Genomic DNA, 54,512 nt, shown 5'->3' with positions numbered 1-54,512 from the left:
TCGAGCACGCGGAAGGGCGTGTCCTTCATCGCCAGCCGGCGGACGAGGGCGACGATGAGGGCATGTTTCATGCAGTCGGCGAAATTGCCGGCATGGAAGGCGTGGCGGTAGTTCATGCGGTGGCCTCCGCGCGCAGCTCGTCGAGGGGCCAGCGCGGGCGCGGGGCGTGGTCCAGCGGGTCGGTGAGGCCGGCGCGCAGGCGCTCGATCCCCGCCCAGGCGATCATCACCGCATTGTCGGTGCAGAGGCGGATGGGCGGGGCGATCAGCGGCAGGGCGGCGCGGGCGGCCTCGGCGGCGAGGGCGGCGCGCACCCCCTGGTTGGCGGCGACGCCGCCGGCCACCACCAGGGCGGTGGCGCCGGGCAGCAGGGCCAGGGCGTTGCGGGCGCGGTCCGCCAGCACGGCGGCGACGGCATGCTGGAAGGCGGCGGCGAGGTCGGCGCGGTCCTGCTCCGTCGCCAGCTTCGGCACGGCCTGGGCCACGGCGGTCTTGAGGCCGCTGAAGGAAAAATCGCAGCCTGGGCGGCCGAAGAGCGGGCGAGGCAGGGGGTAGCGGCGCGGATTCCCGGCCTGGGCCAGTTTTTCCAGGGCCGGGCCGCCGGGCCAGGGCAGGCCCATCAGCTTGGCGGATTTGTCGAAGGCCTCGCCCACCGCGTCATCCAGGGTGGAGCCGAGGCGGCGGTAGCGGCCCAGCCCCTCCACCGCCACGCACTGGCAGTGCCCGCCGGAGAGCAGCAGCAGCAGATAGGGAAAGCGGACCTCCCCCTCCACCAGGCCGGACTCGTTCAGCGTGGCGCGCAGGGCGGGCAGGCGGGCGGTGAGGGCGTGGCCCTCCAGGTGGTTGACGGCGACGAAGGGCAGGCCGTGGGCGATGGCCATGCCCTTGCCGAAGCTGGCGCCGACGATCAGCCCGCCGATCAGCCCCGGCCCCGCCGTGGCGGCGATGCCGCCGAGCTGCTCCGGCCGAACCCCGGCCTCCGCCATCACCTGCGCGGCGAGGCGGGGCAGGTGGGCGAGATGGGCACGCGCCGCGATCTCGGGCACCACGCCGCCGAAGGGGGTGTGCTCGGCCAATTGGCTGCGCACGGCCTCGGCCAGGATGGTGCCATCGGGCGCCAGCAGGGCGGCCGCGGTTTCATCGCAGCTGGCCTCCAAACCCAGAACTGGACCCTCGATAGGCGCCGATCGCATTCGTTCCTGCCTTCCCCATGCCGGGCCGTGGTTCTATGACGGCGGCATGTCGTTTGCCCACCCCGTCCTGCCGCTTGCCCCGGCGGGCGCCTTCGCAAAAAACCGCGTCATGGCCCCGGCGGATCAGCGGGGCGGTGTGGGCGGACACCCCGTGACGCCTCCAGGGCCTCCCCCAGGGACGCCCCCCGGGATGCCGGCCGGCGCCGCGCCGGGTGGCGCGGTGAAGCCGCATGCGCGGCGGCCGCTGCCGCTGCGCGTCGGCACCCGCGGCTCGCCGCTGGCGCTGTGGCAGACCCGCACCTTTCTGGAGCTGGTGCTGCATTTCTGCCCCGTGCTCCGCAACGCCAAGGCGTTCGAGGAGCATGTGATCGCCACCTCCGGCGACCGCATCCAGGACAGGCGGCTGGCGGATATCGGGGGAAAGGGCCTCTTTGCCAAGGAGATCCATGAGGCGCTGCTGGATGGGCGGATCGATTTCGCCGTCCACAGCCTGAAGGATCTGGAAACGGAGCTGCCGCCCGGCATCGTGCTGGCCTGCACGCTGAAGCGCGAGGATGCGCGGGATTCCCTGGTGCTCGGCCCCGGCGCGGTGGTGGCGGATGTGGCGGACCCTTTCTCGGCGATTCCGGCCGGGGCGCGCATCGGCACGGCCAGCCTGCGGCGGCAGGCGCAGCTTCTGCACGCGCGGCCTGATCTCCAGGTGGAGATGATCCGCGGCAATGTCGGCTCCCGCCTGTCCAAGCTGGCGGCGGGGGAATGCGATGGCACGCTGCTCGCCCTGGCCGGGCTGAAGCGGCTCGGGCTGGAGAGCCATGCCTCGGTGGTGCTGGACCCGGAGGCGATGGTGCCGGCGGCGGGGCAGGGCATTGTGGGCGTCACCGTCCGCGCCGCCGATACCGAGCTGCATGAGCTGCTCTCCGGCATCGAGGACCGCGCGGCGCGCGCCGTCTCGCGCGCGGAGCGGGCGCTGCTGGCGGCGCTGGATGGCTCCTGCCGCACGCCGATCGGCGGCCATGCGCGGCTGCTGCCCAATGGCGAGCTGCATTTGACCGGGCTGGTGGCGCGGCCGGATGGCAGCTTCCTCCTCAAGCGCAGCCTGCATGGCGCGGCGGGCGAGGCGGAGCGCATCGGCCGCGAACTGGGCGAGAGCCTGCGCGCCGACAGCCCCGCCGATATTTTTATCAGCTAGGCGGGCGGGTGCCGGAGGGCCGCGCCATCCTGGTCACGCGCCCGGAGCCTGGCTGCGCCGAGACCGTGGCGGCTGTCGCCGCGCTGGGCTGGCGGGCGGTGGCGGCGCCGGCGCTGGTGCTGTCCTCCTGTGCCCCGGCCACGGGCTGGGGGCGCCCGGCGCGGGCGCTGCTGCTGCCCAGCCGCGCGGCGGCGCGGGCGCTGGCCCCGCTGATCCCGGCGGCGCTCCCGGCGGAGATCCCGGTCTTCGCCGTGGGGCCGGGCACGGCGGCCGAGGCGCGGCGCGCCGGCTTCACCGATGTCGCCCTGGCGGAGGGCGATGCCGCCTCGCTCGCGGCGCTGGTGGCGGCGCGGCTGGCGCCAGGAAAGGAACCGGGGGGAGGGCCGGGCGGTGTGCCGCTCTGGCTGGCCACCGGGCGCGGCTACAGCCTGGAGCTGGCGGCGGCGCTGCGGGCGCGCGGCTTCGCGGTGCGGCGGCGCGTGGTCTATGAGGCCCGCCCCGCCACCGCCCTGCCGGAGGAGGCCGCCGCCGCGCTGCGGGCGGGGGAAATCTGCGCCGCCCTGTTCCTTTCGCCGCGCTCGGCCCATGTGACGCAGCGGCTGCTGCGCCGCGCCGGGCTGGCGGAACAGCTGCGCGCCGTGGCGGCCCTGGCGCTCTCGCCCCGTATTGCCGGGGTATTGGCGGGAATGCCATGGCAAGAGATCCGTGCTACCCCGGTGCCCGATTCCTCGGCGCTGCTGGCCCTGCTGGGCCCGGCGCCGGAATAGTCCCGGCAGAAGGCCGGCATGCGTCAGAAGAAGGGGCAGGAGTAGAGAATGACCGACACGCCGAAAGACAGCCCCAAGGGTGAGCCGGTGCCGGGCGCCCGCCCATCCGGCCAGGGCCGCAAGGCGGGCCGGGAGAATCCCAGCGTGATGCCGCGGGCCCTGAGCGCGGCGCTTCCTGGTGCGGCGCTTCCTGGTGCCGCTCTGCCCGGGGGGCCGAAGGCCGGCGTGCCGCAATCCGCCCGCCCCACGGCCTCGCCCGCCGCCGCCCTGCCGCCCGCCACCGGGGCCGAGACGCCCCAGGCCACGCCGCCCGCGGCGCCCCAGGGTGAAGCAGCCCCCAAGCCTGAAGCCACCACGCCCGAAGCACCGCAGCCCGTGGTGACGGCCGAGGCGCCTGCCGCCGCGCCGCCCGCGCCGGCGCCCACCTCCGCGCCCGCCGCCCCACCGCCTGCCTCCGTGGCGCCCGCCGCCGCGCCGCCCGTCTCCGCGCCGCCCGTCTCCGCGCCTCCGGCGCCGCCCGCCCCCGTTTCCTCCACCCCCGCTTCCGCCCCGGCGGCTGCCACCGCCATTCCAGCGGCCCGCCCCGCCGCGCCCACCGACGCGACCAGGACGATGCCTCCGCCGATGCCCAAGCCCGCCGCGCCCGAAACCCCGAAGCCCGCCGCCGCCAGCCCGGCCGCCGCTTCCTACCCCTGGCAGCGCCACGCCCATCTCGCCCTGCCGCTGGCCGCCGGTGGCGGCGTCCTGGCGCTGGTCGCGCTCGGCGTCGCCCTCTCGCGCGGGCAGGCGCCGGCCGCGACGCCGGCCCAGCTCGCCGCGCTGGAGCAGCGCGTCACCACCCTCCAGGCGCTGGATGGCCGCCTCGGTACGCTGGAAGGCAGCCTGCGCGAACAGGCCAGCGCCCAGGCCCAGGCTGTCTCCCAGGCCGTCGCCCAGCTGGGCGGGCAGGCGCAGACCACCACCACCGCCACCGCCGCCGCTCTGGCCGAGGCCCAGCAGGCCGTGCAGGGCCTGCGCGCCCAGGTCGAATCCCAGCGCAGCGACCGCGAGGCCGTCCAGCGCGCCGCCGATGAGCGCGTGGCGCGCGGCGAGCGCAGCCTCGCCGAGCGCATCAGCCAGGCCGAGGCCCAGTTCGCCCAGCGCATGGCCGCCGCCGAGGCCGCGCTGAACCCGCGCTTCTCCGCCGTCGAGACGGCCATGCAGCAGCGCATCGCCGCCACCGAGGAAGCCGCCCGCCAGCGCATGGCCGAGCGGGACCGCGCCCTCGATACCCGCTTCGCCGCGCTGGAGCAGCGCGAGAGCCGCCTCGCCACCGCCGAGCGCCGCCTCTCCACCCTGATCGCCACCACCGCCACCGCCACGGCGCTGGAGGCCGGGCGGCCGCTGGGCCAGGCGCTCTCCGGCCTGCCGGGCGAGGCCCCGGCGGCGCTGCGCCGCTACGCCACCGCGGCGCCGCCCACCGAGGCCGCGCTGCGCCTCTCCTTCGAGGAGGCGACGCGCGCCGCCCGCGCCAAGTCGGAGCCCGCCACCCAGGGGCAGACGGTGTGGGAATCGGCGGCGACGCGGCTCGGCAATCTCGTCACCGTCCGCCGCGGCGAACAGGTGGTCTGGGGTGACGCCATCAGCAGCGAGCTGGAAATCGCCCGCCGCGCGCTGGAGGCCGGCGACCTCGCCGCCGCCGTCAAGCGCATCGAGGCCCTGCCCGAGGCGCCGCGCGCCGCCATGGCCGGCTGGCTGGAGCAGGGGCGCGGCCTGCTCGACGCCCGCGCCGCGCTGGAGGCCCTGCGCGCCGGAGGCCTCGGCTGATGCGCCGCGCTCTCTGGCTGCTGATCCTCTGCGCCCTCGCCGTCGGCCTCGCCTGGGGGCTGATGCGCCTCGGCGGCGCCGTCGAGGTGCGCGTGGCCGACATGGAGATCGTCCTCTCCCTGCCGGTGCTGCTGATCCTCCTCGTCACGCTGTTCCTGGTGCTGCACCTGCTGATCGTGGGCTTCCGCAGCCTGGTGAACTGGCCCGCCCGGCTGCGCGCCCGCCGCGCCGCCCGCCGCCGCAACCATGGCGAGATGATGCTGACCCGCGCCCTCGTCTCGCTCGCCGCCGGCTCGGCCGATGCGGCGCGCAGCGAGGTGAAGCGCGCCCGCCAGCTGCTGGGCGACACGCCGCAGCTGCTGCTGCTGACCGCCGAGGCCGAGCGCATGGCCGGGCGGGAAGAGGCGGCGGCCGAGGCCTTCCAGGCCCTGGCCAAGCGTGAGGATGCCCGCTTCATCGGCCTGCGCGGCCTGCTGCGGCAGGCGATGCAGCGGCAGGACTGGCCCGCCGCCCAGGCCCTGGCGAAGGAGGCCGAGGCCGCGCATCCCGGCGCCACCTGGCTGCGCGAGGAGCGCGCCCTGCTGGCCCAGCGCACCCAGGACTGGCGCGAGGCCCTGGCCCTGGCCAGCCCGGCGACGCCGCGCGCGCCGCTCGCCCTGGCCGCCGCCGGCAAGGAGGCCGACGCGGCCCGCGCCGCCGAGCTGGAGAAGCAGGCCTTCCAGGCCGATCCGGCCTTCGCCCCCGCCGCCCTGGCCCATGCCGCGCGGCTGGCCGCCGCCGGCAATGCCCGGCGCGCCAAGGGCGTGCTGGAACAGGGCTGGGCCGCCGCGCCGCACCCGCAGCTCGCCGCCGCCTATCTGGAGGGCGAGGCCGAGCCGCTGGCGCGGGTGAAGGCGGCGGAAGCCCTGGTCCACCGCAACCGCACCCATGCCGAGAGCCGCCTGCTGCTGGCCCGCGCCGCGCTCGGCGCCGGGCTGACCGGCCGCGCCCGCACGGAGCTGGATGCGCTGGTGGCCAGCGGCGAGGCCGATGCCCGCGCCTATCTGCTGCTGGTGGAGCTGGAGCAGGCGGAGCAGGGGGACACCACCCTGGCCCGCGCCGCCGAGGCCAGGTGGCTGCGCGCCGCCACCACCGCCAAGCCGGAACCGCGCTGGCGCTGTGGCCAGTGCGGCAAGGTGCATGCCGCCTGGGCGCCCGTGTGCGATGGCTGCGGCACTGCCGGGCGGGTGGCCTGGGGGTGAAGCCCTGGGAGTGAAGAATCGGGAGGGCGCCGCCCTCCCGGACCCTCCCGCTGGGGGGACAGGGTCCCCCCAGGCCCCGCCATCAGGGGCGTTAGCGCAGCGGGTTGGCCAGCAGCAGGCCGGCCTTGCGGAAAGACAGACCGAGCGCCACCGCCGGCCCCATGGCGGCATAGGCCGCGCCGGGCGGCATCAGCCGCAGGAAAGCCGCCAGCGCCTCGCGCTTCGGCCCGCGCTGCGCCAGGGCGAAGGCCAGCAGCAGGGCCGGCTCCTCCCCCGTCAGCCGCGGCGCGGTGGGGCAGGCGATGCGGAAAGCCCCGAGCCGCAGCACGGCCTCCAGCGCCGGCGCGGCCTCCGCCACATCCTCGGCGATGAAGGGCAGCCGCGCGGCAGCCAGCGCCGGCCGCCCGCCCCGCATGGCGCAGGCCCAGCGGCGCATCCCCTCCAGCAGCAGCGCCTCGGGCGGGGCCAGGGACTCGGCGCAGGCGTCGGTCCAGGGCCAGGTCGGCAGGCCATGCGTTGCCATGGTGATTCTCCCTGTAGGCTCTCCAGGCTGCCGCATATGAGAATCACTCGCAAGTAATACCGTGTTGCAGCGTGCCTCGTCCTGTTCGCCGCCCCCCGGCCGATCCCCCGGCCCGCGCCGCGCCCTCAGCGTCCTGGCAGGGCGTCGTCACCATGATGGGCGAGGCCGAGCACCAGCACCGCATCCGCCTTGTCCACCGCCTGGCTGGAGAGCAGCTCCACCCACTGGCTGAGCAGGGTGGGGTCGATCTCCTCCGCATGGGCGCTGCGGTAGAGGGCGGAGAGGAAGGCCTCGTCGCTCTCCCCGGCATGGACGGACTGGTATTCCGCGCTGCCGAGCAGGGCCTGCACCAGGGAGCGGGCATCGAGCGTGCCAGTGGCGAGGGCGCTGTTCCAGCGCGCGAGGTCGCCCGAATCCGGGGCGCGGTCGAGCAGGGTGTTGAAGGCCAGGGTGATGAACTGGGTCACGGCGCTGCCGCCGGGCGCGGTCATGCCGGGGTCGGGCGCGGTGAGGGGGCCTTCCACATGGAACTCCACCGGCAGGCTGTCATCCCCCGGCCCCACCAGATGCTGCAGGCTGGCCAGCAGCAACCCGTTGTCGCGCTGGCCCAGGGCGGCCTGCACCTTGAGGTCGCCGAGCAGGCCGCGCAGGGCGCCGGTGAGGTCCAGCGCCTCCTCCTGCCCGCTGGCCCAGGCGAGCAGCAGCATGGTGCCGCCCGAGCCGTCGGGCGAGGGCACTTCGAGCCGCAGCATTTCCTCCGCGCCGGAGAGGCCGGGCAGGGTGAGCTTGCCGCTGGCCAGCCCCTGCTGGTCCGCCACGGAGAGCCAGAGCAGCGTGCCGCTGCTGAGGGCCGTGCCGGGGGCCGCATCGCCCCAGGCGCTGCTGTGCTCGGCCTGCCAGTGCAGGGCGAGGCTGCCGGTCAGCGCCGTGCCCGCCTCGGCCACCAGATGGGTGGCCTCGTGGTGCTCGGGTGTGGGGGGCGTCTCGGGGGGCGAGGGCGGAGGCGGCGATTCCAGATGGGACTCGGGTGGGGACTCAGGTGGCGAGACGGGCGGCGAGACGGGGGGCGATTCCGGTGGAGACACCGGTGGTGAGACGGGCGGCGAGACGGGCGGCGATTCCGGCGGGGATTCCGGTGGCGAGACCACGATGGCGGGCGGGGCGGGGGTGGTGTCGGTGTCGCCGGTGTTCAGCACCACCACGTCGAGGGCGAAATTCGCCTCGTTCTTGCCGTCGGAGACTTCGATCATCACCTGGCGGGTGGTGCCGCCCTCGCGCATCAGGTCCACGCCGTCGCGCAGCTTCAGGACGTTGCCGTTGATGATTTCGAAGAAGGCTTCGTCCGGCCAGAGCACGCGGAAGGTCAGGGAGGATTTGGGGCTGTCATTGTCGCCGCCCTGGAGGGTGCCGATGACGCCGCCGAGATCATCCTCCAGCACTGAGCCGCCCGCGGTGAAGCGCAGCGTGCTGGGCGGCGCGTCGTTCACGTCGAGCATGGTGACGGTGTAGGTGTCGCTGCCGCTGATCCAGCTGCCATTGGCCTGCACGGAGAGGCCAAAGGTGAAGTTCACGACGGTGGCGGCGTTGCCATAGGCCTCGTGGTCGAAGCGCATGGCGGGCACGATGACCACCTGGCCGGTGGTGGGGTCGAGCGTGGCGTTGAACAGGTTGGCGTTGGTGCCGGTGAGCCTGACGGCGGTGACGCCGCTTACCCCTGTGAGGGTCAGCCGGGCTTCCCAGTCCCCGTCTCGGTTGTTTTCGTAGATGGTCGAGGGCACATCCCCCGACACCAGCAGGGCCACGCCCGTGCCTCCCGGTGCTTGCGGGCGGCAGCATGGCGGCCTGGGCTGAAGAAAGATGAAGCGCCCCGCGCCTCACCCCGCCCCTGAGAAAAGTTTTTTGGTTCTTTTTTTCAAAAAAGAACCCTTTTCCTGATTTTCCCTCAAGCGAGCGGCGCCTGGGTGATGAGCCTCCAGGCGAGGGCCGCGAGCATGATGGCATTGAGGGCGAAGAGCGCCGCGCTGGCCAGCCGCAACTGCGGCCCGGCCCGCCGCCCGAAGAAGCGCCCGACCATCGCCACCGCCACCAGCGCCGGCACGGTGCCGAGGCAGAAGGCCGCCATGGCGAGCATCCCGGCCAGCACGCTGCCCGAGGCCGCGGCCCCTGCCAGCGCGCCATAGAGCAGCCCGCAGGGCAGGGCGCTGAGCATCAGCCCGAGCCCGACCCCGCGCCACCCTCCCGGCGCCGCCAGCAGGGCGGAGACGCGCCGCGCCGCCACCGCCGGCAGGCGCGGATGCGGCAGCCAGCCCGGCCAGCGCAGCGAGACGGCCAGCCGCGCCGAGGCCTGCCCCAGCATCAGCAGCGCGGCCAGGGCCAGCAGCCCGGCCAGCAGCAGGCGCGGCCAGCCCAGCTGCCCCTCCACCAGCCCGGCGATGCCGCCGGCCAGCCCGCCCAGCATGGCGTAACCCAGCATCCGCCCGGCGTGGTAGGGCAGCAGCGCCGCCCCGGCGAGGCGCGCGAGGAAGGGGCCGCCCATGCCGCGCTCCGCCCCGGCCGCCGCCTGGGCCAGCACGAAGGGCGCGCACATGCCGGCGCAATGCGTCACCCCGCCGGCCAGCCCGGCCAGGAAGAGGGCGCCCATCAGCGCGGCCAGGCCGCCCGGCCCGAGGGCCGCCAGATCATGCAGACAATTCGCGAGCATGAGGGGGAAGGGTAGGGCAAACGCCAGGACGCTGCCTTGCGGCAGATCAAGGGCTCCCCGCCCCCGGAAAGAAATCACTCGCCGAAGCGGCTCTCGATCCAGTCGCGCCGCGTCAGGCGATACAGCACCTGCCGCCGCATCCGGTGGCCCTCCGGCAGGCGCGGATGCTCGAAGCCGCCCGCGCGCCGCATGCCCAGCTTCTCCATCAGGCTCCAGGAGGGGAGGTTTTCCGCCAGGGTGAAGGCCACGATCTCGCTCTGGCCCAGCGGGCCGAAGCCATGCGCCAGCGCGATGCGCGCCGCCTCCTCCGCATAGCCCTGGCGCTGGAAGGGCTGTGCGATCCGCCAGCCGATTTCCACCGGCGGGTCGGCGGGGTCCTGCCAGGGAATCACCTCCCAGGGCAGGCGCGCCAGGCCGCACATTCCGACCAGCCCCGGCGTGCCATGCCGCTCCAGCGCCCAGAAGCCATAGCCATGCGCGGCGAAATGCGCGGCGATGCGGTCCAGGAAGGCATCCGACTCCGCCCGGCCCAGCGGCGCGGGGAAGTATCGCATCACGGCCGCATCGGCGTTCATGGCGGCGAAGGCATCGCGGTCCGCCCCGGTGAAGGGGCGCAGCCGCAGGCGGGGGCCGTTCAGGAGGGCGGGGTCTGGCATGGCCTGTCCAGCCTATCCCGCTTCCCCGCCGCGCCGAAGGGGGTATGGTAACCGCCGGAGGAACACGAGCATGACCGCACACGGCGTGGAAGCGCACAGCGTCGAAGCCTTGGCCGCCAGCATCCCGGATGGTGCCCTGGTGGCCCTGCCGCCGGACAATTCGCTGCCCTCCCTGGCCCTCGCCAAGGCGCTGATCCGCCGCGGGGCGCGGGGGCTGCGGCTGCTGGGCGTGCCTGTCTCCGGCTTCGCCACGGATCTCCTGGTGGGTGCCGGCTGCGTCGCCGAGATCCAGACCAGCGCCGTCAGCCTGGGCGAGGCCGGCTTCGCCCCCCGCTTCAGCGCCGCGCTGAAGGAAGGCCGCATCGTGATGCGCGATGCCACCTGCCCGGCCATCCACACCATGCTCCAGGCCGCCGAGAAGGGCGTGCCCTTCATGCCGCTGCGCGGGCTGATTGGCAGCGACATCCTGGCCCACCGGCCGGACTGGCGCGTGATCGACAACCCCTTCGCCGGCGGCGGGGACCCCATCGTCCTGCTGCCCGCCCTCTCGCCCGATGTCGCCCTTTTCCACGCCGTGATGGCGGACCGGGCGGGCAATGTCTGGGTCGGGCGGCGGCGGGAATGCGCCACCCTGGCCCATGCCGCGCGCCGCAGCCTCGTCACCGTCGAGCGCATCGTGGAGGGCAACCTGCTGGAGGATGAGCGCCTCGCCCCCGGCACCATCAGCGCCACCTATATCGAGGCGGTGGCGGTGGCGGCGCGGGGGGCCCACCCCATCGGCCTGCTCGACGAATATGGCGCCGATGCCGCCTATGTCGCCGCCTATGCCCGCGCCGCCCGCACGCGGGAGGGCTTCGACGCCTGGCTGGCCGAGCATGTCACGGGCGCCGCGGCTCCATCCCTTGCTCCGCTGGCGGAGGTTGCGCTGTGAGCATCCAGCCCGAGGAACGCCTGGCCGCCGCCCTGGCGCGGCTGATCCTGGACCCCGCCGCCCCGCCGGCCCGGCATATCGCCGTTGGCGCCGCATCGCCCATCCCCGCCGCCGCCTGCTGGCTGCTGCGCAAGCAGGGGCATCCCCTCCGCCTCTCCCTGCTGCACCGGCCGAGCGGCAACCCCTTCACCGAGGGCTCGCGCGAATTGTTCGACCTGACGGGGCAGGGGCGGATCGACCTCTTCTTCCTCGGTGGCGGGCAGATCGACGGGCAGGCCAATATCAACCTGATCGGCACCGGGGACTGGCCGGGGCAGGGGGTGCGCTTCCCCGGCAGCTTCGGCAGCGCCTTCATGTACATGATGACGCCGCGCACCATCCTCTTCCGCGAGGAGCACTCGCCCCGCGTGCTGGTGGAGCGCGTGGACCATATCTCGGCCCCCGGCCTCTCCGCCCCCGGCGTTTTCCGCCGCGGCACGGCCCAGGCGCTGCTGACGGGCCGGGGCCTCTTCCTGTTCGACCCGGCGCGGGCGCGCTTCACCCTGGCCAGCGCCCATCCGGGGGAGGATGCCGCCTCCCTCCGCGCCGCCACCGGCTTCGACTATGACGAACCCGCCAGCCTGCCCACCACCCCGGACCCGACGCCGGAGGAACTGGCCCTGCTGCGCGGCCCCGTCTGTGACGAGATGCTGGAAACCTATCCCGAATTCTGCGCCCGCGTCTTCGCGCGGCGCCACCAGGAGGAAAATGCCGCATGACTGATGCCCTGCCCCTCGCGGAGACGCCCCTCGCGGAAGGAACCGTCGCGGAAGGAACCGGGCTGGCCCGCTCGGCCGGGGCGCTGGCCGGGCTGAAGGTGATCGACCTCACCCGTGTCCTCGGCGGCCCCTACTGCACCATGATCCTCTCCGACCACGGCGCGGAGGTCATCAAGATCGAGCCGCCCCAGGGCGATGAGGTGCGCGAATGGGGCCCGCCCTTCCAGGGCGATGCCGCCAGCTACTTCATCGGCGTCAACCGCAACAAGAAGGCCATCGCCCTCGACCTCAGCAAGCCCGCCGGCCGCGCCGTGCTGCTGCGCCTGCTGGAGGGCGCCGATGTGCTGGTGGAGAACTTCAAGCCCGGCTCGATGGAGAAATGGGGCCTGGGCTACCAGGAGGTGCTGCGCCAGCAATTCCCGCGCCTGGTGCATTGCCGCGTCTCCGGCTTCGGCGCCACCGGGCCGCGCGGCGGGCTGCCGGGCTATGACGCCATCATCCAGGCCATGGTCGGGCTGATGTCCATCAACGGCACGCCGGAGACGGCGCCCGTCCGCATGGGCACGCCCATCGTCGACCTCGCCACCGGCCTCTATTCCGCCATCGGCATCCTGATGGCGTTGCAGGAGCGCGCGCGCTCCGGCCAGGGCCAGTATCTCGACATGACGCTGCATGACTGCGGCATGGCCCTGCTGCACCCCCAGGCCGCCAACTACCTGCTGAACGACCGCCGCCCCAAGGCCACGGGCAACCCGCACCCGAATATCTCGCCCTATTCCTCCTTCCGCACCCGCACCTGCGAGATCTTCGTGGCCTGCGGCAATGATCCGGCCTTCCGCAAGTTCTGCGCCTTCCTTGGCCTGGACGGGCTGCCGGAGGACCCCCGCTTCCGCACCAATGGCGACCGCGTGGTGAACCGCGATGCGCTGGCCGCCATCCTGGAGGAACGCCTCTCCAGCGAGGATGGCCACGACCTCTCGGACCGCCTGCTGGCCGCCGGCCTGCCCGCCGGGCCGGTGCTGAATGTGGACGAGGCCCTGGCCGCGCCCCACACCGCGCATCGCGAGATGGTCACCCAGCTTGGCGCGTTCCGCGCGCTGGGCACGCCGATCAAGCTCTCCCGCACCCCGGGCGGCACCCGCGCCGCGCCGCCCAGCTTCAACCAGCATGGCGATGAGGTGCTGGCGGCGCATGGTTTCTCGGAAGAGGAGATCGCGGCGCTGAAGGCGGAGAAGATTTTGATTGAAAAGAAGATTTAAAAGAATCTTCTTTTTCTGAAGAAAAAGAAGCAAAAAGACTTTTTTCAGTTTGGCGTCCCGCCTATGGCCTGAGGCGGGACGCTGGCTGGAAAAAGTTTTTTGGTTCTTTTTTCCTAAAAAAGAACGCTTCTTTTTACGCTGCCTGGATTCCCTTCAGGAAGCGGTCCACCTGGTTGCGGAGCGTCTCGCTGGTCGAGGCCACCTCGCCGGAGGCTTCGCGCACCTGGGCGGCGGAGCGGCCATTCACCTCGGCCGCGTTGCGCACCACCCCGACCTCGCGTGAGAGGCTGCCCGCCGCCTGGGCCGTGCCGGTGACATTGCGGGCGATTTCCTGCGTGGCCGCGCCCTGTTCCTCGACGGCGGCGGCGATGGCGGCAGAGGTCTGGTCGATTTCCGTCACCACCGCGGCGATGCTGCGGATGGCCTCCACCGCATGGCCGGTGGCGCCCTGGATGGCGGCGACCTGCTGGCTGATTTCCTCCGTGGCCTTGGCGGTCTGGCTGGCGAGGTTCTTCACCTCGGAGGCCACCACGGCGAAGCCCTTGCCGGCCTCGCCGGCGCGGGCCGCCTCGATGGTGGCGTTGAGGGCGAGAAGGTTGGTCTGCCCGGCGATATCGGCGATCAGGCGGACGACATCGCCGATCTTGTTGGCGGTATCGGCCAGTTCGCGCACGGTGCGGTCGGTGCGCTCCGTCTCGGTCACGGCGCGGCGGGCCACCTCGGCGGAGCGGCTGACCTGCCGGGTGATCTCGCCGATGGAGGAATTCAGTTCCTCCGTCGCGGCGGCGGCGGTCTGCGCGTTGCTGGAGGCGTTTTCCGTGGCGGCGGAGAGCGTGCCGGTCAGCCGCTGGGCCTTCTCCGCCTCGCCCGACATCACGCCGGAGGTCTCGCCCAGGCGCTGCGAGGCGCCACGCAGCGCGTCCAGGGCCTTCTGCGCCTCCTGGCCGAACTGGCCCACCAGCTGGTCCACCTTGCGGGCGCGGGCCTTGGTGGCCTCGTCGGCGCGGGCCTGCTCGGCGGCCATGCGCTCGCCCTCGCGCACCTTGTCGCGGAAGATCTCCAGCGCGCGGGCCATGGCGCCGATCTCGTCGGGGCGCTCCTTGTCCTCCACCCGGGCGTCGAGGTCGCCATGGGTCATCCGCTCCATCGCCCCCGTCAGGCGCCGCACCGGCAGGCTGATGGCGCGGACGAGGCTGACGCTCAGCCCGGCGACCAGCACGATGCCCAGGCCGATGGTGGCCAGGATCATCCAGAAGGCGGTGTTTGAGGTTTCATCGGAGAGGGACGCGGCCCGCTTCGACCCATCGACATTGAACTGGATCAGCTGCTCCAGCGCATCGGTATAGGCCCGGAAAGCCTGGCGATTGGGGCCATTGACGCGCTGGATGGCCTCGCTCACCTGCCTGGCGCGGCTGAGCGCGACCGTCTCCGGCAGGAGGCGCAGATAGGCGTCCAGGCTGCGCTGCGCCGCGCTGTAGAGGACGCGCTCCTGCTCGTTATACAGCATCGAGCCGTAACCGTTCATCACCTTGATGGCTTCGGCCCTGGTCTCCTCGATCTGCCGTTCGACCGCCGCGTGGTCCGCTTCCGTGGTCTGCAGCATGTGGCGCAGCACATGGCCGCGCAGGGTCAGGCCGGCCTCGCTGAGATCGCTGAGCTCCTTGATGCTGGGGAGCCAGTTCTCATTGATCTCCTGCGCCACCGAGCGCATGACCATGATGCGGTTGAGGGCGAAGGCGCCCAGCCCGACGAAGGCCAGCAGGATGGCCAGCAGGGAGGCGACAAGGCGGAGTTTGAGCGACATGCTGGCTCCTGCGGAGGCAAACAACGCCCGCAGTCTCCAGGCATCCGGTAAATGGAAGATGTGCTAGGTGGGGCTCGCGCGCAGCCGCTCCAGCAGCGCCTCCACCTCCGCCGCCGTGTGGCAGAGGCCGAAGCCGAAGCGCAGCCGGTTGCCGCGGTAATCGGTGACGATGCCCGCCGCCGCCAGCCGCGCCTGCCACGCGCCCGCCTGCTCCGTCTCGAAGGCCAGGAAGTTGCCGCGCGCCGGGCCGGGGTCGAAGCCGCCGCCGGCCAGCGGCACGCCCGCGAGCCCCTTGGCCAGCCCTGTTTCCGCCAGCCCTGTTTCCACCAGCCCGGCCAGGAACTGCGCCTGGAGCGCGCGGGCATGGGCGTGGATGGCCGCCGGGCTGGCGCCCTGCGCCGCCGCCCAGCCGAGCGACGCATCCAGCCGGAACAGGCCGGAGGGGTCGAAGGTGGCGCCCATGAAGCGCTGCCCGTCCGTGGCATAGGGCGTGCCGCCATCCGGCCGCGCCAGGGCGGAGAAGGCGGCATACCACCCCGTCAGCCGCGGCCGCGGCAGCCAGCCGGGCGGGCAGTGCAGGAAACAGCAGCCCTCGCCGCCCATCGCGTATTTGTAGCCGCCCGCCAGATAGAAGGCCCGCCCGGCGATGCGCGAGAGATCCACCGGGCGCGCCATGAAGGCGTGGTAGCCATCGATCACCAGCGGCGCCTCGCCGGCGGCCTCGGCCAGGGCCTCCAGCCCCTCCAGCACCGTGCCGGTCTGATAAAACACCTCGCTGGTCCAGATCAGGTCCCAGCCGCCGCCGCGCGCGGCCTCGATGAGGCGCGGCAGGCACTCCGCCGCCGGCAGGGTGGGGATGCGCGTGACCCGCACCAGCCCTTCCTCCTCCAGCCGGCCGATCTGGCGGGCGAAGGAATGGAATTCCCCATCCGTCGTCAGGATGCGCGGCGCGCGCCCCGCCGGCAGGGCGGAGAGGATGCGGGCGACGAATTCATGCGTGTTGGGGGCGAAGACCAGCGTGGCCGGGTCCGGCAGGCCGAGCAGGCCCGCGATGCGCTGGCGCAGCCGGGTGGAGAGCGCGCCCAGCACCTCCTCCCACTTCCCGTCGATTCGCCGCGCGGCGAGGTCCCAGGCCGCCAGATGCGCGGCGCGCGTCACATCCGGCCAGGGGTGGTGGCTGTGCGCGGCGAAATGCAGCCGGGCGGGATCGCTGCCGAGGAAGGCGGAGAAATGCGGGCGCAGGTCGAGCATGGCGGTATCCTGCGGCAGCGGCGCCAGCCGGTCCAGGGGGAACCGGTTCTCCCCTCCTGGTTCTCCCCTCCAGGTTCTCCCCTCCAGGTTCTCCCCCTGGCGCGCCCCCGCCCGGGCCGCGCTAGACTGCCGCCACCGCAACACCGGGGAGAGCAGGATGGTCGAGGGCGTCGAGACGGATTTCAGGCAGCGCATGTCCTATGGCGATTATCTCGGCCTGGACGCGCTGCTGAAGGCGCAGTCCCCGCTCTCGGGCGAGCATGACGAGATGCTGTTCATCGTCATCCACCAGGTGCAGGAACTGTGGATGAAGCTGATGAACCACGAGCTGGAACTGGCCGTGGCCCGGCTGCGCGCCGATGACCCCGGCCCGGCCTTCAAGGCGATGGCGCGCGTCGCCCGCATCCAGCGCCAGATGGTCGAGGCGTGGGACGTGCTGACCACCATGACCCCGGCGGATTACCTCGCCTTCCGCGGCAGCCTCGGCGCCGCCTCGGGCTTCCAGTCCTGGCAGTACCGGCTGCTGGAATTCCGCCTGGGCGCGAAGGACGCCTTCATGATGCGCCCCCACGCGCACCGGCCGGAGGTGATGGCCATCCTCCAGGCCGCCTACGAGGCGCCGAGCCTCTATGACGAGGCGCTGCGCCTGCTGGCCCGCCATGGCCTGCCGGTGCCGGAGGCCGTGCTCACGCGCGATGTGACGCAGCCGCATGCGGAACATGAAGCGGTGATCGCCGCCTGGGAGGCCGTCTACCGCGACAGCAGCCGCCACTTCGTCCTCTATGAGCTGGCCGAGGAACTGGTGGACCTGGAAGATGCCTTCCGCACCTGGCGCTTCAAGCACATGTCCACGGTGGAGCGCATCATCGGCCACCGCCAGGGCACCGGCGGCTCCGCCGGGGTGGGATACCTGAAGGCGGCGCTGGAGCGGAAATTTTTTCCTGAACTTTGGTCGGTGCGGACAAGGCTTTGAAAATCTTCTTTTTCTGAAGAAAAAGAAGCAAAAAGACTTTCTTTTAGTTTGGCGTCCCGCCTATGGCCTGAGGCGGGACGCCAACGGAAAGAAGTTTTTTGGTTCTTTTTTTTCTAAAAAAGAACCCTTTCTTGAAAAATTACCCCAGCGTTTCGGCCAGAAGCTGCGCCGTGCGGCCATTGGCGATGGTGGCGGCGCGGCCGTCCCAGGAATGGCCGCCCATGCGGGCGAAGGCGTGGTCCACCGCCGGATAGACATGCACCGCCGCGTGGGCATTGCCCTCCAGCCCGGCCTGGATCGCCTTGCGCGCCGCCTCGGGCACGAAGCGGTCCAGCTCGGCGATGTGCATCAGCAGCGGCCTGGCGATGCGCTCCCGGCCCTCCAGCAGGCCATCGATGCCGACGCCGTAGTAGGAGATGTTGCAATCCGCGTCCGAGTCGGTGGCCATCATGAAGGCGAGCCGCCCGCCGAGGCAGAAGCCCATGGTGCCGGCCTTGCCATTGCTGCCCGGCAGGGTGCGGGCCACGGCCAGGGTGGCCTTCAGGTCCTCGACGCCCTTCTGCTGGTCGAAGCCGTTCATCAGGGCGAAGGCGCGGTCCCATTCCGCCTTGCTGCCATCGGTCAGCTGCACGCCCGGTTCCTGCCGCCAGAAGAGATCCGGGCTGATGGCGATGAAGCCCATATCCGCCACCCAGTCGGACAGCGCGCGCATGGCGTGGTTCACGCCGAAGATTTCCTGGATCATCACCACCGCGCCGGCCGGGAGCGTCTTCGGCATGGCAAGGTAGGCGCTGAAGCTGCCGCTGCCGTCGCTCGCCTGGATCGTGATTTCGGGCATGTCGTTTCCTCATGCGGGGAGGGAAGGGGCGCAGGATAGACGGAACCACCACGGGCGGAAGCCCGGCGCCGCCCCGCCCGGCCGGGATGTGAAAAACCGGCTGTTTTTTTGCGCCGCGCCTGTTCACATCAGGGGCATGGACGTCTCCCGCATCATCCCCCTCGGCTCGCGCTGCCGGCTGACGCATAATCTCCGGGCGCATTTCGGCTTCACCACCGGATACCCGTTCGACTGGTACATCCTGCCGCTGCACGGGCTGCTGGCGATCCTGGAGGAAGGGCTGGAGGCCGGCGCCGTCTACCACCCCGACCTGCTGGTGGAGGAGCGTGACGAGGCGGGCCGCGTGCAGCATATCCGCAACGCGCGCTACGGCATCATCCACGAGCACGACTTCCCGAAGGACGCCACCCAGGGCGTGCTGCCCGGCTGGCGCGAGCATATCCCGCGCGCCGCCGCCCGCTTCGCCGCCCTGGCGCGGCGCCTGGCGGAGCGCCCGCCCGGCCCGCCGCCCCTCTTCGTGCGGGAGCGCCACGGGGCGGACCGCGCGCCGGAGCTGCTGCGCCTGCCGGCGCTGCTGGAGAAGCTCCAGCCCGGCGGCTTCGAACTGCTGCTGGTCAATTATCGCCCGGGGCAGCTGCCGGAGGGCATGGCCTCCCTCACCATCGAGGAGCGCCCGGGCTTCGGCTGGCGGGGCGATGGCGAGGCCTGGTCCGCCGCGCTGGCGGGGCGGGGCTATCGGCTGGCGGCATCTTGCGGGGGCGGAATGTGAGATTATCCTTCCCCCAGCCCTGACTGTAGAGAATGCCCATGCCCGTCTCCCGCCCCGATTTCCGCGAAGCCATGGCGCGCCTGGGCGCGGCGGTCAGCGTCATCACCAGCGATGGCCCGGCCGGCCGGGCGGGGCTGACGGCCAGCGCCGTCTGTTCCGTCACGGACGAGCCGGCGATGCTGCTGGTCTGCATCAACCGCACCAGCAGCCAGCATGCGGCGGTGAAGGCGAATGGGGTGCTCTGCGTCAATGTGCTCTCGGCGGCGCAGAGCGACATTTCCAACACCTTCGCCGGCATGACCGGTGCCGCCACGGCGGAGGAGCGTTTCCGCCACGGTTCCTGGTCGGTGCTGGAGACGGGCAGCCCGGCGCTGGAGGGCGCCGCCGTGTCGCTCGACTGCGAGATCGAGGATGTGCTGGAAAAGGGCACGCACAGCGTGTTCTTTGCCGCCATCCGCGCCATTCGCCTGGGGGAGAAGGGGCCGGGGCTGATCTGGTGGCAGCGCGACTACCACAAGCTGCCGCTGCCCGTGGCGTCGTAATTTTTTCCAGTCTGGCGCCCCACTCCAGGCCGGAGGCGGGACGCCAGACTGAAAAAGTCTTTTTGCTTCTTTTTCTTCAGAAAAAGAAGATGCTTTACTTTCTCTCTCTCCTAATCCGCCCGGATTCCTTTCTCCCGCACCACCTGCCCCCAGACTTCCATCTGCCGGTCCAGGAAGGCCTCGAATTCCTCGGGCGAGGAGAGCACGGCATCGATGCCGAGCGGCTGGGCCAGCCGCGCCAGGGCCTCGGGGGCGCGGAAGGCCTGCATCAGCGCGGCGTGGAAGCGGGTGAGGATGGGGCGCGGCGTCTGGGCGGGGGCCAGGGCGCCCCACCAGGCCAGGGCATCCACGCCGGGCAGGCCGGCCTCCGCCACCGTTGGCAGATCAGGGAACAGCACGGAGCGGCTGGCGCCAGTCTGCGCCAGGGGCCGCAGCGTCTGCCCCACCTGCCCGCCCAGCCCGGCATTGGTGGCCATGGGCAGGTCCACCTCTCCGGCGGCGGCGGCGGCGCTCAGCGGGCCACCGCCGCGATAGGGCACATGGGTGACGCGGAAGCCGCCCTGTTCCTGCATCAGCGTCATGGTCAGGTGGGCGAGGCTGCCATTGCCGATGCTGCCATAGGTGATGCTCTCCGGCTTCGCCCGTGCCGCCGCCAGCACCGCCGGCAGGTCCCGCCAGGGGCGGGAGCGGTGGGTGGTGATCAGCATGGGGGCGGTGCCGATCAGCATGACGCCGGCGAGGTCGCGCCGCGTGTCGAAGCCCAGATTGGGGATCAGGGCCGGGTTCACCGCATGGGTGTCGAACACGAAGAGGAAGGTCTGCCCATCCGGCGCGGCGCGGGCGGCGGCGGCGGTGCCGATGGAGCCGCTGGCGCCGCCGCGGTTGTCGATCACCACCGGCACGCCGAGCGCCGCCTGCAGGCCTGGCTGGGCGAGGCGGGCCAGCGTGTCCACGCTGCCGCCTGGCGGGAAGGGCACGATCAGCCGCACCGGCCCGTTGGGCCAGGCAGGCTGGGCGCGCAGCGCGGGGGCAGCCAAGGGCATGGCCAAGGGCGCGGCCAGCAGCAGGCGGCGAGACAAAAGCCTCATGGGCACTCCTCCCTGGAAGGGGCCCGCTCTTGCCGGCGGGCCTTGCCCCCCAGCCAAGCCTTTCCCCCGCCCCCCTGGCAAGGGCAAACCCGCCCGGAGGCGCAACAAGGTGCCGGGGATTTCGTCGATTCCCCTTTCAAAAATAAACACTTAAGAAACCTCTCTTCCTCCCTGTCCCCACGGCTTCCCCTTCCTTATCCCCAGCTTCATCCACGGAAACTGGGGATAGATCGGGGTTATCCCCGGCGGCGGGGGAGGAGGGCGGAGATTCCGGGCGGTGGCGCTTCCGGCAGGGGTGGCTTTCGGGCTATGCGCGGCCGATGCAGAGTTATGATGCGCTGATCCTGGGCGCCGGCGCCGCCGGGCTGATGTGTGCGATCCGGGCCGGGCAGCGGGGCCGGCGGGTGCTGGTGCTGGACCATGCGCCCCAGGCGGGGTCGAAGATCCTCATTTCCGGTGGCGGGCGGTGCAACTTCACCAACCGCGAGACGGTGCCGGAGCGGTATTTCTCGGCCAACCCGCATTTCTGCAAATCCGCCCTCTCGCGCTACCGCCCGGCGGATTTCCTGGCGCTGGTGGAGAAGCACGGCATCGCCTGGCACGAGAAGACGCTGGGGCAACTGTTCTGCGACGGCTCGGCGCGGCAGATCGTGGCCATGCTGCTGGCCGAATGCGCCGCGGTGGGGGCGGAGATCCGGCTGGCGCACCGCATCACCGGCGTCTCGCGCGCCGATGCCTTCCGGGTGGAGACGGACAGGGGCGTCTTCACCGCGCCCGCGCTGGTGCTGGCCACGGGCGGCCTGTCCATCCCGAAGATGGGGGCGACGGGGCTTTCCCTCGACCTCGCGCGGCGCTTCGGCCTGCCCCTGACGGAGACGCGCCCGGCGCTGGTGCCGCTGACTTTCGCCGGGGAGGAGCTGGCGATGATGCGGGAGCTGTCGGGCGTGGCGCTGCCGGCGGTGGCGCGGCTCGGGCGGCACCGCTTCCCGGAGGCGGTGCTGTTCACGCATCGCGGCCTGTCTGGCCCGGCGATCCTGCAGATTTCCTCGGCGTGGCGGGAGGGCGCGGCGATCACGCTGGACCTGCTGCCGGGGCAGGATGCGGTGGCGGCGCTGCTGGCGGCGAAGCAGGCGCGGCCGAAGGCGGGCCCGCGCAGCGTGCTGGCCGAGTGGCTGCCGCAGCGGCTGGCGCAGGCCCTGGCCGCCGCCTGGCTGCCGGAGCGCATCATGGCCGAGCAGACGGACAAGGCCCTGCGCCAGGCTGGCGCGCGTCTCGGCCAGTGGAGCCTGACGCCGGCGGGCAGCGAGGGCTATGCCAAGGCGGAGGTGATGCTGGGGGGCGTGGACACGGCCGCGCTCTCTTCCCGCAGCATGGCGGCGCGCGAGGTTCCCGGACTGCACGTGATCGGCGAGGCGGTGGACGTCACCGGCTGGCTGGGCGGCTATAATTTCCAATGGGCCTGGGCGAGCGGCTGGAGTGCCGGCGAGTCGGTCTAGCCATGGCGGCCCGGGGTGGGGCGCGCCGCGGGGCCAGGTGTGGGGCGGCGCTGGAGGGGGCAGGCCCGGGGGCGGTGGCGGCCAGCCCGGCGCCGCGCCGGGGCACCGGTTAAGCAAAGGCGGAATCCTCGCTATTTTTTGATCTGCCTTGCCGCTGCCTGCCCTCCGCTCAATTTTCTTCCCTTTCCGGCCAGTTGCATCGCCCTTCTCTTTTTCATCACGGGCGGAGGGGCGGCGGCGGGGTGCCCGCCCCGCTTTTTTATTGCGATGCAATAATCAACTGAAGGATGCTGCGCCGCACCGGGTGCCGCGGCCCCTCCCGTGCATCCGGGGGAGTGGCGCCCGGCGCCATTCCGTCCCCTCCTCCAGCGGCAGGATGACGCGGATGCTCGACAAGACCATCGTCAATGAGTTCTCGCATGTGCGCCCCGGTGACACGCCCTGGAAGGGCCAGGGGCTGCGGGATTTCTTCCTCTACCGCGACCTGGGCGTGGCCCAGGCGACGGGGGGGCGGGTGATCGCGCATCTGGTGCGCGCCAACAGCGCGCCGGAGAAGGGCACGGGCTGGCACACGCACAGCGCGGAATTCCACATCGTGCTGATGCTGAAGGGCTGGGCCCGCTTCATGTACGAGGACAAGGAAACCCTGGTGGCCGCCGGCGACTGCGTGCACCAGCGGCCGGGCATCCGGCACTTCCTCTTCGACTACTCGCCGGACATGGAATATCTGGAGGTGGTGGGCCCGGCCGATTTCGGCACGCATGACGCGGAAGGCCCGGCCCCCGTGCCATCCCCCACCCCCTGGCCTGTGCCGGCCGCCAGCGGCTGAGGCCCGGCGCGATGCCACAGGCCCAGGCCAGAGAGGCCCATGCCCGAGAGGCCAGTGCCGGAGAGGGTTTGGCGCGCCGCCACCCGGGGCTCCCCGCGGGGCCCCGGGCGCGGGGCGGCGTGGTGTCAGAACTCGACCTCGAGTTCCTCGATGGCCTCGGGCTCGCGCTCGGCCTCGCCCATCCAGTCGGCGACGTCGGGCCAGGCCAGGAGGTGGTCCTGGTAGGCCCCGGCGGCGCCCGGCAGGCGGACATCATAGGTGAGGAAGCGGCTGGCGACGGGGGCGAACATGGCATCGGCGATGCCCGGCCGCTCCCCGAACAGCCAGGGCCCGCCGTAATTCTCCAGGCATTCCTCCCAGATGGAGCGCAGGTGGTCGATATCCGCCTGTGGCCCGGACCAGACGCGGAAGCCCGGGCGGCGGGCGCGGATGTTCAGCGGCAGCGAGGCGCGCAGCGCCGAGAAGCCGCCATGCATCTCGCCGGAGATGGAGCGGCAATGGGCGCGGGCCAGCGGCGCCGCGGGCAGCATCCCCGCGCCGGGGTGCTGCTCGTTGAGGTGCTCGGCGATGGCCAGCGTGTCCCACAGCCGGATGTCGCCCTGCACCAGGCAAGGCAGGCGGATGGTGGAGCTGCGCGAGAGCAGTTCGGCCCGCACCCGCGGGTCCTCCGCCGAGGCGGTCTGCACGGCGAATCGGATCCCGGCCAGGCGGCAGAGCAGAAAGCCCCGCATGGACCAGGAGGAGTAGTTGTAGCTGCTGATGAGAAGCCGGGAGTCACTCATGGCACACCCCTGCGCGATGACGATGCAACCTTATGCGCGGCACGCGCTTGACGGAATGGTCATAACTGGCCCGTCAAGATGCAGGCTCGCAGCGAAGGTACCTTTGCGTTACCGTTCGCTGGGGCGGCGGCAAGAAGCCGGCCACACTTGGTCATGGCTTTGCGCGGAAGAGGCTCCGGCGGAATGATGTACCAGATCTATCAGGCCCAGCAGGACCTGATGACGCCCATCCGGCAGTTCGCGCGGGGAACAGGCGCCTTATTGCGCCAGTTCGACACCGGACGACCGGAAACCTATGGCCTGCGGCAGCTCACAGCCGCGCTCGAGCTGCTGGGCAGCACGGCCATCACCCATGAACGGCCCTCCTTCGGGTTCCGCACCGTCCAGGTCGGCAACCGGGCGGTCGCGGTGGAGGAAGAACCCGTCTTCTCCACCCCTTTTGGCACGCTATTACATTTCCGCAAGGAAATTGATATCCCGCAGCCACGAATCCTCGTGGTCGCGCCGATGTCCGGCCATTTCGCCACCCTGCTGCGCGGCACGGTGCAGGTGCTGCTGCCGGACAATGACGTCTATATCACCGACTGGACCAATGCGCGGGACGTGCCGCTTTCGGCCGGGCGCTTCGGCTTCGACGAGTTCGTCGACCACGTCATCCGCTTCCAGGAGGAAATCGGGCCCGGTGGGCATATCCTGGCCGTCTGCCAGCCGGCGGTTCCGGTGCTCGCCGCCGTCTCGCTGATGGCGGAGGACCGCAACCCGGCCACGCCGCGCAGCATGACGCTGATGGCCGGCCCCATCGATACCCGCATCAGCCCGACCAAGGTGAATGAACTGGCGCAGTCCAAGCCCATCGCCTGGTTCGAGCAGCACCTGATCGACACCGTGCCCTGGCGGCTGCGGGGTGGCGGGCGGCGCGTCTATCCGGGCGCCCTCCAGCTCACCGCCTTCATGTCGATGAACATGAACCGCCATGTGAACGCCCATGTGGAGCAGTTCCGCAACCTGGTCGGTGGCGACTCGGAGCTGGCGGATGCGCATCGCCGCTTCTACGACGAATATCTGGCGGTGATGGACCTGCCGGCGGAATTCTACCTGGAGACCGTCCGCCGCGTCTTCCAGGAGCACCACCTGCCGATGGGCAAGCTGACCCACCGCAACCGGCCGGTGCGGCCCGAGGCCATCCGCCGCACCCGCCTCCTCACCGTGGAAGGCGAGCGCGACGATATCTGTGGCATCGGCCAGACTTCCGCCGCCCTCGACCTCTGCCGCAGCATCCCGCACACCATGAAGCGCAACCATCTGCAGATCGGTGCCGGGCATTATGGTGTGTTCAGCGGGCGGCGCTGGGCCAATGAGGTCTATCCGCTGGTGCGCGAGATCATCGCGGAAGCAGGCTAAGAGCATTTTTTCAGTTTGGCGTCCCGCTTCAGGCCTGAGGCGGGACGCTGACTGAAAAAAGTTTTTTGGTTCTTTTTTTCAAAAAAGAACCCTCACCAGACTCCCTGAATCCGCGCCAGCGCCAGGGCCGCCAGGGTGGGCGCATCCTGCAGGGTGCCATTCCGTGCCATGGCTTCCACCTCGGCCAGGGTGAAGCTGCGGCAGACCATATCCTGTTCGGTGGCCTCGCGGGCATGGGCGTGCTGCTCCAGCCCGGTGGCGAGGAAGACATGGCCCTTCTGGTTGCAGTAGCCTGCGCCCTGGAAGATGGTGCCGAGCCGCTCCAGCCGTGCCGCCACCAGCCCGGTTTCCTCCCGCAGTTCGGCGGCGGCGAGGTGCAGCGGGTCGGTTTCGGGCGCCTGTTCCCAGGTGCCCATGGGCAGTTCCCATTGCCGGGCGCGGATGGGGTAGCGGTACTGCTCCACCAGGGTCAGCCGGCCATCCTGCCAGGGCAGCAGCACGACGAAATCGCTCCGCTCCACCACGCCATAGAGTCCTTCCGCGCCATCGGGGCGGCGGATGATGTCTTCCCGCACCCGCAGCCAGCGATTGGCGTAGGCGATGCGGCTGCTCAGCGTGGTGATCTCGTCGGCCATGCGGCGTCTCCGGCGCGGGTTGCGGTTTCCTCCTGCCGCAGACAGGGCCCAACGCCAATGGCTGTTTCCCCTTGCGACAGATCAAGGCCAGCCGTGGGCGGTGCGCCTAGCGTCGCGGCCAGCCAGACGGGCAAAAGGGGAAGACGCCATGACGCAGCTCAAGGACATCCTGGTTCACCTGGACGGGACGGAGGCTTCGGCCCTGCGGCTGCGCCTCGCGGCGGGGCTGGCGCGGCGGCATGGCGCGCATCTGGCGGGGCTGTTCGTCATTGATGTCGCCTGGCCGGTTTTCGCCGGGGAGGGGGCGAGCGCCAATGCCGTCTCCACCGTGCTGGGCCGGATGCGCGACGAGGCGCAGGAGCGGGCCCGCGAGGTTGAGGCGCTGTTCCGCGAGACCCTGCGGCGTGAGGCGGTCGAAGGCGAATGGCGCCTGGGCGAGGGTGAGACGGCCTCGCTGGTGGCGCTGCATGCGCGCTACGCGGATCTGGTGGTGCTCGGGCAGACGCAGCCGGGCGGCCCACCCCTGGCCTCGGCGGTGCTGGAGGAGGTCCTCTTCACCTCCGGCCGCCCGCTTCTGGTGGTGCCTTATGCCGGCCGCTTCAACAGCCTGGGCGAGCGGGTGCTGATCGGCTGGAATGCCAGCCGCGAGGCCGCGCGGGCGGTGAATGATGCGCTGCCGCTGATCGCCGCGGCTTCCACCACCACGGTGCTCGCCATCAACCCGCGGCGGGGGGAGGGGGGCCATGGCGCGGAGCCGGGCGCCGATATCGCCCTGCATCTGGCGCGGCATGGCCTGAAGGTGGAGGTGGAGAATATCGTGGCCGCCGGCATCAGCGAGGCCGACACCCTGCTGAACCGCGCCGCCGAGCTGGGGGCGGACCTGATGATCCTGGGCGGCTATGGCCATAGCCGGCTGCGGGAGATGGTGCTGGGCGGCGTCACCCGCAGCCTGTTGCAGAGCATGACGGTTCCCATCCTGCTCTCGCACTGATTTTTCCCAGCCTGATTTTTCCCAGTCTGATTTTTTCCAGTGTGGCGTCCCGACTTCGAGGGGCGAGACGCCACACTGAAAAAGTCTTTTTGCTTCTTTTTCTTCAGAAAAAGAAGGCTTTCCTCACGCCACCCGCAGCCCCGAGAGGAAGCCGTCGATCTGCCGCCGCAGCTGATCGGCGGTGCGGTTGAGTGTCGCGGAGGCCTCGCGGACGCGGCGCGCGGCCTGGCCGGCCTGCTGCACGCCGGCGCTGAGTTCGACGGCGTGGCTGTTGACCTCGCGGGTGCCGGAGGCGGCGTCGCTGACGGCGCGGCCGATTTCCTGTGTGGCGGCGGCCTGTTCCTCGGCGGCGGCGGCGATCTGCCCGGTGATGTTGTTCATGCTGCTGATGGTGCCGCCGATCTCGCGGATGGCGCGCACCGCCTGCTGGGTTTCGCCCTGCATGCCGAGGATCTGGGCGTTGATCTGCTCGGTGGCCTGGGCGGTCTGGTTGGCCAGCGCCTTCACCTCGGAGGCGACGACGGCGAAGCCCTTGCCGGCCTCGCCGGCGCGGGCGGCCTCGATGGTGGCGTTGAGCGCCAGCAGGTTGGTCTGGCTGGCGATGTCGCTGATCAGGCGGACGACCTCGCCGATGCGGTTGGCGGCCTCGGCGAGGCTGCCCACGGTGGTGTCGGTGGCCTCGGCATTGTCGGCGGCCTGGCGGGCGATGCGGGCGCTTTCGGCAAGCTGGCGGGCGACCTCGGCGACGGAGGCGGCCATCTGCTCGGTGGAGGCGGCGACGGACTGGACATGGGCATTGGCCTGCTGCGAGGCCGTGGCGAGGACCTTGGCGCGCTGGGTGCCGTTGTCGGTGGTGGTCTGCATTTCCTCGGCCATGCGGTCGAGGGTGAGGGCGGCCTGCCCGACCTCGCGCAGTGGCGCGCTGGTCTCGTGCTCGAAGGCGCGGACCATTTTTTCCAGTTGGGCGGCGCGGCGGATGCGGGCTTCCTGCTCGGCGGCGGCCTCGGCGGCGAGGCGGTCCTGCTCCAGCGCGGCGCGGCGGAAGCTTTCGAGGGCGGCGGCCATGCTGCCCACCTCGTCGCGGCGCTCGGCGCCGGGCACGGGGCTGTCCTTGTCGCCGGAGGCCAGGGCGCGCATGCGGGCGGTGATCCGCCCGATGGGCCCGGTGACGCCGGCGACCATCAGCCAGAGGGCGAAGGCGGTGGCCAGCAGGGTGCCGCCGCCGGCGGCCAGCAGGGCGCGCCAGTAGGTGGAATCCATCTGATTGGTGGTGGCGCGGGCGGTGGCGTCGAGCTCGTCCAGCGTCTTCTCGACGATGGTGCGGAGCTGGCGGCGGAACTGGTTGGTGGGCGGGTCGAAGCGCCCGGCGAAGGCCTGCCGCGCGCCTTCGAGGTTGCCCGCCCGCATCAGGCGGCGCACTTCATCGGCGGCCTCCTGGGTCTGGCGGCGATTCTCGGCGAAGCCGTTGAAATCCGCGGCCATGCGGGGCAGGAGGCTGAGGGCGAGGTCGAGCCGCTCATTCATCTCGCGGATGGCCGTGTCGATGGCCGCATGGGCCTCGTTGGCCATGGCCGGAGACTCGGCGGTGACCAGCCGCAGGAGCTGGCGGCTGATCTCGGTCAGGCTGGTGTTGGCGCGCACGATCTGCACCGTGGCCTTGGTCTCGCCCGCCAGCAGGGCGCTGTAGCGGTCATCCGCTTCCGCGAGGTGGCCTGTCGTGTAGAGCGCGGTCCCGATGGCGGTCAGGGCCATGAGGACCATCACCAGCAGGATTTTCCGGACGATCGGCAGATTGCCGAGGAGCTTTGCCATGGCGTGCAGCTCTTCTGATTAGGGTACGGGAGGGTGGGGGGGATGCCGCCTTCAGGCGGCGCGCAGGCCGGAGAGGAAGCCGTCGATCTGTTGCCGAAGCTGGCCCGTGGTGCGGTTGAGCGTCGCGGAGGCCTCGCGGACGCGGCGCGCGGCCTGGCCTGCCTGCTGCACGCCGGCGCTGAGTTCGACGGCGTGGCTGTTGACCTCGCGGGTGCCGGAGGCGGCGTCGCTGACGGCGCGGCCGATTTCCTGTGTGGCGGCGGCCTGCTCCTCGGCGGCGGCGGCGATCTGCCCGGTGATGTTGTTCATGCTGCTGATGGTGCCGCCGATCTCGCGGATGGCGCGCACCGCCTGCTGGGTTTCGCCCTGCATGCCGAGGATCTGGGCGTTGATCTGCTCGGTGGCCTGGGCGGTCTGGTTGGCCAGCGCCTTCACCTCGGAGGCGACGACGGCGAAGCCCTTGCCGGCCTCGCCGGCGCGGGCGGCCTCGATGGTGGCGTTGAGCGCCAGCAGGTTGGTCTGGCTGGCGATGTCGCTGATCAGGCGGACGACCTCGCCGATGCGGTTGGCGGCCTCGGCGAGGCTGCCCACGGTGGTGTCGGTGGCCTCGGCATTGTCGGCCGCCTGGCGGGCGATGCGGGCGCTTTCGGCGAGCTGGCGGGCGACCTCGGCGACGGAGGCGGCCATCTGCTCGGTGGAGGCGGCGACGGACTGGACATGCGCATTGGCCTGCTGCGAGGCCGTGGCGAGGACCTTGGCGCGCTGGGTGCCGTTGTCGGTGGTGGTCTGCATTTCCTCGGCCATGCGGTCGAGGGTGAGGGCGGCCTGCCCGACCTCGCGCAGTGGCGCGCTGGTCTCGTGCTCGAAGGCGCGGACCATTTTTTCCAGTTGGGCGGCGCGGCGGATGCGGGCTTCCTGCTCGGCGGTGGCCTCGGCGGCGAGGCGGTCCTGCTCCAGCGCGGCGCGGCGGAAGCTTTCGAGGGCGGCGGCCATGCTGCCCACTTCGTCGCGGCGCTCGGCGCCGGGCACGGGGCTGTCCTTGTCGCCGGCGGCCAGGGCGCGCATGCGGGTGGTGATCCGCCCGATGGGCCGCGCCACCCCCGCCGCCATCAGCCAGAGGGCGAAGGCGGTGGCCAGCAGGGTGCCGCCCGCGGCGGTCAGGAGCGCCTGCCAGTAGGTGTCGCGCGTGGTGCCGGTGAGCTGCGCGGCGGCGCTGTCCATCTCTTTCTGTGTCTGCTCGAAGACGGCGCGGATTTGCAGCCGCATTTCCAGCGACAGGGCGTCGTATTGCTGCACCAGGAGGCGGCGCGCGGCCTCGCCCTGGCCGGAGAAGGCGAGGCGCTCGGCCTCGGCGATGACCGGGCGGGCCCGCGCCTCGGTGGCGCGGAAGGCGGCGAGGCGCGTGGCCTGCGGCCCCAGCATGGTTTCGCTGAGGGCGAGGCGCTCGGCCATTTCGCGGCGGGCGGCATCCAGCTCGCGGCGCATGGCGGCGGGGTCGCCCAGCCCCTCGGCCGCGACGGCGCGCCAGAGCAGGCGGGCATAGTTCTGCAGGGTGGTGTTGAGCCGCGCCATCATCACCGCGGCGCGGGAATCGCTTTCCAGCAGCGCGTTGTAGCGCTCATTGGTCTCCCACAGGACGCCGGTGGTGTGCCAGGCGGTGCCGAGGGCCATGCTGGCCATCAGCCCCGTCACCAGCAGGATCTTGTGGGCCAGGGGCCACTGCGTCAGCGGGCTGTGGGGGATCCGCAGGCTGGGCATCGCGGTGGTTTTCTCCGGCGGCGGGCGGGTAGGCGCCGGAGACATTCACGGGGACGCGGTTAACCAAACCTCACCAGGAGGTGGCCCGCGACGGATGCCTGATCATAAGAAAGAGAGGATGGTGCCCAGAGCCGGAATCGAACCAGCGACACTGCGATTTTCAGTCGCATGCTCTACCAACTGAGCTATCTGGGCCCATGCTTGGTGGCCCTTGCGGACCGCCATCGGTTGGTGGCCGGGTGAATACTGGATGACGGCGAGGCTGTCCAGCGGGGAAGTTGAATTGTTTTGAGGGAGTTCCGGAGTTTCCGCGATCCCATGCGGAAACCCGGCTTTCAGGGCTGGAAGCCCTGTTCCTCGTCCTCATTCTCCGGCTCGGCCGGGCGGCCGGGGATGACATAGCCACCGGACAGCCAGCGCCCGAGATCGACCTGCCGGCAGCGGTCGGAACAGAAGGGCCGATGGCCCGTGGCGGCGGGTTTCCCGCAGACGGGGCAGGCGGCGCGGCGCGGCGGGCGCGGGGCGGGGGGCGTGTCAGACGGCATGGAGATGCTCCTGTCCGGCGGGGCAGAGCGGGTCCGGGCGCAGCTCCGGCATGCCGGCCAGGGCGGCGAACTCCTCCAGCGCGCCGGGCCAGTGGCGGAGCGCCTCCAGCACGGCGGGGTGGGCGGTCAGCGCCCAGCGGCCGCCGGGGCGGGCGGCGGCATCGCGCGCGCCGCGCCGCAGCGCCGCCAGCCCGCGGGTGAGGGGGGATAGCGGGTGGCCCAGCACCTCATGCAGCGGGGTGTGGGTGCGCCGCCGCTGGAATTCCAGCAGCCCGAGCCCGGTGAGGCCGAGCAGCCGCAGATCCGGGTCCGCCGCCAGGGCGGGCTTCAGCCAGGGCAGAAGTTCCTGCCGCTTCTTCACCGCCATCCCGGCCATGTCCACCAGGATGGCGCCGGCGAGGTGGCGCAGGCGGATCTGGCGCAGCGCCTCGGCCAGGGCGGCGGCGTTCAGGCGGTGATGCGCCGCCGCGTCCCGCCCGCCCGCCTGGGTGCCGGCATCGATGTCGATGGCCAGCAGCGCCGGGGTGGGGTGCAGGGTCAGCCGCCCGCCACCGGGCAGCGGCACCGCCATGCCGGCCAGGGTCTCGAACTCTTCTTCCAGTTCCTCGGAGAAGGCGGGGGCGGGGGAGAGGGTGACGCGCTCCGCCCCCAGCGCGGCGCGCAGCCGGGCGGCGGTGGCGGCGTGGTCCACCACCAGCCGGGCCTGCGGGTGGCGCGCCGCCAGGAGGCGCGGCGCATCCGGCCCGCGCGCGATCAGGCGCAGCGGCCCCTGCTCGGCGCCCTCATGGCCCTTGGCGGAGAGGCGCGGCCCCTTGCCGCCCTGCGCCGCGCGGGTGACGGTGACGCGCAGCCACGCGCCCTCGTGCCGGCCCTTGGCGCCCTCGGTATCGGGGAGAAAGCCGGTCTCGCCCCCGGCCAGGGCCAGGAAGGCGCCGCCCATGGCGGGGGCGCGGGCGGAAAGCCGGGCGACATGCACATCCCCCACCCCCTCGGGGCGGGCGGGGCGCTCGGTGAAGGCGGCCTCCAGCCTCCCGTCCAGGGTCAGCGCCGTGCGCTGCTCCCCGGGCGAGACGGAGACATGGATCAGGGCCTCAGCCACCCGATGCCGCGCAGCAGCTGCGCCGTCTCGTGCAGCGGCAGGCCCACCACGTTGGAATGGCTGCCGGCGAGGAAGCGGACAAAGGCCTCCGCCGATTCCTGGATGGTGTAGCCGCCGGCCTTGCCGCGCCATTCGCCGCTGGCGATGTAGGCGTTGACCTGCCCGGCCGTCAGCCGCTGGAAGGTGACGATGCTTTCCACCACGCGCGTCAGCAGGCGGCCATCCGGCAGGCCGAGCGCCACGCCGGTATAGACCCGGTGCCGCCGGCCGGAGAGCAGGTCCAGGCACGCCCGCGCCTGCTCCTCCGTCTCGGCCTTGGGCAGGATGCGGCGGCCGACACCCACCACCGTGTCGGCGGCGAGCACCAGCGCCTCCGGCTCGCTGGCCATGACGGCGCGGGCCTTGGACTGGGAGAGGCGCCCGGCCAGTTGCCGGGGCAGCTCCTGCTTCAGCGGGGATTCGTCGATATCGGGTGGCCGCACGCGCGCGGGCACGACGCCGATCCGCTTCAGCAGATCCAGGCGCCGCGGGCTGCTGCTGGCCAGCACCAGGGCCGGCTGGCCCGCCAGGGACATTACTTGAACCGGAAGGTGATGCGGCCCTTGGTCAGGTCATACGGCGTCATCTCGACATTCACGCGGTCGCCGGCCAGGACGCGGATGCGGTTCTTGCGCATCTTGCCGCTGGTATGGGCCAGGACCATGTGGTCATTGTCGAGCTTGACGCGGAACATCGCGTTGGGGAGCAGCTCAACGACCTGGCCGCTGAACTCGATCATATCTTCTTTCGACATCAGACCTCTTCATCGCGGCAGGCGACGCATCTGCGCCGGACATCTCCGCTTTGCTGGATGTGTGGAAGCACCGCCGCGGGAACCCGCGCCGGAGAATTCGCGGGCAGAAGATGAGGGGGCGGGCGCCTACGGTCAAGGACGGCAACGCTGCCCGGCTTTTCTGGGGAGGCTTCGCCTCCCCAGACCCCTCCACCGGGGGGACAGGGTCCCCCCGGACCCCGCCATCAGAAAGCGCCAAACTGAACGCGGGGTCCGGGGTGGCCGTGCCACCCCGGCGGGGGGCAAGGGGGGCGGAGCCCCCCTTCAGCCCTGCCCCAGCCGCATGGCGATGCTGCGCGCATGGGCGGTGAGGCCCTCTGCCTCGGCCAGGGCCACGGCGGCGGGGCCTATGGCGTCCAGGCCGCGCTGCTCGGCGCTCACCCAGGTGGTGCGCTTGAGGAAGTCGAACACCGAGAGGCCGGAGGCGAAGCGCGCCGTCCGCCCGGTGGGCAGGACGTGGTTCGGCCCGGCGATATAGTCGCCCAGCGCCTCCGGGCAGTGGGGGCCGAGGAAGGCGGCGCCCGCATGGCGGATATGCGCGAAGAGCCCGGCCGGGTCGGAGACCATGATCTGCAGGTGCTCGGGCGCCAGGCGGTCGGTCAGGGCCGCGCCCTCCTCCCAGTCCCGCACCACGATCAGCGCGCCGTGGCGGCGCCAGCTCGCCCCGGCGATGGCGGCGCGCGGCAGGGTGAGCAGGGCCTCCTCCACCGCGTGCTCGACCGCATTGGCCATCTGCGCGCTGGTGGTGATCAGGATGGACTGCGCGCTCTCGTCATGCTCGGCCTGGGCCAGCAGGTCCATGGCGATCAGCTTGGGGTTCTGGCTGGCATCGGCCAGCACCACCACCTCGGACGGCCCGGCGATCGAGTCGATGCCGACGCGGCCGAAGACCTGCCGCTTCGCCTCGGCCACATAGGCATTGCCGGGGCCGGCGATGCGGTCCACCGGGGCGATGGCCGCCGTGCCCCAGGCCAGGGCGGCGATGGCCTGGGCGCCGCCGACGCGGAAAATTTCCGTCACCCCCGCGCGGTGGGCGGCGGCGAGGACGAGGTTGTTCAGCACCCCGTCCGGCGTCGGCACGCACATGGCGATGCGCCCCACCCCGGCCACGCGGGCGGGGATGGCGTTCATCAGCACGGAGGAGGGATAGGCCGCCTTGCCGCCGGGCACATAGAGCCCGACCGCGTCCACGGGCCCCCAGCGCAGGCCGAGCGTCAGGCCCAGCGGGTCGTCCAGCTCGACATCGCGGGGGAGCTGGGCGGCGTGGAAGCGCTCGATGCGGGTGGCGGCGAGGTCGAGCGCGTCCAGCAGTTCCGGCGCGCAGGCGGCGCGGGCGGCGGCGATCTCGGCCTCGCTGACGCGCAGCGCCGCGGCGCTCTCGGGCTGCCAGCGGTCGAAGCGCGCCGTCATCTCCAGCAGCGCGGCATCGCCCTGCTCGCGCACGGCGGCGATGATGGCGGCGACGGCGGCATCCACCCGGGCGGTGGTCTCCCGCGCGGTGTCGAGCAGGGCGCGGAAGCCGGCCTCGAAGCCGGTATCGGCGGTGGAGAGGCGGATCATGCGGCAACCTCGGCGAGTGCTGCGCGGAAGCGGGAAAGCCATTCCCCGATCGCCTCCGGCCGCGTCTTCAGCGCGGTGCGGTTGACGATCAGGCGGGAGGTCACCTGGGCGATGACCTCGGTCTCCACCAGGCCATTGGCCTTGAGGGTGGAGCCGGTCTGCACCAGGTCGACGATCAGGCGGGAGAGGCCGAGGGAGGGGGCCAGCTCCATCGCGCCGTTCAGGTGCACCACCTCGGCCTGGATGCCCTTGGTGGCGAAGTGGCGGCGGGCGATGTTGGGATATTTGGTGGCCACCGCGAGGCGGGACTGGCGCACCATCTCCTGCCGTTCGGCGCTCGCCTCCGGCTCGGCCACCGCGACGCGGCAGCGGCCGATGCCGAGGTCGAGGGGGGCGTAGATCTCGGGGTAGTCGAATTCCATCAGCACATCGGCGCCGCAGATGCCGATCTGCGCCGCGCCGAAGGCGACGAAGGTGGCCACGTCGAAGCTGCGCACGCGGATGACGTCGAGATCCGGGTGGTTGGTCTCGAAGCGCAGGCGGCGGCTGGAGTCGGCGTGGAAATCCGCGGCGGGGACGATGCCGCTGCGGGCCAGCAGGGGCCCCAGCTCCTTCAGGATGCGCCCCTTGGGCAGGGCGAGGACGAGGGGCTGCTGGCCAATGGGCTGGCCAGTGGGGTGGCCAGTGGGCTGGCCGTTGGGCTGGCTGGGGTCGCTGGCCAGTTCGGGCCGGGTGGTGGGCTGGTCCATGGCGGGTTGTATCACCAGAAAAGCGGCAAGGCCATGTCAGCCCTGCAACCGGGCGATGTCGGCGCCGACGCCGGCCAGCTTCTCCTCGATCCGCTCATAGCCGCGGTCGAGGTGGTAGACGCGGTTGACCGTCGTCTCCCCCTCGGCGGCGAGGGCGGCGATGATGAGGGAGACGGAGGCGCGCAGGTCGGTGGCCATGACCGGCGCGCCGGAGAGGCGCTTCACCCCGCGCACGATGGCCGAGGAGCCATGCGCGTTGATGCGCGCGCCCATGCGGGCCAGTTCCGGCACATGCATGAAGCGGTTCTCGAAGATCGTCTCGGTGATCATCGAGGCGCCCTCGGCCACGGCCATCAGGGCCATGAACTGGGCCTGCATGTCGGTGGCGAAGCCGGGGAAGGGCTCGGTCATCACATCGACGCCGTGCAGGCCGTTGAGGCGGCGGGTGCGCACCCCGTCCTCCTCCTGGATCATCTCCACCCCGGCCTCGCGCAGCGAGCGGGTGCAGGCGCCGAAGAGGTCGAGCGTCATGCCCTCCAGCAGCAGCTCGCCGCCGGTGATGGCGCCGGCGCAGGCGAAGGTGCCGGCCTCGATGCGGTCGGGCAGGATGGCGTGGGTGGTGCCGTGCAGGCTGTCCACGCCATGGATGGTCAGCCGGTCGCTGCCCACGCCCTCGATGCGCGCGCCCATGGAGATCAGGCAGTTGGCGAGGTCGGTGATCTCCGGCTCGCGGGCGGCGTTGATGAGCTGGGTGGTGCCCTCGGCCAGGGTGGCGGCCATCAGCAGGTTCTCGGTGGCGCCCACCGAGACCTGCGGGAAGAGGATGCGCGCGCCCTTCAGCCGGCCGCCATTCTGCCCCTTGGGCACCGTGGCGTTGATATAGCCGGAATCGAGGTCGATGACGGCGCCCATCTGCTCCAGCCCCTTCAGGTGGAGGTCGACGGGGCGGGTGCCGATGGCGCAGCCGCCGGGCAGGGAGACGCGCGCCTGGCCATAGCGCGCCAGCAGCGGGCCGAGCACCAGGATGGAGGCGCGCATCTTGCGCACCAGGTCGTAGGGCGCCTCGAACTGCGTCGCCGCGCCGTCGAGCAGGATGCGGCGGCTGTCCCGGTCATGCTCCACCGTCAGCCCGTGCTGGGCGATCAGGTGGCCCATGGTGGCGACATCGGCCAGGGCCGGGGCATTGGTCAGGATCACCGGCGCCTGGGTGAGCAGGCCGGTGGCCATCAGCGGCAGGGCGGCGTTCTTGGCGCCGCCGATGGCGATGCGCCCTTCCAGCCGGCGGCCGCCACGGATGCGGATACGGTCCATCGCGTCTCTCCCCCTTACAGCCGCGGCAGCGCGACGCCGCGCTGGCCCATGTATTTGCCCTTGCGGTCGGCGTAGGAGACGTCCGGCGCCCCCGCCCCCTGCAGAAACAGGAACTGGCAGATGCCCTCATTGGCGTAGATGCGGGCGGGCAGGGGGGTGGTGTTGGAGATCTCGATCGTCACCTGCCCCTCCCATTCCGGCTCCAGGGGGGTGACGTTCACGATCAGCCCGCAGCGGGCATAGGTGCTCTTGCCGAGGCAGATCACCAGCACGTCGCGCGGGATGCGGAAATACTCCACCGTATGGGCCAGCACGAAGGAGTTGGGCGGGATGATGCAGGTCTCGCCCTTGCGGGTGACGAAGCTGTCATCCGAGAATTTCTTGGGGTCCACCAGCGCGTTGTCGACATTGGTGAAGACCTTGAACTCATCCGCCACGCGGGCATCGTAGCCATAGGAGGAGAGGCCGTAGGAGATCACCCCCTCGCGGCGCTGGTTCTCCACGAAGGGCTCGATCATGCCGTGTTCCGTCGCCATGCGGCGGATCCAGTGGTCGGGCATGATGGGCATGGGGCAGGCTTCCCTTGGGGCGCGCGCGCGGGCGGGCGGCGTTGGCCGGCCGGGATAGCCCAGCGGCCGCGCTGCGGCAACCGAGGCCGGAAGGGGGTCAGTCCTGCCGCGGAGGCAGGGCAGCGGAGGGGGGATCGGCTTCCGCCTCGGCGCGGGCGCGGCTCTGGGCCTTGCGGCGGCGCAGATTCTCGCGCAGCGCGGCGGCGCGGCGGGCCTCGCGCTCGGAGGGCACGGGGCGGGCCGCCTGTGTGGCGCCATTGGGCGCGGCACCATCGGGCGTGGCGCCATCAGGACCGGTGCGATCGGGATTTGGGGGCTTGTTCATCGGAACCCTTCGTCTCACCGCAGCGGCGGGAGGAGGGTGGTGCTGCTAGAGAGGATTGAACTCTCGACCTCTCCCTTACCAAGGGAGTGCTCTACCACTGAGCTACAGCAGCGTGCCGCCGTGAAAGCGAGGCGCTCTCTACGGGGGATGGGTGGGGGAGCGCAACCCCTTTTCTGCGTTTTCCTGTGGATATCCCATTTCGTGGGTGCGCCACCGGGGAGGGCGGGCCGCCCCGCCCGCCTCCCCGGTGCCGCTCACGCCTGTCCCCTCAGGCGTCGTGATGCCGTCCGGCGCCGTTCAGGCGCCGGGCTCGCCGAAGCTGCCGCCCTTGCGGACCGCCTCCCAGACGCCGAGGGCGGCGATGGCCAGGTTGGGCAGCGCCGCCTGGAGCTCCGACGAGACGCTGATGCCGAGGCCGGCGGTCAGCAGCAGGAACAGCCCGCGCCAGGTGCTGGGCTGGCGGATCTGGCTGGCGATCCAGTCGAACATGGCTGTTCTCCTGTTTCAGGTGGCGTTGATGGTGATGGCCTCGGCCGCGATGGTCACGGTGCCGGGGCCGGTGACATTGGCGGTCTGGGCCAGGGGGCCATAGGCCAGGGGGTTGCCGCCGGTGGCGGCATCGTAGAGGCCGAGATAGGTGAAGCTGCCGGCGGCGGCGCTGAAGACGAAGCGCAGCGTCTCGACATTGCGCTGCTGCCCGGTGCCGGTGAAGGTGACGCGCTGGCGGGCATAGCCGTTGCCGGTGGGCTCGCCGCTCAGCCCCGCGGCGGTGGTGCCGCCGGTGCCGAGAGCCACGAAGACCGTGCTGGGCAGCGAGGGCGCGCGGGCGCAGAGGGCGCGCGCCAGCATGTTGCGGGCATAATCGCTGAGGATGGCCATGAGGTCCTGCTTCCTTGCCGGAGAGGGAGAAAAGGGCTCGGGAGATCGTCCAGCAGGGATTCGGGAGGTGTTCTTTTTTGAAAAAAAGAACCAAAAAACTTTTTTCAGTGGGCGCTGCGCTTTATTTTTTGCAGCAGAACAAAAAACTGAAAAAAGTCTTTTTGCTTCTTTTTCTTCAGAAAAAGAAGATTTCTTCCTGAATTTTTCTGGAAGTCTGCCGTCAGACGCCGCTGGTGGAGAGCGCCTGGAGCGTGGTGTTGGGCACGCGCACCGGCCGGTAGTCGACCAGCGCGATTTCCCCGTTGGCCGCGCGGTTGAGGCCGGTGGCGCCGTGCCCCACCAGCATCCGCGTCAGGCCCGAGGGCAGGGTGGCGGCGGCGGTCTGCACCGTGCCGCCATTGAGGCAGAAGGCCTGGTCCCCGGGGGCCCAGGCGAAGGCGGCGCGGAAGACCGTCCCCGCCGTCATGTTGCCGCCGGAGAGGCTGGCCAGGGTGCTGCCGCCGCTGTCGATGATGCCGAAGATGGTGCTGCCGGCGGAGGTGTTGCGGATCAGCAGGCGGTTGCTGTCGGTGCCATCATCGATCTGCACGAGGCCCTGGTGGACGCCGAAGACGGCGGCGTTGGGCAGCATGGCCTGGACCACCACCGTGCCGCTGCTGCCGAAGCCGCCGGAGGGCGACCAGCTCACCAGATCCGCCGCGCGGCTGGCGGTGGCCGGGGTTCCGGCGGTGGGCAGGACGGGGCTGGTGGCGACCGTGCCCAGTTCGAACTGCGGCGCGGCGATGCGCAGGGTGATATCCACCGCCGAGCCGCTGCTGCCGAGGCCGGGTCGCAGCCGCGGCAGTACAAAAACTGCTCCCGTGCCTGACGTGAAATTCAAAGAAAAACGTTTCAGTGCTGATGTGAGTTCGGTGTGAAAATTGTTGGAAACGTTATCGACTTGTGTGACTCCATCAGATTGGTAGGTCAGTAAATTAAGGGCGATGTTCGGGACGTTGCTGAGGGATCCAGCAATTAGAGCCACATAAATTGAGTATGTGTAGTTTGTTGCTGCTGTGATTGGCATGCCAGTCTGAAGGTCCAACGTCATGGCGGCATTGCCATTGCTGCTCGTCAGCGTGCCGGAGAGGCGAATGTCGATATAGGGCAGCCCGTTCACCGTGCCGGTGCCGACGATGCTGCGCGCCAGCCCGGTGGGATTGGTGGCAGACCCCCAATTTGTTGGCATTGTGCCGGGAGTGCCGGCCACGGCACCCTCGGCGCGCGGGTTGCGGATCAGGTTGGTGCGCGCCTCCTCCACCAGCAGGCGCTGGGCGCTGCCGGTGAAGCGGGGCGCGTTGGCGCTGGCGGCCTGCCAGATGCCGCTGCTGTCCTGCACCAGCGCCGTGCCGCTGCGCGTGGTGCCGGTGCGCCCGGCATGGCCGGGCCCCAGCACGCGCAGCGGCGTCGTGCTGGACAGCACGCCGGGGATCAGGGCGGGGACGAACATGTCAGGGGGCCCCCGCGCCCGAGAGGTGGCAGATCCGCGTGGTGCCGCCATCCGGCGAGTAGACCAGCAGGGTGGCGATGCCGCCGGCACGGATCCTGGTGAAGCCGTCGCTGTTGGCGGGCGTCGCGGTGGTGAAGCCGGTGAGCGTCAGCGCCATGTCGCTGCCCGTGCGGTTGACGACGGAGCAGGAGAAGCCATCCCCCGTATTGGCCCAGGCCAGCGACAGGGTGGTGCCGCTATTGGCGATCAGCAGCCGCGCATTGTGGCTGGCGAAGGTGACGGTGGTGGCGGCGGAGAGCACCAGGCTGGCCAGGGCGCGGCTGGTGAACTGGCTGTCCACATACTGCTTCGGCGCGGCCTGGAGGTTGGCCGTCGGGTTGGCGGGCAGCACGAGCGGCCCGGTCAGCGTCACCGTGCCGCTGGTCGAGATGGAGAGGCGCGTCTCCACCGCCGCGCTGTCGGAGACGGTGGCGAGTTCGAGCTGCCCGGCGGCGATGCGGTGGGTGGTGGTGGCCGCCGTCGCAGGGCGGTTGCCGAGCAGCACGAGGCGCTGCATGGCCGCCGCGCTGTCGGCGGTGAAGGTGACAGCGGTGGTGTCGCAGCCATTGACCATCACATTGCCGGCGCTGCCGCCGAGATGGATGGCGCTGATGCTGACATTGCTGGTGCCCGGCGCGCCCGTGAAGTCGCAGGCGGTGAAGGAGATCTGGCCGCTCAGCACCTCGGCGATGCGGCGCGCGCCGCCGGTGACGTTGACGCCGATGATCTCGTGCAGCTCCGCCCCCGTGGTGCTGACCTGGACCGAGCAGCCCTTGGAGGAGATGAAGCCACCCACGACCTTGGTGCGCAGCGAGGTGCCGTTGATGCGGATGCCGATGGTGTTGGGGTCGGCCATGTCCACCCAGCCATCCGTGCCGATATTGTCGAAGTGGCAGGAGTGGCAGGCGTTCTGGATGTCGAAGCCGATCTCGTGGCCGTATTCGAAGCAGTTCTCGAAGCTCGCCATGTCGGCGTCGTTGACGGCGAAGGCGATGCCGAGGCGGCGGTTGGGGTTGATGTAGATGGCGCCGCCCGAGCTCCAGCCGCTGGCGAAGGTGCTGCCCTGGAGGTCGAGCTGCGTGGTGCTCACCGCCGTGACGGTCCAGCGGCCATAGAGGGTGGGGGCGCCGCTGGTGCGCACCTCGGCGATGTTGATCAGATCGCCGGTGGAGAGGCCATGCGCGCTGGCGGTGGTGATGCGGAACAGGCCGGAGCCGTTATTGGCCACGGCGCTGATGGCCACGCGGGTGTTGGACCAGGTGCGCGCGGTGGTGACGAGCGGATGCCAGTTCACCTCGCTGATGCGCGAGACGTCGTAGGAGCGGCCGAGATAGAGGCCGTTGGTGCAGTCGCCCAGCACGTCGGCGATGCGCACGCGCGCATTGGCGTCCGAGTAGATGCCCCAGTTGAAGCCGAGGATCAGCAGGCGGGTCAGCACGGTATCGGCGCCATTGCCGGCGCTGTTGCCGCCGACGCCCGCGCCGATGGTGACGGCGGTGCCGGCGAAGGCCGCCGCCGCGTCCAGCCCGGCGCGCAGGGAGGTGGGCGCCGTCAGCCCGGCGCGCAGGATGGCGATGCCGTGCAGCCCGGCATTGCGCTGCATGCGGATGGTGCGGCTGCTGTTCAGGATGAGGGCGTAGCGGACGGTGGAGAAATCGCCATTGGTGCGCCAGCCGCCCTGGTGGAGCTGGCCGGTGAGCTGGACATTCTCCTTCACCACGAGCTCGGCCGAGGTGATGGCGTAGCGCCTGGGGCCGAGCAGCACGGTGCCGCCGCCCTGGGCCGCGGCGGCGTCGATGGCGGCCTGGATGGCGGCGGTGTCGTCGGTCGCGCCATCGCCCACGGCGCCGTAGTTGCGCACATGCAGGGCGCGCTCGGTCAGCACGCCGCTGCGCAGCTGGGCGAGCGTGGCGCGGCGCGTCTCCAGGCTCGGGCTGGTGCCCTGCACCAGGGCGGTCATGTCGGTATCGGCCAGCGTGCTGGCCGCGTTCAGTTCGGAAATCTTCTTGTCAGACATGGTGGCGGGAGTCCTTCGCGGGGGGAGGGGTGGCTGCGCCCTGGGTCAGAGCAGGATCTCGCCGCCATCGCTGGCCAGCAGGCTGGTGCCCGCCTCGGTCAGCAGCGCGTAGGGCTCGGTCACCACGATGCTGGCGGAGGTCTGGGTGGCCAGCGGCTCATCGGCATCGGCCACGCGGATGCGGTAGCCGCTGCCCGCCGCCGGCGCCGTGAAGCTGACCGAGGCGCCGCCGGAGCTGACCGCCACCGAGGTCGGGCCGAGCACCACGGTGCCGGAGGCGTTCAGCATGCTGAACACCAGCGTCGACACCGGGCCGCTGACGCTGGCCGAGACGGTGAAGCTGCGCCCCGTGTAGAGGCCGGTGGGGATGGTGCCGAGGGCGACGGTGCGCGTCGCCGCCGCCACCGCGGCCATCGCGATGTCGAGCACGAGCTCGGCATTGGCGTTGAGCCGCAGCGGCGCGGCCGAGGCATCGAGCACCAGGCCGTTGCCCACCGTGGCGCTGCTGCGCACCGGCAGGAAGGTCAGCGAATCCGCCGATTGCAGCACCACCACATGGCCCGGCTGCAGCCGCCCCGTGGCGGCCGTGAAGTAGCCCGGCGCCAGCACCGCGGCCCGGGTGTCGGTGGTGACATAAAGCCAGAGGGTGAAGCTGTCCGTGCTGGCGAGCGAGGTCAGCCCGCGAGGATCGAAGGGCATGCGCGTCTCCTGGCTGGGGTCGCGACGATGGGGGCGGCCCATGCGGCGACACCCGGCCCCGCGGGGGAGCAGGGCCGGGCGGTTCGGATAAGAGCGGGGGAGGGGGGGATCAGCGGACGCAATTCGCCCGGTGACGGGTTTGGAGATACGGGCTTATAGGAATAAAGTCAAGAATAAAGTCCTAGGGTTCAGGGTTCAGCAACCAATGGACCCGTCACGTCCCTGCGATTACGGTGCAGGCCTCCTCCCACCGCCGCAGGACCGCCCGCATGCTCCGTCGCCTGCTCGCCACCTCGCTGTTCGCCGCCGCCCTGCTGGGCGGGGCGCCGGCCTCCGCCCCCGTCCAGGCGCAACAGCCGGTGACGCTGAACGTCTACAACTGGTCCGACTACATCGACCCCTATGCGGTGGACCGCTTCCAGCGCGAGACCGGCATCCGCATCCGCTACGACGTCTATGACAGCCTGGAGACGCTGGAGGGCAAGCTCTCCGCCGGGCGCTCGGGCTACGACATCATCGTGCCGACCAGCGAGCCGACCTTCTCCCGCCTGGTGCGCGCCGGCGCGCTGCGGCCGCTGGACCGCGCGCAGATCCCCAACTGGGGCAACCAGGACCCCGCCCTGCTGCGCCAGGTGGAGAGCAGCGACCCGGGCAACAAATTCGGCGCCATCTATCTCTACGGCACCATCGGCCTCGGCATCCGCACCGACCGGGTGAAGGAGCTGCTGCCGGACGTGGCGCCCGACAGCCTCGACCTGCTGCTGAAGCCGGAGAATGCGCGGCGCCTCGCCCGCTGCGGCATCGCCGTGATGGACTCGGCCATCGACGTGATGCCGAGCGTGCTGCGCTGGCTCGGCCGCAACCCCAACAGCACCGAGCCCGCCGACCTGCGCGCGGCCGAGGACGCGCTGCTGGCCATCCGCCCCTATGTCCGCGCCATCACCGCCAGCGGCAACCTGATGGATGCCCTGGCCAATGGCGAATACTGCATGGTGCTGACCTATTCCGGCGACGTCATCCAGGCCCAGGCCCGCGCGAAGGAGGCCGGGCGCGGCGTGCAGGTGGGCTATGTGCAGCCGAAGGAGGGCGCGCAGCTCTGGTTCGACATGCTGGCCATCCCGGCCGATGCGCCGAACCCGGAGGCCGCGCAGCGCTTCATCAACTTCCTGCTGCAGCCGGATGTGATGGCGGGCATCACCAACCAGGTGCGCTACCCCAACGCCGTGCCGGCGGCCCGCCCGCTGGTGGAGGCGGCGGTGCGCGACGACCCCAATGTCTACCCCACCTCCGAGGCGCTGGCCCGCACCTTCACCGTCACCGCGCTGGCGCCCGCCGCCGAGCGCGCCCGCAGCCGCGGCTGGAGCCGCTTCAAGGCGGGTCGCTGAGAGTGGGGTCGCTGAGAGTGGGTCGCTGAGTTGCCGCTGCTCTCCCTGCGGGGCCTGACCCGGCGCTTCGGTTCCACCCTGGCGCTGGACGGGCTCGATCTCGATGTGGCGGCGGGCGAGTTCCTGACGCTGCTCGGCGGTTCCGGCTCCGGCAAATCCACCCTGCTGCGGGTGATCGCCGGTTTCGAGGCCGCCGATTCCGGCGCGCTGCTCTTCGAGGGGCGGGACCTCGCCGGCGTGCCGCCGCATCTGCGGCCGCTGAACATGATGTTCCAGTCCTACGCGCTGTTCCCGCATCTCTCCGTGGCGGGCAACGTGGCCTATGGCCTGAAGCGCGACGGCGTGCCGCGCGCCGAGCGCGACCGCCGCGTGGCCGAGGCCCTGGCCATGGTCGGCCTCTCCGGCTTCGAGGGGCGCGCGCCACAGCGCCTCTCGGGCGGGCAGAAGCAGCGCGTGGCGCTGGCGCGCGCCCTGGTCAAGCGCCCGCGCCTGCTGCTGCTGGACGAGCCGCTGGGCGCGCTCGACGCCAATCTGCGCGAGCGCACCGGCTTCGAGCTGCGCGCCCTGCAGCGCGAGACGGGCGCCGCCTTCATCATGGTGACGCACGACCAGAACGAGGCCCTGGCCCTGGCCGACCGCGTGGCGGTGCTGGAGCAGGGGCGCCTCGTCCAGCTCGGCCCGCCGCGCGAGGTCTATGACCGGCCGGCGACGCGCTTCGTCGCCGCCTTCCTCGGCGCCGCCAATGTGCTGGAGGGGGAGGCGGATGGCCAGGGCGGCTTCGCCTGCCCCGCCCTTGGCGCCACGCTGCGGCCCACGCAGCTGCCGCCCGGCACCGCCGCCCTCGCCCTCCGCCCCGAGCGGATTTTTGTCCGTGCCGCGGGCGGGCCGGAGACGGTCGGCGGCGTCGTCGAGGATATCGCCTTCCGCGGCGATGACAGCCTGCTGCTGGTGCGCGCCGCCGGGGGCGCCTTGCTGCGCGTCAGCCATGCCGAGGAGGATGGCCCGCCGCCGCCGCGCGGCGCCGCGCTGCGCCTGGGCTGGGAGGCGGCATCCCTCGTGCCGCTGTCGCGCTGATGCGCCGCCTGCTGCCCGGCTGGCCGTCGCGCCTGGTCCCGGCGCTGCCGGGCCTCTGGCTGCTGCTCTTCGTCGCCGCGCCGCTGCTGGTGGTGGCGGTGCTGGCGCTCTCCTGGGCGGCGGAGGGCGTGCCGCCCTTCGCCCTGCCCTGGGCCGTGCCAGGGCAGGGGCTGAACACCGAGGCGCTCGCCCTGGCGCTGTGGGATGGCTATTACCGCGCCGCCTTCCTCGATGCGTTGCTGGTGGCGGGTGGCACGGCGGGGCTCTGCCTGCTGCTGGCCTTCCCCATGGCGCTCGGCCTGGTGCGGGCGCCGGCCCGCTCGCGGCCCCTGCTGCTCGGCCTCGTGCTGCTGCCTTTCTGGACGGGCTTCCTGCCGCGCCTCGGCGCCTGGGTCGGGCTGCTGCGCGATGAGGGGTGGATCAACAGCCTGCTGCAATCCCTCGGGCTGATCGAGGCGCCGCTGCCGCTGCTCTACTCCTGGCCTGCGCTGTTCCTCGGCATGGTCCATGCCTACCTGCCCTTCGCCGTGCTGCCGCTCTACACCGCCCTCTCCCGCCGCGACCCGGCGCTGGAGGAGGCGGCGGCCGATCTCGGCGCCGGGCCGTGGCCGGTTTTCCTCACCGTCACCCTGCCGCTGGCGCTGCCGGGGCTGGCGGCGGCCTTCCTGCTGGTCTTCATCCCCGCCGCCGGGGAATACGTCATCCCCGAGCTGCTCGGCCCGCCGGAGGCGCAGATGGTGGGGCGCGTGCTGTTCCAGGAATTCTTCCAGAACCGGGACTGGCCGGTGGCGGCGGCGCTGGCGGTGCTGCTGCTGCTGGTGCTGCTGGTGCCCATCCGCCTCTTCCAGCGGCTGGAGGCGGAGCCATGAGGCGGCGCGGCCTGCTCGCCCGCGCCGGGCTGCTGGCGGGGCTGGCCTTCCTCTGGCTGCCGGTGCTGCTGCTCGCCGCCTATGCCTTCAGCGCGGACCGTATCCCCTTCCAGTGGGGCGGCTTCTCGCTGCGCTGGTTCGCCGCCCTCGGCGCGGATGACCGGCTGGTGGAGGCGGCGCTGCTCTCCCTGCGCGTGGCGCTGGGGGCGGCGAGCCTCGCCGTGCTGCTGGGCGGCGCCATCGGCTGGGTGCTGGCGCGGCAGGGGCCATTCCGCGGGCGGGCGCTCTTCGGCGCGCTGTCCGGCGCGCCGCTGGTGCTGCCGGATGTGGTGATGGGCCTCGCTTTGCTGCTCTTCTTCGTGCTGTTGCAGCGCCTGACCGGTTGGCCCGCCGAGCGCGGGGCGCTCACCATCCTGCTCGCCCATGCCACCATCGGCGCCGCCTATGTCGCGGTGCTGGCGCAGGCGCGGCTGGCCGTGCTGGCACCGGAGCTGGAGGAGGCCGCGCGCGACCTCGGCGCGCCGCCGCTCACCGCCTTCCTCACCGTCACCCTGCCGCTGATGGCGCCGAGCCTCGTGGCCGGCTGGCTGCTGGCCTTCACTCTCTCGCTCGATGATGTGGTGGTGGCCAGCTTCGTCTCCGGCCCGGCGGGGACGACCCTGCCCATGCAGGTCTTCTCCATGCTGCGCCTGGGCCTGACGCCGGAAATCAACGCCCTGGCCGTGGTCATCCTCGGCATGGCGCTGGCCGTGCTGGGGGTGGGGTTGGCGGTGTGGAAAATGAGGAAGTGAAAGAAATTTTTTCTGAAGAAAAATAAACAAAAAGACTTCTTTATTTTGATATTTATCTACTGCTTTTGAGATAGCCCAGGGGCGAGGCGATGGCAGAAAAATCCATGCTGTTCAGCATTTTGCGTCTTTTGGGCCTGATGGCGCTCTGTGGCGTTTGGGGATGTCCGGACGCACGGGCTGACTCCTGGCAGGCTGGTGTCGTGCGGCTTCCCTTCCAGGATGCTGCCGGGCAGGCCAATGCCCTGGTCTGGTATCCGAGCCCCGCGTCAGAAGCGCCCTGGCAGGTGGGGCCTTTTCAGATCAATGCTAGCCAGGACGCGCCCCTGGCCCAGGGCCGCTTCCCGGTTGTGCTGCTGTCGCATGGCCGGCGAGGTACGCCCCTCTCGCATCGCGACCTCGCCGCCCACCTTGCGCGGGAGGGCTTCATCGTCGTGGCCCCGACGCATCTCGGTGATGCCGCAAGCCAGCCGCTTGAAAACGATCAGGTGCGGGTCCTGATCAACCGGCCGCGTCAGGCGATCGCGGCCCTCAACGCCGCGCTGGGGGATGCGCGCTTCTCCGGCCATGCCGATACAGGCCGGATCGGTATGGTTGGCTATTCGGCCGGTGGCTACACGGCGCTCATTGTCGCGGGGGCCAAGCCGGACTTCGCGCGCGCCTCCGCTTACTGCGCGGCGGAAGGCCTGGGGGATGGTGGCTCCTGCATGACCTGGGCCGACCATACGGGCGGTGCCTCGACGCTCGCCAGCTGGAAGCCCCCCACCGAGCCGCGCCTGAAGGCGCTCGTCCTGCTCGACCCGCTGGCGATCATGTTCGATGCTGCCGGCTTGGTTAGCCTCCGTATGCCCGTGCTGCTCTACCGGCCGCAGGACGATACATATATGAAGGCCACGGGCAACGCCCTCGCGCTGGCCAGAAACCTGCCTCTGGCGCCGCAGGAAGCCGTGGCGCCCGGGCGCCATTTTGTCTTTCTCAATCCCTGCCCGCCGCAAATCGCGGCCGAACAGGCCCTGCTCTGTCAGGACGCCGCAGGGATCGACCGGGTAGCCATCCACCGGGAGATGGAAAAGACCATCGCGGCGTTCCTGAAGCGCTCTCTGTAGCGCCGCCCAGCGCGGCGGTTTGGGGAGAGGGGCGCCGGGCTTCTCCCGGCCTTGGCGCCCCGCGTGCCGGCCCTAAGCCGCCTTCACCTCCGCCAGGAAGCTGCCCACCTCGGCGCGCAGATGCTCGGCATGGCGGGCCAGGGCGCCGGCGGAGTCCAGCACCTGCCCGGCGGCGCCGCCGGTTTCGCGCGCGGCGGCGCTCACCGCCACGATATTCTGCGTCACCGTCTGGGTGCCGCCGGCGGCCTGCTGGATGTTGCGGGCGATTTCCTGGGTGGCGACGGCCTGTTCCTCGACGGCGGCGGCGATGGCGGCGGTGATTTCGTTCACCGCGTCGATCGTGCCGGCCACCTTCTGGATGGCGGCCACGGCCTCCTCCGTCACCGCCTGGATCTGGCCCACCTGGTTGCCGATCTCCTCGGTGGCCTTGGCGGTCTGCCCGGCCAGGGTCTTCACCTCCGAGGCGACGACGGCGAAGCCCTTGCCGGCCTCGCCCGCGCGGGCGGATTCGATGGTGGCGTTCAGCGCCAGCAGGTTGGTCTGCCCGGCGATGCTGCTGATCAGCTCCAGCACCTGCCCGATGCGGTGGGCGCCATCCGAGAGGGCGCGGACGGTGTTGTCCGTCTGCCGGGCGTCGCTGGCGGCGCGGCTGGCCACCTCGGCGGAGCGCGCCACCTGCCGGGTGATCTCGGCCACCGAGGTGGAGAGCTGCTCCACCGCCGCCGCCACCATCTGCACATTGGCCGAGGTGTGCTCGGCCGCGTGGGCCACGGCCTCGGCCTGCTCGGTGGCGGTGCTGGCATTGCCGGACATGGTCCGGGCCGTGCGGTTCAGCAGGCCGGAATCGGCGGAGAGGGTGGCCACCAGCTCGCCCACCGCCGTCTCGAACTGGCGGGTCAGCGCATCGAGGCGGGTGGCGCGGCGGAGCTGGCTGGCCTGGGCCTCGGCCTGCCGGGCGGCCAGGAGGTCGGCGGCCTGGAGCCCGTCGCGGCACTCGGCCACGGCGCGCGTCATCTCGCCGATCTCGTCGCCGCGCGCCGGCGGCAGGGGGAAGGCGTAGTCCCGCCCGGCCAGCCGGCGCAGCGCCGCCGCCACCATCACCACCGGCGCCACGATGCCGCGGCTGAGCCAGACGTAGAAGCCGAGCGCCAGCAGCACCGCCACCAGCGTCGCCCCGCCGATCAGCCAGCGGGAGCTGAGATAGGTCTCCTGCGCCATCACCACGGCGCCGCCGCTGATCTGGCGCTGGAGCGCCACGGCGGCGCCCATGGCCTGCCGGAAGGCGGCGCTGTGCTGGGCCAGCGGGCCGTCATAAAGATGCGCCGCCTCGCTGGCGCTGGCCTGCTGCGCCTCGCGGCCCAGCAGCGTGTCGAAGCTGGCGCTGTGCTGGGCGTAGCCCTGCCAGGCGCGCTTCACCGCCTCCAGCGCCGCGCGTTCGCCGGGCAGGTCGGCGGTGGCCTCGGCCTCCCGCAGCCGCTGTTCGATATCGGCGCGCAGGGCGGCCTTGCGCGTGGCCAGGCTGGCGCGGCGGGCCGGGTCGCTGCTCAGCAGCTCCGCCGCCTGGATCTGCCGGAACTGGATCACGTCCTGCGCCACGATGCCGAGAAGCTCGACCGTGGGCAGCTGCTGCTCGCCCAGCTGGGTGGTGACGCCGCTCAGGGTGGAGAGCTGGCGCAGGGAGGTCAGGCCGATGCCGGCCATGATCAGCAGCAGGGCGCCGAAGCTGACGGCGAAGCGCCCGCGTATGCCGAGGCGGGAGAAGAAGCTCATGCAACAGGCTCCGGACGGGGGCCACCCTGCTGGTGGCCCGGGGGGAGGCGAGCTTGCTGCGATTCATTTGCAGAACGATAAGCGTGCCCCATGGGACCGGTGCTGCTCCCGAAGAGGTGTTCGACGCGCGCGTGGCCGGGGCCGCCGCCGCGCCGCATGGCTGCCATGCTCCCTCCCGCCGCGCCGGAAGGGCCTCCATCGCCCGCTCCGGGCGCGCGGCGTGTTGTCCTGCCGGAAGGAGAGGCGTAGGGTCCGGCGGTTTTTTTGTCTCCGGATCGTCCAGCCCCATGACCCTGACCGCCGAGCGGCTCGACCGCATCTCGCCCTCCCAGACCATCGCGATCTCCGCCAAGGCGCGGGCGCTGAAGGCGGAGGGGCGCAACATCATCAGCCTCTCGGCCGGCGAGCCCGACTTTGACACCCCGCGCAACATCAAGGATGCCGCCATCGCCGCCATGGAGCGGGGCGAGACGCGCTATACCGATGTCTCCGGCACCAAGGCGCTGCGCGAGGCCTGCGCCGCCTATTTCAAGCGCGAGCACGGCCTCGACTACGCGGCGGAGGAGATCATCGTCTCCACCGGCGGCAAGCAGGTGATCTTCAACGCCATGCTGGCCACGATGAATGCCGGGGATGAGGCGATCATCCCCGCCCCCTGCTGGGTGTCCTACCCGGACATCGTGGCGCTGGCCGATGGCAAGCCGGTGATCGTCCCGGCCGGCCAGAACCAGGGCTTCAAGATCACGCCGGAGCAGCTGGAAGCGGCGATCACGCCCAGGACCAAGTGGCTGATCCTCAACAACCCCTCCAACCCGACCGGCGCCGCCTATTCGGCGGAGGAGCTGAAGGGGCTGGCCGAGGTGCTGCTGCGCCACCCGCAGGTCTGGGTCTTCACCGACGACATCTATGAGAAGCTGGTCTATGGCGGCTTCAAGAGCAGCACCATCGCCGCCGTGGAGCCGCGCCTGAAGGAGCGGACCATCACGATGAATGGCTGCTCCAAGGCCTGGGCGATGACCGGCTGGCGCATCGGCTTCGCCGGCGCCCCGCACGCCCTGGCCAAGGCGATGGACAAGCTGCAGAGCCAGTCCACCTCCTCCACCTCCTCCATCTCCCAGGCCGCCGCGCTGGAGGCCCTGACCGGGCCGCAGGACTCGGTGGAGACCATGCGCGTCGCCTATGAGCGCCGCCGCGACCTGGTGGTGGGCCTGCTGAACCAGGCGCCGGGCATCCACTGCCTGACGCCGGAGGGCGCCTTCTACGTCTTCCCCTCGATCCATGCCTGTCTTGGCAAGACCGCGGCCTCCGGCAAGACAATCGAGACGGACGAGGATTTCGTCACCGCGCTGCTGGAGGATGAGGGCGTGGCCGCCGTGCACGGCTCGGCCTTCATGTTCCCTGGCCATTTCCGCATCAGCTACGCCACGGATGATGCCTCGCTGGTCGAGGCCTGCACGCGCATCCAGCGCTTCTGCGCGGGCCTGAAGTGAGCGAACGGGAAGGGGGCGCCGCCCCCTTCCACTTCCGTCCGGCGGCGGAGGCCGATTTCGAGCGGCTGCTGGATCTCTCCATCCGCACCCTGCGCGCCGATCTGGAGCGGATCGGCCGCTGGGACCCGGAGCGCCGCCGCCGCCGCATGCGCGAGAGCTTCGACCCCGCCGCGACGCGCCTGATCGAGGATGCGGCCGGCACGCTGCTCGGCTGCGTCACCATCCGCCACGGCGCGGCGGAGACGGAGGTCTCCAACCTCTATCTCGAGCCGGCGGCGCAGGGGCGGGGCCTCGGCCGCGCCGTGATGGCCGCCATCGCCGCCGAGCGGCCCACCCTGCCGGTGCGCCTCGAAGTGCTGCGGCAGAGCGGGGCGCAGCGCTTCTATGAGCGCCTCGGCTTCGCCGTCGTGGCGGAGCAGGAATTCGACCGGGCGATGCTCCTGCCGGCGCGGGTTTAAGCGAAGAATCCGGGGGAACTGAGTTCCCCCGGACCCCCACATCCGTTTGGGCTTTACTGAAGGCGGGGTCCGGGGTGGCCCTGCCACCCCGGCGGAGGGGTTTGGGGGAGGCGGAGCCTCCCCAAAGAGCTACTCCGCCGCCAGCAGCGCCGCCCAGACCGGGTCCTTGATCTTCCCGAGAAAGGCGCTGTGTGCGGCGATCTCCGTTTCGCTGGGGGTGATCGGGCGCGGCGTGCGCGCGGCCACCGGGGGCGCATCCACCGCCAGCACCACCGGGGTGGAGACGGCCGGGCGGCTGGCCAGTTCCAGCCCCGGCTGCTTGCCGCCCATCAGTTCCAGATAGACCTGCGCCAGCAGCTGCACGTCGAGCAGCGCGTTGTGCGCGGTGCGCATGGAATTGTCGATGCCGTAGCGCCGGCACAGCGCATCCAGGCTGTTGGGCAGGCCGGGGAAGCGCTTCTTGGCCAGGACCAGCGTGTCCACCATGCGCGCGCGGTCGAGCACCTTGTGCCCGGCCTTCTTCAGCTCGAAGTCGAGGAAGTTGAAGTCGAAGGGCGCGTTGTGCGCCACGATCGGGTCATCACCCAGGAAGTCCAGCAGGCCGGGGACGATCTCGGCGAATTTCGGCTTGCCGATCAGCATGTCCCGCGTGAAGCCATGCACCTTGGTGGCTTCTTCCGGCACGTCGCGCTCGGGGTCGATCAGGGTGTGGAAATGCCGCCCCGTGGGAACGAGGTTGACGATCTCCACCGCCGCCACTTCCAGAACGCGGTCGCCGGTCAGCGGGTCGAAGCCCGTCGTTTCGGTATCGAGGACGAGGGCACGGCTCATCGGTAGAACTCCAGCAGGCGGCGGATCGCCCGGCGCGCATGGGCCAGCGACAGGCCCGTGCGGATGACATGGTCCGCCCGCCGGCGCTTCTCGGCATCCGGCGTCTGGCGGGCGAGGATGGCGGCGAGGCGCTCCGGCGTCATGCCGCCGCGGCGCAGCACGCGGGCGCGCTGCACGGCGGCGGGGGCGGAGACCACCACCACCGCATCGCACCGCGCCTCGCCCTTCGTCTCGAAGAGCAGCGGGATGTCGAGCACCACGAGGCGCCGCCCGGCGCGGCGGGCGCGGGCGAGGAAGCGGCGCTCCTCGGCGCGGACCAGGGGGTGGATGATGCGCTCCAGCCGGCGCAGCGCCTCGGGGTTGCCGAGCACGGCGCGGCGCAGCGCCTCGCGCTCCACCGCGCCATCGCGCACCGTGTCGGGGAAGGCGGCGGCCACCGGCGCCACGGCGCGGCCGCCGCGCCCCTGCAGGGCATGCACCGCCGCATCGGCATCGAAGACCGGCACGCCATGCCGCCGGAAGGTGGCGGCGGCGGTGGACTTGCCCATGCCGATGCCGCCGGTCAGCCCTAGAACCGTCAGCCCCAAAACTTTCCGCCCCAAAACTTTTAGCCCTGGGATTTTCATCGGTGGCGCGTCAGGCGGCGGTCTTGGGGATGTCGGCGGCGATGATGGCGCGCAGCTGGGCATCGACCTGCGGCATCACCCCGAACCAGGCGGCGAAGCCGGGCCGCGCCTGGTGCAGCAGCATGCCCAGCCCATCCACCGCGCGCAGCCCGCGCGCCCGCGCGGCGGCCAGCAGCGGCGTCTCCAGCGGCACATAGACGGCATCGGCCACCACGGCGGTGGCGGGCAGCGGCGCGAGGTCGATGCTGAGCGGCGGCTGGCCCTGCATGCCGAGGCTGGTGGTGTTGACCAGCAGCGCCGCATCGGCCAGCGGCGGCGCATCGGCCACCGTGATGGGGCCGCCCAGCGCGGCGGCCAGGGCCTCCGCCCGGGCGCGGCTGCGGTTGACGAGGGTGAGGCGCGGGCAGCCGGCATCCAGCAGCGCGGCGGCGATGGCGCGCGCCGCGCCGCCCGCGCCCAGGACCACCACCGGGCCATCCTGGGCGGACCAGCCCTGCGCCTGTTCCCGCACGCTCTCCACGAAGCCGAAGCCATCCGTGTTGCTGCCGCGGATGCGCCCTTCCTCGAAGACCAGCGTGTTGACCGCGCCGGCGCGGCGGGCGGTGGCGTCCACCTCGTCGCACAGGGCGAAGGCCGCGACCTTGTGCGGGATGGTGACATTGGCGCCGCGGAAGCCGAGCTTCACCAGGGCCCGCACGGCCTCGGTGAAATCCTCCGGCCGGACGGGCAGGGGCATGTAGGCGCCATCGATGTCATGCCGCCGCAGCCAGTGGCCATGCAGCAGCGGGGAACGCGAATGCGAGACAGGCCAGCCGAGCACGCCCGCCAGCTTCGCCTTGCCGGAGTGAATCGTCATGCCGCCATGAATCGGGCCGGGCGGGCGCGCGGTCAATCGCTTTGATGCCCCCCTGGCGTTCCGCGCCGCGCAATGCCACCACTGCGGGCAACGAAGACTCAAGGCACGGAGCCCCCACCATGGCGAAGGGTTTGAAGGTCGCGGTCCAGATGGACCCGATCCAGGGCATCAACATCGATGGCGACAGCACCTTCGTGCTGATGCTGGAGGCCCAGGCGCGCGGCCACCAGCTGTGGTTCTACCAGGTCAAGGACCTGAGCATGCAGTCCGGCAAGGTGCTGGCGCGGATGCAGAGCGTCGAGGTGCGGCGCGAGAAGGGCAACCACTACACCCTGGGCGAGCCCGCCCTGCATGACCTCTCCACCATGGATGTCGTGCTGATGCGGCAGGACCCGCCCTTCGACATGGCCTATATCACCGCCAGCCACATCCTGGAGCATATCCACCCGAAGACCCTGGTGGTGAACGACCCGGCCAGCGTGCGCAACGCGCCGGAGAAGCTGTTCGTCATGCAGTTCCCGGAGCTGATGCCGGACACGCTGATCACCCGCGACCCGCAGGAGATTGTCGCCTTCCGCAAGAAGCATGGCGACATCATCGTCAAGCCGCTCTTCGGCAATGGCGGCGCCGGCGTGTTCCACCTGAAGCCCGAGGACTCCAACCTCAACGCACTGCTCGAACTCTATGCCGAGCGCTCGCGCGAGCCGCTGATGATCCAGCAATACCTCCCCGCCGTGCGGAAGGGTGATAAGCGCGTCATCCTGGTCGATGGCGTGGCGATGGGCGCCATCAACCGCGTCCCGGCCGAGGGCGAGGCGCGTTCCAACATGCATGTCGGTGGCCGCCCCGAGGCCGTGGCCCTGACCCCGCGCGACCGCGAGATCTGCGAGCGCATCGGGCCGGAGCTGAAGAAGCGCGGGCTGATCTTCGTCGGCATCGACGTGATCGGCGACTATATCACCGAGATCAACGTGACCTCGCCCACCGGGCTCCAGGAACTGGCCCGCTTCGATGGCATCCATCTGGAGAAGGCCATCTGGGACGCCATCGAGAGCAAGCGGTAGTTTTTTCAGGAAGGGTTCTTTTTTGAAAAAAAGAACCAAAAAACTTTTTTCAGAAAGCGTCCCGCCTCGGGCCTGAGGCGGGACGCCAAA

General features: G+C 71.3%; 54 protein-coding genes and 2 tRNA genes (1 of these 56 running past the window's edge). 22 read left to right on the top strand and 34 right to left on the bottom strand.

Annotated elements, in window-relative coordinates; genetic code table 11:
- On the bottom strand, positions 1-116 hold the 5' end (the start) of the coding sequence (locus NON00_RS07845) for a 23S rRNA (adenine(2030)-N(6))-methyltransferase RlmJ (protein ID WP_256019390.1). Its footprint begins 712 nt before the window's first position; 116 of the gene's 828 nt are visible here — the first part of the coding sequence; its start codon is at positions 114-116; the stop codon falls past the left edge of the window.
- Positions 113-1,192, bottom strand: coding sequence for a tRNA (adenosine(37)-N6)-threonylcarbamoyltransferase complex transferase subunit TsaD (tsaD, locus tag NON00_RS07840; RefSeq protein WP_256019388.1), 1,080 nt, complete (start codon positions 1,190-1,192; stop codon positions 113-115). Before tsaD ends, NON00_RS07845 begins: the two co-directional genes overlap by 4 nt.
- 190 nt (positions 1,193-1,382) lie before the next feature.
- Here tsaD and hemC point away from each other — a divergent pair, with 190 nt between their 5' ends.
- From hemC to NON00_RS07820, 4 genes are read left to right on the top strand one after another with little or no spacing between them, the layout of a single operon-like run.
- Positions 1,383-2,381, top strand: a complete 999-nt coding sequence (gene hemC / locus NON00_RS07835) for a hydroxymethylbilane synthase (protein WP_256019385.1) — start codon at positions 1,383-1,385, stop codon at positions 2,379-2,381.
- Positions 2,382-2,389: 8 nt separating this feature from the next.
- A complete protein-coding gene (locus tag NON00_RS07830) occupies positions 2,390-3,148 on the top strand; it encodes a uroporphyrinogen-III synthase (RefSeq protein ID WP_256019382.1) in 759 nt (252 codons plus the stop codon).
- Between the two features lie 48 nt (positions 3,149-3,196).
- Entirely contained in the window at positions 3,197-4,954 is a 1,758-nt protein-coding gene (locus NON00_RS07825) for a hypothetical protein (protein ID WP_256019379.1), read from the top strand.
- Complete coding sequence (locus tag NON00_RS07820; RefSeq protein ID WP_256019376.1) at positions 4,954-6,195, top strand: heme biosynthesis HemY N-terminal domain-containing protein; 1,242 nt, start codon at positions 4,954-4,956, stop codon at positions 6,193-6,195. Before NON00_RS07825 ends, NON00_RS07820 begins: the two co-directional genes overlap by 1 nt.
- Positions 6,196-6,286: 91 nt before the next feature.
- On the opposite strand, the gene NON00_RS07815 is transcribed toward NON00_RS07820, so the two are convergent.
- From NON00_RS07815 to NON00_RS07800, 4 genes are all read right to left on the bottom strand, one after another.
- The gene (locus tag NON00_RS07815; RefSeq protein WP_256019375.1) at positions 6,287-6,718 is read right to left on the bottom strand and encodes a hypothetical protein; all 432 of its coding nucleotides are present in this window, start codon (positions 6,716-6,718) and stop codon (positions 6,287-6,289) included.
- A 125-nt stretch (positions 6,719-6,843) separates the two neighbouring features.
- Positions 6,844-8,520, bottom strand: a complete 1,677-nt coding sequence (locus NON00_RS07810; RefSeq protein WP_256019374.1) for a DUF4214 domain-containing protein — start codon at positions 8,518-8,520, stop codon at positions 6,844-6,846.
- A gap of 140 nt (positions 8,521-8,660) precedes the next feature.
- Positions 8,661-9,419: a sulfite exporter TauE/SafE family protein gene (locus NON00_RS07805; protein WP_256019373.1), complete on the bottom strand. Its 759-nt coding sequence runs from the start codon at positions 9,417-9,419 to the stop codon at positions 8,661-8,663.
- A gap of 74 nt (positions 9,420-9,493) precedes the next feature.
- Positions 9,494-10,075 carry a GNAT family N-acetyltransferase gene (locus NON00_RS07800; RefSeq protein ID WP_256019372.1) on the bottom strand — a complete coding sequence of 194 codons (582 nt, stop codon included), beginning with the start codon at positions 10,073-10,075 and terminating at the stop codon, positions 9,494-9,496.
- Positions 10,076-10,145: 70 nt separating this feature from the next.
- Here NON00_RS07800 and NON00_RS07795 point away from each other — a divergent pair, with 70 nt between their 5' ends.
- From NON00_RS07795 to NON00_RS07785, 3 genes are read left to right on the top strand one after another with little or no spacing between them, the layout of a single operon-like run.
- Positions 10,146-11,006 carry a CoA transferase subunit A gene (locus tag NON00_RS07795; RefSeq protein ID WP_256019371.1) on the top strand — a complete coding sequence of 287 codons (861 nt, stop codon included), beginning with the start codon at positions 10,146-10,148 and terminating at the stop codon, positions 11,004-11,006.
- Positions 11,003-11,764 (top strand): CoA synthetase, encoded by a 762-nt coding sequence (locus NON00_RS07790; RefSeq protein WP_256019368.1) that lies wholly within the window; start codon positions 11,003-11,005, stop codon positions 11,762-11,764. The genes NON00_RS07795 and NON00_RS07790 overlap by 4 nt, the downstream gene beginning before the upstream one ends.
- A complete protein-coding gene (locus NON00_RS07785; RefSeq protein WP_256019366.1) occupies positions 11,761-13,023 on the top strand; it encodes a CaiB/BaiF CoA-transferase family protein in 1,263 nt (420 codons plus the stop codon). The genes NON00_RS07790 and NON00_RS07785 overlap by 4 nt, the downstream gene beginning before the upstream one ends.
- A 133-nt stretch (positions 13,024-13,156) precedes the next feature.
- On the opposite strand, the gene NON00_RS07780 is transcribed toward NON00_RS07785, so the two are convergent.
- Together NON00_RS07780 and NON00_RS07775 are read right to left on the bottom strand one after the other, a co-directional pair.
- Positions 13,157-14,827, bottom strand: coding sequence for a methyl-accepting chemotaxis protein (locus NON00_RS07780; RefSeq protein ID WP_256019363.1), 1,671 nt, complete (start codon positions 14,825-14,827; stop codon positions 13,157-13,159).
- 63 nt (positions 14,828-14,890) lie between these two features.
- Positions 14,891-16,078, bottom strand: coding sequence for an aminotransferase class V-fold PLP-dependent enzyme (locus NON00_RS07775; RefSeq protein WP_256019361.1), 1,188 nt, complete (start codon positions 16,076-16,078; stop codon positions 14,891-14,893).
- 157 nt (positions 16,079-16,235) lie between these two features.
- Here NON00_RS07775 and kynA point away from each other — a divergent pair, with 157 nt between their 5' ends.
- On the top strand, positions 16,236-17,051 hold the full coding sequence (gene kynA, locus NON00_RS07770) for a tryptophan 2,3-dioxygenase (RefSeq protein ID WP_256019359.1): 816 nt from the start codon (positions 16,236-16,238) through the stop codon (positions 17,049-17,051).
- A gap of 139 nt (positions 17,052-17,190) precedes the next feature.
- Here the strand turns inward: kynA and NON00_RS07765 are convergent, their stop codons facing one another.
- Positions 17,191-17,889 carry a dienelactone hydrolase family protein gene (locus NON00_RS07765; protein WP_256019356.1) on the bottom strand — a complete coding sequence of 233 codons (699 nt, stop codon included), beginning with the start codon at positions 17,887-17,889 and terminating at the stop codon, positions 17,191-17,193.
- A gap of 136 nt (positions 17,890-18,025) precedes the next feature.
- On the opposite strand from NON00_RS07765, the gene NON00_RS07760 reads away from it, so the two are divergent.
- Together NON00_RS07760 and NON00_RS07755 are read left to right on the top strand one after the other, a co-directional pair.
- Positions 18,026-18,658: a papain-like cysteine peptidase gene (locus NON00_RS07760; protein ID WP_256019354.1), complete on the top strand. Its 633-nt coding sequence runs from the start codon at positions 18,026-18,028 to the stop codon at positions 18,656-18,658.
- 38 nt (positions 18,659-18,696) lie between these two features.
- Positions 18,697-19,200, top strand: coding sequence for a flavin reductase (locus tag NON00_RS07755; protein WP_370688689.1), 504 nt, complete (start codon positions 18,697-18,699; stop codon positions 19,198-19,200).
- A gap of 110 nt (positions 19,201-19,310) precedes the next feature.
- Here the strand turns inward: NON00_RS07755 and NON00_RS07750 are convergent, their stop codons facing one another.
- Entirely contained in the window at positions 19,311-20,288 is a 978-nt protein-coding gene (locus NON00_RS07750) for a tripartite tricarboxylate transporter substrate-binding protein (protein ID WP_256019349.1), read from the bottom strand.
- A gap of 320 nt (positions 20,289-20,608) precedes the next feature.
- Between NON00_RS07750 and NON00_RS07745 the strand changes: the two genes are divergently transcribed.
- Together NON00_RS07745 and NON00_RS07740 are read left to right on the top strand one after the other, a co-directional pair.
- Positions 20,609-21,784 (top strand): NAD(P)/FAD-dependent oxidoreductase, encoded by a 1,176-nt coding sequence (locus tag NON00_RS07745; RefSeq protein WP_256019346.1) that lies wholly within the window; start codon positions 20,609-20,611, stop codon positions 21,782-21,784.
- A 385-nt stretch (positions 21,785-22,169) separates the two neighbouring features.
- Positions 22,170-22,613: a cupin domain-containing protein gene (locus tag NON00_RS07740; RefSeq protein ID WP_256019344.1), complete on the top strand. Its 444-nt coding sequence runs from the start codon at positions 22,170-22,172 to the stop codon at positions 22,611-22,613.
- Between the two features lie 125 nt (positions 22,614-22,738).
- Here the strand turns inward: NON00_RS07740 and NON00_RS07735 are convergent, their stop codons facing one another.
- Positions 22,739-23,395: a glutathione S-transferase gene (locus tag NON00_RS07735; RefSeq protein ID WP_256019341.1), complete on the bottom strand. Its 657-nt coding sequence runs from the start codon at positions 23,393-23,395 to the stop codon at positions 22,739-22,741.
- Positions 23,396-23,578: 183 nt separating this feature from the next.
- Between NON00_RS07735 and NON00_RS07730 the strand changes: the two genes are divergently transcribed.
- Positions 23,579-24,796, top strand: a complete 1,218-nt coding sequence (locus tag NON00_RS07730; RefSeq protein WP_256019339.1) for a polyhydroxyalkanoate depolymerase — start codon at positions 23,579-23,581, stop codon at positions 24,794-24,796.
- A 92-nt stretch (positions 24,797-24,888) separates the two neighbouring features.
- Here the strand turns inward: NON00_RS07730 and NON00_RS07725 are convergent, their stop codons facing one another.
- On the bottom strand, positions 24,889-25,431 hold the full coding sequence (locus NON00_RS07725; RefSeq protein ID WP_256019336.1) for an NUDIX hydrolase: 543 nt from the start codon (positions 25,429-25,431) through the stop codon (positions 24,889-24,891).
- A gap of 148 nt (positions 25,432-25,579) precedes the next feature.
- Between NON00_RS07725 and NON00_RS07720 the strand changes: the two genes are divergently transcribed.
- Entirely contained in the window at positions 25,580-26,422 is an 843-nt protein-coding gene (locus tag NON00_RS07720) for a universal stress protein (RefSeq protein WP_256019334.1), read from the top strand.
- A 123-nt stretch (positions 26,423-26,545) separates the two neighbouring features.
- Here NON00_RS07720 and NON00_RS07715 read toward each other — a convergent pair whose 3' ends face one another.
- The 18 genes from NON00_RS07715 to NON00_RS07630 form a co-directional block, all read right to left on the bottom strand.
- Entirely contained in the window at positions 26,546-28,234 is a 1,689-nt protein-coding gene (locus NON00_RS07715) for a methyl-accepting chemotaxis protein (RefSeq protein ID WP_256019332.1), read from the bottom strand.
- Positions 28,235-28,285: 51 nt separating this feature from the next.
- Positions 28,286-29,992: a methyl-accepting chemotaxis protein gene (locus NON00_RS07710; RefSeq protein ID WP_256019328.1), complete on the bottom strand. Its 1,707-nt coding sequence runs from the start codon at positions 29,990-29,992 to the stop codon at positions 28,286-28,288.
- A 119-nt stretch (positions 29,993-30,111) separates the two neighbouring features.
- Positions 30,112-30,187 (bottom strand) — tRNA-Phe (locus tag NON00_RS07705).
- A gap of 140 nt (positions 30,188-30,327) precedes the next feature.
- Positions 30,328-30,537 (bottom strand): DNA gyrase inhibitor YacG, encoded by a 210-nt coding sequence (gene yacG / locus NON00_RS07700; protein WP_256019326.1) that lies wholly within the window; start codon positions 30,535-30,537, stop codon positions 30,328-30,330.
- The gene (locus NON00_RS07695) at positions 30,527-31,636 is read right to left on the bottom strand and encodes a ribonuclease E/G (protein WP_256019323.1); all 1,110 of its coding nucleotides are present in this window, start codon (positions 31,634-31,636) and stop codon (positions 30,527-30,529) included. Before NON00_RS07695 ends, yacG begins: the two co-directional genes overlap by 11 nt.
- Positions 31,621-32,211 (bottom strand): nucleoside triphosphate pyrophosphatase, encoded by a 591-nt coding sequence (locus tag NON00_RS07690; protein ID WP_256019321.1) that lies wholly within the window; start codon positions 32,209-32,211, stop codon positions 31,621-31,623. Before NON00_RS07690 ends, NON00_RS07695 begins: the two co-directional genes overlap by 16 nt.
- Entirely contained in the window at positions 32,211-32,429 is a 219-nt protein-coding gene (infA, locus tag NON00_RS07685) for a translation initiation factor IF-1 (RefSeq protein WP_026033499.1), read from the bottom strand. The genes NON00_RS07690 and infA overlap by 1 nt, the downstream gene beginning before the upstream one ends.
- 303 nt (positions 32,430-32,732) lie before the next feature.
- Positions 32,733-34,028: a histidinol dehydrogenase gene (hisD, locus tag NON00_RS07680; protein ID WP_256019317.1), complete on the bottom strand. Its 1,296-nt coding sequence runs from the start codon at positions 34,026-34,028 to the stop codon at positions 32,733-32,735.
- The gene (hisG, locus tag NON00_RS07675) at positions 34,025-34,777 is read right to left on the bottom strand and encodes an ATP phosphoribosyltransferase (RefSeq protein ID WP_256019314.1); all 753 of its coding nucleotides are present in this window, start codon (positions 34,775-34,777) and stop codon (positions 34,025-34,027) included. Before hisG ends, hisD begins: the two co-directional genes overlap by 4 nt.
- A 36-nt stretch (positions 34,778-34,813) precedes the next feature.
- The gene (murA, locus tag NON00_RS07670; protein WP_256019312.1) at positions 34,814-36,088 is read right to left on the bottom strand and encodes a UDP-N-acetylglucosamine 1-carboxyvinyltransferase; all 1,275 of its coding nucleotides are present in this window, start codon (positions 36,086-36,088) and stop codon (positions 34,814-34,816) included.
- Positions 36,089-36,102: 14 nt separating this feature from the next.
- Complete coding sequence (dcd, locus tag NON00_RS07665; protein WP_256019310.1) at positions 36,103-36,657, bottom strand: dCTP deaminase; 555 nt, start codon at positions 36,655-36,657, stop codon at positions 36,103-36,105.
- A 97-nt stretch (positions 36,658-36,754) separates the two neighbouring features.
- Complete coding sequence (locus NON00_RS07660) at positions 36,755-36,982, bottom strand: hypothetical protein (RefSeq protein WP_256019305.1); 228 nt, start codon at positions 36,980-36,982, stop codon at positions 36,755-36,757.
- A gap of 37 nt (positions 36,983-37,019) precedes the next feature.
- Positions 37,020-37,094 (bottom strand) — tRNA-Thr (locus NON00_RS07655).
- 185 nt (positions 37,095-37,279) lie between these two features.
- Positions 37,280-37,471 carry a hypothetical protein gene (locus tag NON00_RS07650; RefSeq protein WP_256019302.1) on the bottom strand — a complete coding sequence of 64 codons (192 nt, stop codon included), beginning with the start codon at positions 37,469-37,471 and terminating at the stop codon, positions 37,280-37,282.
- 15 nt (positions 37,472-37,486) lie between these two features.
- Positions 37,487-37,861, bottom strand: coding sequence for a hypothetical protein (locus NON00_RS07645; RefSeq protein WP_256019299.1), 375 nt, complete (start codon positions 37,859-37,861; stop codon positions 37,487-37,489).
- Positions 37,862-38,081: 220 nt separating this feature from the next.
- Entirely contained in the window at positions 38,082-39,350 is a 1,269-nt protein-coding gene (locus tag NON00_RS07640; protein ID WP_256019296.1) for a hypothetical protein, read from the bottom strand.
- A 1-nt stretch (position 39,351) separates the two neighbouring features.
- Entirely contained in the window at positions 39,352-41,406 is a 2,055-nt protein-coding gene (locus tag NON00_RS07635; protein ID WP_305123257.1) for a glycosyl hydrolase family 28-related protein, read from the bottom strand.
- Between the two features lie 45 nt (positions 41,407-41,451).
- Positions 41,452-42,105 (bottom strand): hypothetical protein, encoded by a 654-nt coding sequence (locus tag NON00_RS07630; RefSeq protein ID WP_256019293.1) that lies wholly within the window; start codon positions 42,103-42,105, stop codon positions 41,452-41,454.
- 269 nt (positions 42,106-42,374) lie between these two features.
- Here NON00_RS07630 and NON00_RS07625 point away from each other — a divergent pair, with 269 nt between their 5' ends.
- The 5 genes from NON00_RS07625 to NON00_RS07605 all read left to right on the top strand — a co-directional run bounded on the left by NON00_RS07625 (position 42,375) and on the right by NON00_RS07605 (position 47,327).
- Positions 42,375-43,490 carry a polyamine ABC transporter substrate-binding protein gene (locus tag NON00_RS07625; protein WP_256019291.1) on the top strand — a complete coding sequence of 372 codons (1,116 nt, stop codon included), beginning with the start codon at positions 42,375-42,377 and terminating at the stop codon, positions 43,488-43,490.
- Between the two features lie 30 nt (positions 43,491-43,520).
- Positions 43,521-44,564: an ABC transporter ATP-binding protein gene (locus NON00_RS07620; RefSeq protein WP_256019288.1), complete on the top strand. Its 1,044-nt coding sequence runs from the start codon at positions 43,521-43,523 to the stop codon at positions 44,562-44,564.
- Entirely contained in the window at positions 44,564-45,433 is an 870-nt protein-coding gene (locus NON00_RS07615; protein ID WP_256019287.1) for an ABC transporter permease, read from the top strand. The genes NON00_RS07620 and NON00_RS07615 overlap by 1 nt, the downstream gene beginning before the upstream one ends.
- A complete protein-coding gene (locus tag NON00_RS07610; protein WP_256019285.1) occupies positions 45,430-46,224 on the top strand; it encodes an ABC transporter permease subunit in 795 nt (264 codons plus the stop codon). The genes NON00_RS07615 and NON00_RS07610 overlap by 4 nt, the downstream gene beginning before the upstream one ends.
- A 104-nt stretch (positions 46,225-46,328) precedes the next feature.
- The gene (locus tag NON00_RS07605; protein ID WP_256019282.1) at positions 46,329-47,327 is read left to right on the top strand and encodes a chlorophyllase/cutinase-like alpha/beta fold protein; all 999 of its coding nucleotides are present in this window, start codon (positions 46,329-46,331) and stop codon (positions 47,325-47,327) included.
- Positions 47,328-47,399: 72 nt separating this feature from the next.
- Here the strand turns inward: NON00_RS07605 and NON00_RS07600 are convergent, their stop codons facing one another.
- A complete protein-coding gene (locus NON00_RS07600) occupies positions 47,400-49,097 on the bottom strand; it encodes a methyl-accepting chemotaxis protein (RefSeq protein ID WP_256019280.1) in 1,698 nt (565 codons plus the stop codon).
- Positions 49,098-49,384: 287 nt separating this feature from the next.
- On the opposite strand from NON00_RS07600, the gene NON00_RS07595 reads away from it, so the two are divergent.
- Positions 49,385-50,587, top strand: a complete 1,203-nt coding sequence (locus NON00_RS07595) for a pyridoxal phosphate-dependent aminotransferase (RefSeq protein ID WP_256019277.1) — start codon at positions 49,385-49,387, stop codon at positions 50,585-50,587.
- A complete protein-coding gene (locus NON00_RS07590) occupies positions 50,584-51,045 on the top strand; it encodes a GNAT family N-acetyltransferase (protein ID WP_256019274.1) in 462 nt (153 codons plus the stop codon). Before NON00_RS07595 ends, NON00_RS07590 begins: the two co-directional genes overlap by 4 nt.
- A 129-nt stretch (positions 51,046-51,174) precedes the next feature.
- On the opposite strand, the gene dnaQ is transcribed toward NON00_RS07590, so the two are convergent.
- Genes dnaQ through NON00_RS07575 form a run of 3 tightly spaced genes read right to left on the bottom strand, consistent with a single transcriptional unit; the run spans position 51,175 to position 53,352 of the window.
- Entirely contained in the window at positions 51,175-51,876 is a 702-nt protein-coding gene (dnaQ, locus tag NON00_RS07585) for a DNA polymerase III subunit epsilon (protein ID WP_256019272.1), read from the bottom strand.
- The gene (gene coaE / locus NON00_RS07580; RefSeq protein WP_256019422.1) at positions 51,873-52,457 is read right to left on the bottom strand and encodes a dephospho-CoA kinase; all 585 of its coding nucleotides are present in this window, start codon (positions 52,455-52,457) and stop codon (positions 51,873-51,875) included. Before coaE ends, dnaQ begins: the two co-directional genes overlap by 4 nt.
- 55 nt (positions 52,458-52,512) lie before the next feature.
- Positions 52,513-53,352 (bottom strand): shikimate dehydrogenase, encoded by an 840-nt coding sequence (locus NON00_RS07575; RefSeq protein ID WP_256019420.1) that lies wholly within the window; start codon positions 53,350-53,352, stop codon positions 52,513-52,515.
- A 125-nt stretch (positions 53,353-53,477) separates the two neighbouring features.
- Between NON00_RS07575 and gshB the strand changes: the two genes are divergently transcribed.
- Positions 53,478-54,422 (top strand): glutathione synthase, encoded by a 945-nt coding sequence (gshB, locus tag NON00_RS07570; RefSeq protein WP_256019270.1) that lies wholly within the window; start codon positions 53,478-53,480, stop codon positions 54,420-54,422.
- The last annotated feature ends 90 nt before the right edge of the window (positions 54,423-54,512 follow it).

It is taken from the genome of Roseomonas sp. GC11 (assembly GCF_024437745.1).
GTDB lineage: Bacteria > Pseudomonadota > Alphaproteobacteria > Acetobacterales > Acetobacteraceae > Pseudoroseomonas.
This window is presented reverse-complemented; position numbering and strand designations above follow the sequence as displayed.

What these genes read in the sequence shown, in the direction of transcription:
- tsaD (WP_256019388.1), bottom strand. Translation starts at nt 1,192, where the DNA reads ATGCGATCGGCGCCTATCGAGGGTCCAGTTCTGGGTTTGGAGGCCAGC.
- hemC (WP_256019385.1), top strand. Translation starts at nt 1,383, where the DNA reads ATGCCGGCCGGCGCCGCGCCGGGTGGCGCGGTGAAGCCGCATGCGCGG.
- NON00_RS07825 (WP_256019379.1), top strand. Translation starts at nt 3,197, where the DNA reads ATGACCGACACGCCGAAAGACAGCCCCAAGGGTGAGCCGGTGCCGGGC.
- NON00_RS07820 (WP_256019376.1), top strand. Translation starts at nt 4,954, where the DNA reads ATGCGCCGCGCTCTCTGGCTGCTGATCCTCTGCGCCCTCGCCGTCGGC.
- NON00_RS07815 (WP_256019375.1), bottom strand. Translation starts at nt 6,718, where the DNA reads ATGGCAACGCATGGCCTGCCGACCTGGCCCTGGACCGACGCCTGCGCC.
- NON00_RS07805 (WP_256019373.1), bottom strand. Translation starts at nt 9,419, where the DNA reads ATGCTCGCGAATTGTCTGCATGATCTGGCGGCCCTCGGGCCGGGCGGC.
- NON00_RS07800 (WP_256019372.1), bottom strand. Translation starts at nt 10,075, where the DNA reads ATGCCAGACCCCGCCCTCCTGAACGGCCCCCGCCTGCGGCTGCGCCCC.
- NON00_RS07795 (WP_256019371.1), top strand. Translation starts at nt 10,146, where the DNA reads ATGACCGCACACGGCGTGGAAGCGCACAGCGTCGAAGCCTTGGCCGCC.
- NON00_RS07785 (WP_256019366.1), top strand. Translation starts at nt 11,761, where the DNA reads ATGACTGATGCCCTGCCCCTCGCGGAGACGCCCCTCGCGGAAGGAACC.
- NON00_RS07780 (WP_256019363.1), bottom strand. Translation starts at nt 14,827, where the DNA reads ATGTCGCTCAAACTCCGCCTTGTCGCCTCCCTGCTGGCCATCCTGCTG.
- NON00_RS07775 (WP_256019361.1), bottom strand. Translation starts at nt 16,078, where the DNA reads ATGCTCGACCTGCGCCCGCATTTCTCCGCCTTCCTCGGCAGCGATCCC.
- kynA (WP_256019359.1), top strand. Translation starts at nt 16,236, where the DNA reads ATGGTCGAGGGCGTCGAGACGGATTTCAGGCAGCGCATGTCCTATGGC.
- NON00_RS07765 (WP_256019356.1), bottom strand. Translation starts at nt 17,889, where the DNA reads ATGCCCGAAATCACGATCCAGGCGAGCGACGGCAGCGGCAGCTTCAGC.
- NON00_RS07760 (WP_256019354.1), top strand. Translation starts at nt 18,026, where the DNA reads ATGGACGTCTCCCGCATCATCCCCCTCGGCTCGCGCTGCCGGCTGACG.
- NON00_RS07755 (WP_370688689.1), top strand. Translation starts at nt 18,697, where the DNA reads ATGCCCGTCTCCCGCCCCGATTTCCGCGAAGCCATGGCGCGCCTGGGC.
- NON00_RS07750 (WP_256019349.1), bottom strand. Translation starts at nt 20,288, where the DNA reads ATGAGGCTTTTGTCTCGCCGCCTGCTGCTGGCCGCGCCCTTGGCCATG.
- NON00_RS07745 (WP_256019346.1), top strand. Translation starts at nt 20,609, where the DNA reads ATGCAGAGTTATGATGCGCTGATCCTGGGCGCCGGCGCCGCCGGGCTG.
- NON00_RS07740 (WP_256019344.1), top strand. Translation starts at nt 22,170, where the DNA reads ATGCTCGACAAGACCATCGTCAATGAGTTCTCGCATGTGCGCCCCGGT.
- NON00_RS07735 (WP_256019341.1), bottom strand. Translation starts at nt 23,395, where the DNA reads ATGAGTGACTCCCGGCTTCTCATCAGCAGCTACAACTACTCCTCCTGG.
- NON00_RS07730 (WP_256019339.1), top strand. Translation starts at nt 23,579, where the DNA reads ATGATGTACCAGATCTATCAGGCCCAGCAGGACCTGATGACGCCCATC.
- NON00_RS07725 (WP_256019336.1), bottom strand. Translation starts at nt 25,431, where the DNA reads ATGGCCGACGAGATCACCACGCTGAGCAGCCGCATCGCCTACGCCAAT.
- NON00_RS07720 (WP_256019334.1), top strand. Translation starts at nt 25,580, where the DNA reads ATGACGCAGCTCAAGGACATCCTGGTTCACCTGGACGGGACGGAGGCT.
- NON00_RS07715 (WP_256019332.1), bottom strand. Translation starts at nt 28,234, where the DNA reads ATGGCAAAGCTCCTCGGCAATCTGCCGATCGTCCGGAAAATCCTGCTG.
- NON00_RS07710 (WP_256019328.1), bottom strand. Translation starts at nt 29,992, where the DNA reads ATGCCCAGCCTGCGGATCCCCCACAGCCCGCTGACGCAGTGGCCCCTG.
- yacG (WP_256019326.1), bottom strand. Translation starts at nt 30,537, where the DNA reads ATGCCGTCTGACACGCCCCCCGCCCCGCGCCCGCCGCGCCGCGCCGCC.
- NON00_RS07690 (WP_256019321.1), bottom strand. Translation starts at nt 32,211, where the DNA reads ATGTCCCTGGCGGGCCAGCCGGCCCTGGTGCTGGCCAGCAGCAGCCCG.
- infA (WP_026033499.1), bottom strand. Translation starts at nt 32,429, where the DNA reads ATGTCGAAAGAAGATATGATCGAGTTCAGCGGCCAGGTCGTTGAGCTG.
- hisD (WP_256019317.1), bottom strand. Translation starts at nt 34,028, where the DNA reads ATGATCCGCCTCTCCACCGCCGATACCGGCTTCGAGGCCGGCTTCCGC.
- hisG (WP_256019314.1), bottom strand. Translation starts at nt 34,777, where the DNA reads ATGGACCAGCCCACCACCCGGCCCGAACTGGCCAGCGACCCCAGCCAG.
- murA (WP_256019312.1), bottom strand. Translation starts at nt 36,088, where the DNA reads ATGGACCGTATCCGCATCCGTGGCGGCCGCCGGCTGGAAGGGCGCATC.
- dcd (WP_256019310.1), bottom strand. Translation starts at nt 36,657, where the DNA reads ATGCCCATCATGCCCGACCACTGGATCCGCCGCATGGCGACGGAACAC.
- NON00_RS07660 (WP_256019305.1), bottom strand. Translation starts at nt 36,982, where the DNA reads ATGAACAAGCCCCCAAATCCCGATCGCACCGGTCCTGATGGCGCCACG.
- NON00_RS07650 (WP_256019302.1), bottom strand. Translation starts at nt 37,471, where the DNA reads ATGTTCGACTGGATCGCCAGCCAGATCCGCCAGCCCAGCACCTGGCGC.
- NON00_RS07645 (WP_256019299.1), bottom strand. Translation starts at nt 37,861, where the DNA reads ATGGCCATCCTCAGCGATTATGCCCGCAACATGCTGGCGCGCGCCCTC.
- NON00_RS07640 (WP_256019296.1), bottom strand. Translation starts at nt 39,350, where the DNA reads ATGTTCGTCCCCGCCCTGATCCCCGGCGTGCTGTCCAGCACGACGCCG.
- NON00_RS07635 (WP_305123257.1), bottom strand. Translation starts at nt 41,406, where the DNA reads ATGTCTGACAAGAAGATTTCCGAACTGAACGCGGCCAGCACGCTGGCC.
- NON00_RS07630 (WP_256019293.1), bottom strand. Translation starts at nt 42,105, where the DNA reads ATGCCCTTCGATCCTCGCGGGCTGACCTCGCTCGCCAGCACGGACAGC.
- NON00_RS07625 (WP_256019291.1), top strand. Translation starts at nt 42,375, where the DNA reads ATGCTCCGTCGCCTGCTCGCCACCTCGCTGTTCGCCGCCGCCCTGCTG.
- NON00_RS07615 (WP_256019287.1), top strand. Translation starts at nt 44,564, where the DNA reads ATGCGCCGCCTGCTGCCCGGCTGGCCGTCGCGCCTGGTCCCGGCGCTG.
- NON00_RS07610 (WP_256019285.1), top strand. Translation starts at nt 45,430, where the DNA reads ATGAGGCGGCGCGGCCTGCTCGCCCGCGCCGGGCTGCTGGCGGGGCTG.
- NON00_RS07605 (WP_256019282.1), top strand. Translation starts at nt 46,329, where the DNA reads ATGCTGTTCAGCATTTTGCGTCTTTTGGGCCTGATGGCGCTCTGTGGC.
- NON00_RS07600 (WP_256019280.1), bottom strand. Translation starts at nt 49,097, where the DNA reads ATGAGCTTCTTCTCCCGCCTCGGCATACGCGGGCGCTTCGCCGTCAGC.
- NON00_RS07595 (WP_256019277.1), top strand. Translation starts at nt 49,385, where the DNA reads ATGACCCTGACCGCCGAGCGGCTCGACCGCATCTCGCCCTCCCAGACC.
- dnaQ (WP_256019272.1), bottom strand. Translation starts at nt 51,876, where the DNA reads ATGAGCCGTGCCCTCGTCCTCGATACCGAAACGACGGGCTTCGACCCG.
- gshB (WP_256019270.1), top strand. Translation starts at nt 53,478, where the DNA reads ATGGCGAAGGGTTTGAAGGTCGCGGTCCAGATGGACCCGATCCAGGGC.